We start from the raw sequence: 57,671 nt of genomic DNA on the forward strand, positions 1-57,671 counted from the left end.
CGCTGCGGCGGCTGCCGGCGCGGCCGTGGCGGCGGATGCGGCGCGGCGGGGGCGCGGCGCCGGGCGGGGCGACGAGGCCAGCGCACCCGGCGCGGGCTGGACGCCCGCTTCGGTCAGCGCCTGCGTGATCGCGGTGTCCTGCGACTGCGCACCGTCGAGATCCGTCACCGCCTCGTTCACCGCATCTTCCGCGGCGGGCGCATTCGACAGCACCGACTCGTCGGTCGCCATCTCGACGGCGGCAAGGTCGCTTGCCTCGGCGGCGGCGGCGTCTGCCGCGGCCTGTTCGGCGGCGCGGCGCGCGGCCTCGGCGTCGCTCATGGCGATCACGTCGCGCGCGTTCGGATCGGCGGGGATTTCCTCGGTCAGGGCGGTCGCGCGGGCGGTCGCGCCCAGCTTGCCCATCGCGACGTCGTCGGCGGTCAGACCCGTGGGCCCGGGCGCGATCGCGACCTCGGACACCGGGCGCGGTTCGGCGCCGGCCGCGATCTGGTTCACGGCCAGGCCGCTGCGTTCGGACAACTGCCCGCCGGGCTCGTCCGGCGCGGTGCGGGATTCACCCTGCACGGCGCGGATCACCGGCACGCCCGACACGTCGCGGACCACCAGCTGATAGCCCCAGACGACGAGAAACAGCACCAGCAGGACCGAGACCAGCGCGCCAAGATAGTGCGTCAGCCGCGCGACCCGCCCGACCAGCGTGTCGCGGCCCGTCAGCCCCGCCGCGCCCTCGTCGGTCGCGAAGCGCCCTTCGTCCCAGTCCTGGTCGTCGGTCCAGTCGGCATCGGCATGGCCGTGCGCCTGGCCGGGCGCGTAGTCATGGTCCGCATAGGAACCGGCGCCCCGATGCGAGCCGTCGAATCCGCCAGAGCGGAAATCCACCACTGTCATGTTCTGTCCTGCCCGTTTTGCCGGTTGACCCGGCTTGTCCGTTGACCGCTCAAGTCCCCCGGGCAGGCCACGCCTTGTTCAGCGCATTTCCTTTGCCGGAGTGACGCCCAAGATACCCAAACCCGCCGCGATTACAACGGCAACGCTTCGGACCAGCGCCATTTTCGCAGCCGTAGTGGCAGGATCGCCATCCTGCACGAACCGGAGTGCCGGATCGTCGTTGCCCCGGTTCCAGAGCGCGTGCAGGTCGGACGCGAGGTCGTAAAGATAGAACGCGATCCGGTGCGGCTCGTGCGCGCGGGCGGCGATCTCGACCGTGCGCGGCCATTCGGCCAGGCGGCGGACAAGCGACAGTTCGGCCGGGTGCGAGATCCGGTCCATGTCCGCGCGGGCGAGAGCCCCGTCCGCGACGTCCACGCCACCCTCGGCCGCGCGGGTCAGCACGCTGTTGATCCGGGCACTGGCATACTGGACGTACCAGACCGGGTTGTCCTTGGACTGCTCCAGCACCTTGTCGAAGTCGAAATCCAGCGCCGCGTCGTTCTTGCGCGTCAGCATGTGGAAACGGGTCACGTCACGGCCCGCCTGCTCGACCACGTCGCGCAGCGTGACGAAGGTGCCGGCGCGCTTCGACATCTTGAAGGGCTCGCCGTTCTTGTAGAGCTTGACCAGCTGGATCAGCTTGACGTCCAGCGGCACCCGCCCGCCCGACAGCGCCGCGACCGCCGCCTGCATCCGCTTGACGTAGCCGCCGTGGTCGGCACCGAAGATGTCGATCAGCTGGTCGAAGCCGCGGTCGATCTTGTCCCAGTGATAGGCGATGTCGGGCGCGAAATAGGTCCAGCGCCCGTCCGATTTCCTGACCGGACGGTCCACGTCGTCGCCGTAGGCGGTGGAGCGGAACAGCGTCTGCTCGCGCGGCTCCCAGTCCTCGGGCAGCTTGCCCTTGGGGGGCTCCAGCACGCCCTCGTAGATCAGCCCGGCCTGATCCAGCCGCTCGATCGCGGCCTCGATCCGACCGGTGCCGTAGAGCGCCTTTTCCGAGGAATAGACGTCCATCTCGACCCCGAGCAGCGCGAGGTCGGCCCGGATCACCTCCATCATGTCTTCCATGGCGATGTCGCGGAGCTGGTCCAGCCATTCGGATTCCGGCTTGTCGAGCAGGCTGTCGCCGAAGCGATCCTTCAGCGCCTCGCCCACCGGGATGAGGTAGTCGCCCGGATACAGCCCCTCGCTGATCTGCGGCTCGAGCCCGTGCGCCTCGCGGTAGCGTTCATAGGCCGACCGCGCGAGCACGTCGACCTGCGCGCCGCCGTCGTTGACGTAGTATTCGCGCGTGACGTCGTGGCCCGCGAAGGCCAGCAGGTTTGCGAGCGCGTCCCCGAACACCGCGCCGCGCATGTGGCCCACGTGCATCGGCCCGGTGGGGTTGGCGGACACGAACTCGACGTTGATCCTCTGGCCGCTGCCCGGCGCGATGCGGCCGTAGCCGTCGCCCTGGGCGAGCGCCGCGCGCAGCACCTCGTGCCACTGCCCGGTCGCGAGGCGCAGGTTCAGGAAGCCCGGCCCCGCGACCTCGGCCGAGGTGATGCGCGGATCCGTGCCCAGCCGTGCGGCCAGCGCGTCGGCGATGTCGCGGGGCTTTGCCCTCGCGGGCTTCGCCAGCACCATCGCCGCGTTCGTGGCCATGTCCCCGTGCGCGGGGTCGCGCGGCGGCTCGACCGCGACGGCGGCAAGGTCGAGGCCCGCGGGCAGCGCCCCCTCGTCCATCATGGCGGTCAGCGTATCGACCACGAGCGCGCGGATGTCGGCGAAAATGTTCATCATCAGGTCCCGTCTGTTGTCCGATCCGATACCGAAAGCCCCCGCTCGCCGCAACAGCGGGGCCATTCCGGGTGCGTCCGGCGCGCAACGACCGCGGGACGCGGGTTATGCCTGCGCTTGCAGCCGGCCGGGCCCGCACGGCAGATGGAACGGAGCCGAACACGGAGGAACAACCGCCGAATGAACGGACCTGACCCGACCTTCCAGGCGGCCGACGTGCTGGTCGACCTGCGCATCCTGGCCACGACCGACCTGCACATGCACCTGCTGCCGCAGGACGACTTCACCGGCCGCCCGGCGCCCGGGCGCGGGCTGGCGGGCGTCGCCACGCTGGTCGAGCGGGAACGGGCGACGCATCCCAATACGGTCCTTCTCGACAACGGCGACGTCCTGAACGGCAGCCCGGCGGCGGAGTTCCTGGACCCGCGCCTGCCCCACCCGATGATCGCGGCAATGAACGCGTGCCGCTATGACGCGGCGACGCTGGGCAATCACGACTTCGATGCGGGCCCCGCGGCGCTGGTCGCCGCGCTGGCGCAGGTACGGTTCCCGTTCGCCGTGACGAACGCGACGCTTCGAGGCGCGCGGGGGCGGATCGCGCCGTTCGTGGTGCTCGACCGGCACGTCACGGACCGGGCCGGGACCGCGCACCCCCTGCGGATCGGCGTCGTGGGCTTTCTTCCGCCGCGCACAGTCGCGTGGAACCCCGGTCTCGCCGCCCGACTGCGGATCACCGACCCGGTGGAGGCGGCGCGCGCCGCCATCCCGCTGCTGCGGCGGGCGGGGGCCGACGTGATCGTCGCGCTCTGCCATTCCGGGATCGGGGCAGGTGCGGACATGACGATGGCGGACGATGCAGCCGTGGCCGTCGCCTGCCTCGACGGGGTCGACGCGGTGGTCGCGGGGCACACGCACGCGGTCTTTCCGGGGCCGGACCATGCGGCCTGCGACAAGGTCGATCCGGTCGCGGGCACTCTGGGCGGCAAGCCGGCCGTCATGCCGGGCTTCTGGGGCTCGCACCTCGGGATCATCGATCTTGCGCTGCGGCGGGACGGCACGGGGTGGCGGGTCGCGGAAGGCTCGGGCAGGATCGAGCCCGCGGGGGACGCGCCCCCTGCCCCGTTGCCCGCCCCGGCGCTGCACGGCCTCGCCTCCGCGGCCGCCCGGATGCAGCACCGCCTCGCGCGCACGGCCCGCCCGATCCACAACCACTTCGCGCTTCTGGGCCACGACCCGGCCACCGGGATCGTCGCGGCGGCCCAGCGCTGGCACGTGCGCCGCGCGCTGCGCGGCCGCCCGGCGTCGATGCCCGTCCTGTCGGCGGCTGCGCCCGGCCGCGCTGGAGGGCGCAGCGGCCCGCATCATTATACCGACATCCCGCCGGGTCCGATCACCGCGCTGGCGCTGTCGGACCTGTGCCCCTGGCCCAACCGGCTCTGCGCGGTCGAACTGACCGGGGCAGACGCGGCCGACTGGCTGGAACGCGCGTCCTCGATCTTTGCGCGACTGCGGCCCGGAGCCGGGGACCACCCGCTGATCGACCCACGCTTCCCCGGCTACAACTTCGACGTGATCCACGGCCTCACCTGGCGCATCGACCCGAGCCAGCCCGCGCGCTACGGGCCGAGCGGCGAGCTGATCGACGCCGCCGCCCGCCGCATCACCGGCCTGCGCCACCTGGGCAAGACGGTCGCGCCCGAGGACCGCTTCATCCTCGCGACCCACGGGTTCCGGCTGGCAGACGGCGGGCTGTTCGGCCCGCTCGCCGCCGGCCTGCGGACGGTCTTGGTGGACGGCCCTCCCGTCCGCGACGTGCTGCGCCGCTATCTCGGCAGACGTCGCAGGCTCGACGACCCCGCCCCTAAACCGTGGCGCTTCGCCCCCCTCCCCGGCACGACGACGGTGTTCGACACCGGCACCGGCGCGCTGGCCCACCTGCCGGACCTCGACGTGCCCTGCGAGCCGGTCGGCACGACAAGCGACGGCTTCTTTCGCCTTCGCGTCGGACTTTGAACGACCGACCTGCTGCTGAAGAAGGACGACAGCCACGCGGGGCTTGTCGTCGAGGCGGCGGGCCCGGGCCGCCCATGTAAAGGCGGCGCCGGAGGATTCTGCTTCTCCGCGCTGACCGAGGGATTGATCGCCACTATTTGCAAGGAAGCAGCCTGCGCTGGATCGCATCGTCGGCTACCTCTGGGCGATAAGGCCTGATCTAAGCCACAGGCTGAACGCGCGAGATAGCCCGCCACTCGCGCTGCCTGCCCTGCCCCCCGCGGCGGCCGGACGCGGCAAGAAGACCACACGTCGCAGTTGATCCACGGAATAGTTAACACACCCCTTCCAACCGTCACCGCGGTCAACTAAGGACGCGGCGAGGGGTGGCACGGTCATGTTCTCGTTGTGAGTTGAAGATTGCTGCCGAGTGATCGTGGGCGGCGTGGTGCGCCCTGCGGTCGGTATGTTGCCCTTTGGGAAGAGTGCGGAGCATGTTCACGTTCATCGTTGATGGACGCGTCGGGGAAGTGGCGCGCGGGGTCCTGCCCGGGAACGCCGGGGTCGAAGTGATCGACCCGGCGGACGGCCCGGTCGGGCCCGACTATCTCGTCGACCGGCCCGTGCTCGCCTCGATCGCGCTTGCCGGTCGCGCGGGTGATCTTCATGCCGCCCTGGGTGCCAGCACGCACGCGCAGCTCCCCGTGGTCGAGCTGGATCCCGAACATCCCCAGGCCGGCGGGACGGAGTTGATGCGGCTGCTGATGGACCAGGTCGCCGCGTCCCATCGCCATATCGGCGAGGCGCGCGCGGCGGCCGCGCAGCTGCGTTCCGAAGGCATCGGCATCAAGACCCGCCTGCGCGAGATCGAGGCGCTGCTCTACAGCCTCGGCAGCCCGCAGTTTTCCAGGGCGCTGAGCTGGCAGCCGATGGGCGCCATGCTGAAGCTGACGTCGGGGCAGTCGGTCGGACAGGCCCTGCCGATCAGCGCGGTCGGCCTTTCCGCGATCGACCTGTGGTTCCCGCAGGTGGTCATGCCCGAGATCGCGGGCCTGGCCGCGGCCGTCGAGGACGGCGCCGGCAATGCCTATCCGCTTCAGCCGGTCAGCCCCGACATGGGGCTTGAAACGGGCTGGCTGCGCTTCAGCCTGGCCGAGCCGATCGTCGGGATCGGCCGCGACTGCCGGCTGAAACTGACCTGGACCGGCAGCGGCAGCATCTCGCTGGGGCTGAGCCAGCCGGTTGCGGACCCCCGCTTCCGCGCGACCCTCGACACCGGCGGCGGACCCGAAGAGACGCTGGCGCTCGGCGCGTGGCAGTCGGTGGGCGGCGTGCGGCTGCCCGCCTGCGCCCCGGTTTTTTCCAACGGCCGCGCCGGATCGGTCCGCGAGGCGGACTTCGTCCGCCCGTCGGCCCTGCCCGCGCCGGAACTGTTCGCGAGGCCGCCGATGGCCGCGGACCATGTATCGGCCGCCTTCTGGGGGAAGGAGGATGCAATCCTCGTTCATCCCTCGCGCAGCGGTCCGGCCTGCGCGATCCTGCGCGACATCGACCTGGCGGGCCTGTCGCACGTCTGCGCCCTCGTGACCGTGGGGCACGAACGGGCGCCGAGCCTCAACTTCGCGGTCGGCGTCGCGCCCCACGGGATGGTGGATGAGGACGGGTTCTGGCAGTACCACCTCGGTCCCTGGATGACGGGGCTGCCGCCCAACGGGTGGGGTCAGGCCCACTGCATTCCCGTGGAACCGATCACGGGCAAGGCCGACATCCTGCTGGCGACGTCGCTTGCAACCGACACGCCGAACGACTTCAGCTGGGGCCTGTTCCGCGGCTTCCGCTTCGCGCGCCAAGCGCAGGAGGACACCGTCGCGGCGCCCCGGCACAAGGCCGCCGGCAAGCAGAGGGCGGCAAGGACGTGACGCGGACCAGATGCGCCGTCACCGCAGGCAGCCCGTCCAAGCCCCCGCGTTCGCGGCGGACGGAGCCTGCAATCACGGTCGTCATCCCGATCAAGGGCCATCCGGTCCTGCTTGACGATGCGATCGCATCAGTCCAGCGCGAGATGCAGGCCGGGACGATCCAGCGCCTGATCGCGGTCAACGACGGCTGCAGCTACCCGGAAACGCTGGAAAGCCTGGCCGGCTGGCGGGCGCTGCTGGGCGACGGCATCCGCGTCCTGCACTGCAGCAACGCGGGCCTGAGCGCCGCGCGCAACCGCGGGATCGAGGCCGCGCTGAAGGCAGATCCCAAGGTCGACGCGGTCTTCCTGCTGGATGCGGACAACATGCTCGCGCCCGGCGCCGGCGCGGCCATGTGCAGGCTGCTCAAGGCGAACCCGCAGGCCGACTGGCTGTATCCCGATTTCGACTTCTTCGGGCAGGACGGGCATTACATCACCGACCGCAGCTACGAGCTGCTGTTTCACGCCCACATCAACGTCTGCGAGGCCGGAAGCCTGATCCGCCGCCGGGTGTTCGACGCCGGCATCCGCTTCGACGAGGGCATGCGGCGCGGCTATGAGGACTGGGACTTCTGGCTTTCCGCGGCAAAGGAGGGGTTCCGCGGACAGGCCGCCGCCCAGCCCCTGCTTCTCTACCGCAAGCGTCCCGTGAGCATGCTGAGCAATTCGCACGATGCCGACCGCGAGTTGCGCGGCTATCTTGAAAAGAAGCACGACTGGCTGTTCAACACGCCGCGACTGCTGGAACTCGAGGCAGAGCGCTTCCCCCGCTTCGCGGTGATCGAGGGCGAAGGGGACACCGCCCGGCTGCAGACCGATCCGGGGCAAGGCCACGAGATCACGCTGAAGGAACTCGAGCGCCGGATCATGGCGCACTTCGCCGAACCCTTCGCCAACCACGCGCCGGCCTATCTCGTCTTCCTGCGCGAGGGGGTTTCGGCGCGGCTGAGCGAACACCGGCTGCTGCACGGCTTCTTCTGGAATGCGGAGCGGCGCTGGGTCCGGTGCGAGGACCGGCCGAACTTCGACCTGTTCTACCTGGAAAGCTCGCCCGGCGGCCACACGATCAGCATGGACCACAGCGCCGACCGGCTGGCGGACGGCGTAGTGATCGACCTGAACGCGCTCCACGATCTCGCCACGATCTCGAACGAGGATGCGCTGCGCCGCATCGACCAGGTATCCTCGGGCTTCCGCGTGCGCGGCTGGTCGATGACGCTGGAGCGTATGACCAGGCTGAACGACCGCACCGCCAGCGCACCGGAACTGCTGCGCAGCTTCGTTCTCCAGCTGAGCCGCAGCCGCTTCCGCGCGTCGCTGGACCAGCGCTGGGAATGGCGCGAACAGGGCGGCGCCGTCGATCGCGGGACCGCCGTGCAGATCCCGCGCAAGGTCTCGGACGGCGGTGTCGTGTTTCCGCTGCTGAAAAATCCCCGGCAACGTGACGTCGCCTTCGTCCTTCCGATCTTCGATTTCGGCGGGGTCGAGAAGGTCGTGGCCTCGATGGCGCGCGAACTTGCGCAGAACGGATACCGCTGCCACCTCGTCACCGCGAGCGACCGGCCGATCCATCCCGACGGCTGGGCGCTGCAGGCCTTTGCCACGGTAAACTGGATGCCCGACGCCAGCGCCATCGACTGGACCGGGACCGAATTCCTGGGCACGGCCGAGCCGAGCTGGGGCAACAACCGCGAAAAGGCCGACCTGATCGGGCTGCTGTCCTCGATGGACGTGGTGATCAACGCCCATTCGGGCGCGCTGCACAAGGTGGCCGATCACCTGCGCCGGCGCGGGATCATCATGATCGACCACGAGCACCTGCTGGAGCGCAGCACCTACGGCCGCAACTACGGCCCGCCGAAACTGGCACTGGCCTACGAATATGCCTACGACCTGATCCTGACGTGCTCCGAGGCGCTGCGGACCTGGCTGCATGGTCATGGCATCCCGCGCGAAAAGCTGATGGCGGTGGTCAATGCGCCGGGCTATCCGCTGCCCCCCGGCACGGCCCGCAAGGTCATGGAGGACCGGGCGAAGCGCGATCCCTCCAAGCCGCTGCGCGTGCTTTTCATGGGCCGGCTGGACCCGCAGAAGGGCGTGCACCGGCTGTCGGCAATCTACAACGCGCTCGCGCTCAGGGCGCCGCAGATCAGCCTGACCATCGCCGGCGGCTCGGTCGTGGACACCCACGGCGCCGAGTTCTCGTTCCCGCGCGAAACCCGGATGATGGGACCGGTGCGCGGGCAGGATGCGCTGACCCGCCTTCTGGCCAACGCGGACGTGATGGTCCTGCCCTCGCACTACGAGGGCCTGCCCCTTTCCGTGCTCGAGGCGCAGCGCTGCGGCGTCGTCGTGGTGGCCACGGATGTCGGCGCAATGGACGAGGCGATCGAGCACGGCAAGACCGGCTTCATCCTGCCCGAGGCCGGGTGCGAGGACAGCTTCTTCCGGATGATCACCGAACTGGACCGGGACCGGGCGCTTCTGGCCCGGGTCTCGCGCAATTCGGCCAGCATGGCGCGCGACTGGTCGCTGGCGACCGCGCCCCTGCTCGCCTGGCTGAAACGACGGGCGGGCGGCGTTGCCCCCGAAGGGAACAGCCTTGACCAACTTGAAACCTGCAGGAGCTAGACGTGACGACTCTCTATGAAGCCGCAATGCGCAATTTCCGCGCTGCAGCCGATGTTCTGGAAGCACTCCGGTCCGCCCGAGTCGACCTGCTGGGCGAAGCCCGCAACGGGCTGACCGGCCGTCCGCGCCTGGCCCTGCGCGGCGGCTACAACGACGTGACGTCGGCGTTCGGGGCCTGTCTGCCGGCCAGCGGCCGGGCCGAGATCCTGGGCTCCGAGGACGGCACGGCGGTGGAACTGCGCTGCACCGGCGCCGACTGGCTGACGCTGGAAGGCACGCTGTCGGACGACGGAACGGCCGAACTCTGCTACGTCGAGATGGAGGTCGGCTCGGACCGCCCGATGGTCGCCGACGTCTTCCTGCGCGAGTTCGTCATGGACGGATCGGTGCGCGACTCCGGGCACCGCGAAGTCCATCTCGCCCCCGGCGCGGCCACCGTCTGCAAGCTGGCGCTGCACGACGTCGCGGACGACGTGACCGGCCGTCGCGTGATCATCCACCTGCGCCAGCCCGCCCCGCGGGTGATCCTGGAACGCCTGGCCGTCACCCTGACCTGACCGGACCCATGCAGATCGCGACACCACTCATCAGGACCCCGGAAGGTCGTGGGCAATGCAGATGAACCTCGACTTCTGCTTCATCGACGACGCGGGCGTCGTCGCGGTCGCCGGCTGGACCACCGAGGTCCAGCCGCAGCTGCGCCTGCACGTCGATGACGAGACCCTGGCGCCCGTCGCGATCACGCGCCACGCCCGGCGCGACCTGCGCAGCAGCGAACCCCTGGGGCTGGTGGCGCTGTTCGACCTATCGGGCCTGCGGGGGGATACCGATCCCGCGCGGGCGACGATCCATCTGGCCGAAGGGTCGGACTACATCGAAATCCAGCCGGACCGCCTGGCAGAGGACGCGACCCGCCTGGTCGAGATCGGCGTGGACGAGGTGTTCTTCGCGCTTCTCCGCCTCATCGCGCAGCGTCGCGTCGTCCTCGCGGACAGGCGCATGGCAGGCGAGATCTACGGACGGCTGCGCCTGGCGCCGTCCGCCGGGCGCGAGACCGAGAACCGCATTCTCGGCATCGACAGTTGCCAGATGGCCCCGTCCGGGCAAGGCGCGGTGATCGGGTGGTACCTGTCCGCCCGGGTCTCGCCCGAACCGATCTGCGCGCTGGCGATCGCGGACGGATCCGTCGTGCCCGTCGACATCCTGTCGGGCAGCATGGCGCGGTCCGACCTGTCGGCCTACGCGCCGCGCTTCCGCTTCAGCGGCAGCGACGGCTTCTGCGGCGGATGGCGGTTCCCCGGCAAGGTCGACGGTGCCGCGCGCCTGCTGCTGATGCTTCCCGACGAATCCTTCGGGCCGGGTGTCATGGTCGCGGTGGATACCGTCCCCGCAGCGGATCTTGCCCGGCACGTCACGCAGGCGGCCCTGGGGATCGAGGACATGGCCGACCGCGGCAGGCTGCGCCGGGCCATGCTGCCCGCTGCGCTGCCGACCCCCCGCATGGACATGGAGGACTCCGGCACGGCTGAGCCGGGCGAGGCGGAACAGGGCGAGACTGAACTGGGCCGGGGCGACACGCTCCTGATCCTCGACCACGACCTGCCCGACTGCGACCTGCGCGACGTCCTGCGCCGGATCGGGCCGCATCTGACCGGCCCGCTGTCGCTTCATCTGCTGCGCCCGCGCCTCACGCCGGTCCTGCAGAACGCGGTCGAAGGCGCCGCGCGCGAAATGGCGGCCGGGCTGCACCTTCGCGGTGCCTCGCTAGCCATCGCCCGGCCCGGGGACAGTCCCGCCCGCGTCGTCTTCGCCCGCAGCTCGACCCTGTTCCAGTTCGACCCCGAACCGATCTTCACCTCGGCGCGGCCCATCGTCACCCTGCTCGACCCGATCGGCACGATCCTCGCCGCGCCCCAGGCCACGGCCGATCGTTTCGCCCGCGACCTGCTGCCCTTCGTGCTGTCGGTGCCGGGCGCGCTGTTCCACGCGCTGCTCGACCAGGTCCCGGCCATCTTCCTGACCGAAGAAGCCAGGGTGCGCCTGCTGGCCGAAACCCTGATCCTTGAAGGACAGGCCGTCCTCACCAGGGTCGACTGCCATTCCTTCTTCGAAGGCAAGTCCGGCCCCCATGCCCAGAGCTTCCTCGACGGAAGCGACTGGCACGCCTTCGACGCCCGGAGCCGCCAGCTCATCGAGGAGGCCGGCGCATGAGCCGTATCGTCATCGTGTCCCATTCGCACCCCAACCTGCGCTACGGCGGGGGCGAGGTCGCGGCCTATCGCCAGTTCCAGCACCTGCTGACGCTGGGCGAGGACGTGTTCTTCGTGGGCTCGACCATCGGCCCCGAGGACAGCGCCAGGTTCTTCGGCCCCAGCCAGCAGGTCATCAGCTTCGGGCCGCGCGACTTCTGCCTGCGCGGACGGGGCATGGACGGCTTCGTCATGGAGCAGGCCGAGATCCGGGACGAGGACTGGATCTTCGAGTTCCTGCTTGCGCTCAGGGGCGACGTCTATCACTTCCACCACTTCTGGAACATCGGCGCGGGCACCATCCGCCGCCTGCGCGCGGCGCTTCCCGAGGCGAAGTTCATCTGCACGCTGCACGAGCTGACCGCGATCTGCGCCAACCACGGCCAGATGGTGAAGCGCTCGGGCGAGCTCTGCTACGCCGGGAGCGAGGTCGCCTGCGCGGCCTGCGTGGCCCGCCCGCCGATCGACTTCGTCCTGCGCCGCACCCGCATGCTCGAGATGCTGGACCTGTTCGACCACCTGCTGTCGCCCAGCGAGTTCCTGCGCCAGAGGTTCGAGAACTGGGGCGTTGCCCCCGGCCGCATCGCCGTGATCGAGAACGGCCTTGACCATCACGACGGCGCCCGCCCCGAGACGGAGGCCGAGCTTCTGGCCAAGTCGCGCCGCTTCGCCTTCTTCGGCCAGGCGACGCCGACCAAGGGGCTCGACGTGCTGATCCGCGCCGCCGCGCTGATCGAGGCGGCCGACGAGGAGCTGGAGCAGCCGCTGAGCATCGAGATCCACGGCGTTGACAAGGACGGCTTCACCCGCATGTGGCCCGACCTCGCGGTGCCCGCCTGCGTCCATTTCCGCGGCCGCTACCGCCCGCAGGACTGCGTGGACATCATGCGCGGCTACGGCTGGATCATCATCCCGTCGGTCTGGTGGGAAAACTCGCCCGTCGTCATCCAGGAAGCCCGCGCCGCCGGCACGCCGATGATCGCGTCGGACATTGGCGGCATGGCCGAGAAGACGGCGGGCTGGGGCGTGCCGTTCCGCGTGGGCGACGCAGGCGCGCTCGCGCAGGCGATCCTGTCGGTGCATGGCAGCCCCGAGACGCTCGCCGAGTACAGGGCGCGGATTACGCCGCCGCTGGACCTCGCGGGGTTCGAGAGGGAGTGGCGGGACGCGTGCGGGCTTGGGCGCGGGCAGAACCTCGCGGGCTTCTCGCAACCGCAAATGAAGCGCAGGCAGGCTGATGGCTGAGCAGGGTAAGCTCCGGTCGCCGCAACGAACGAACAAGAAGGTGACGTCATGAAAGTTGGTTTGCTCTGGGAGAGCGAGGACTGCGGTCTCTACTCGAACGAAGACTTCGACACGCTGTTCCGCCAGGTCGGAAACAACAACGGCAACCTGGCCTTCGTGCATGCGGTGGCAAGCCAGATCGACGCCGAGATCAGCGTTTATCCCTGGCACGTCGATCCCGAACTGCTGAACAAGGAAGTGGATTTCGTCGTCATTCCGTGCGCGAACCAGCTTGGGGATCACACCGACCTCGGCCGCCTGGGTGAGCGGTTTGCCACCGTCAGGAAGCCCATCGTGGCAATCGGGCTGGGCGCGCAGGCAGAGGATTTTGCAGAAGACATCCGGCTGACCGCGGGCACGAAGGCCTGGCTGGACATGCTCATCGAGAACGGGCGCCGGCACGGGATCCAGAACATCTACACGCGCGGCCCCTACACCTCGGACCAGATCCTCAAGCTGACCGGCGCGCAGACCCTCGCGAACGGCTGTCCGTCGCACTTCATCGATCCGCGTCCCGATCTGGGGCAGCGCATCGAGGCAAGCTGGACGGCGAGCCCGCTTCCGCAGCGCATCGCCGTCGCTGCCGGTCACGAGTCGTGGGAGAACACGCGAGAGATCGAGCAGCAGCTCATCGCGCTGATGATGGATCCCCAGTTTCCCGGCGTCTACATCGTTCAGTCGATGGAAAGCATGGTCATGCTCTCGCGTGGCCTGTTCGACCGGATCGATCCCGACGCCCTGAAGCGGATCCACAGCCATACCGTGCCGCACTACACGGTCGAGCAGTTCAAGACCTGGGCACTCAACTACGCCCGGTCGTACTATGACGTGCCGGCGTGGATGGACGAGCTGCGTCGCCACGATCTCCTGATCGGGGCACGGTTCCACGGCGCGCAGCTCGCCATCCAGGCGGGCCGGATGGCGTGTACCGTGACCGTCGATACCCGCACCGAGGAAATGTGCCGGGAAACCGGCGTTCCCTTCCTTCGCGCGAGCGAGCTGAAGGCCCCGCTGACGCGGGTTCGGCTGAAGGAGATGATCCAGTTCGACGGCGAGGCCTATGACGATTACCGAAGCCGGAAATGCGCGCGCTACGTCGATTTCCTGAAGGGCTGCGGTCTCAAGCCGTCCAGGTTCCTGCTCGATATCGCTGGTGACGGAAAGGCGGACGGCCGCGTTCCCGCCCCGACTGCCGTCGACCAGGTCGTCGCAGCAGCAAACTGATACCACCGTTTCCCGAGAGTAAGATGTCGAACCCCGCCCCCAAGATCGCCGTCGTAGCAATCGTCAAAGACGAAGGACCGTATCTCGAGGAATGGGTGAACCATTATCTCTCGATCGGCGTGGATCACATCTTTCTCTATGACAACGGCAGCACCGACAACACCGCCGCGGTGCTTCGCAAGTATCTCAATCATGGTTTCGTCACCCACCTCAACTTTCCCAAGTTCTACGGGCAGATCGAGGCTTACAACCACGCCATTTCCCTGTTCGGGCATCACTTCGACTGGATCGGCTTCTTCGATGCAGACGAGTTCCTGGTCATCAAGTCGCACCAGGATGTCAAATCCTACCTGGCCGACGTGCCGGTCGATTTCGATCAGATCAAGATTCCCTGGATGGTGTTCGGCTTCTCGGGACACAAGGAAAAACCCGCGGGTCTTCTGTCGGACAACTATCGCCACGCGGCCCCGCCGGACCCGAACGGCAGGACGGTAATCAACTGCAAATCCTTCGTGCGGCCGGCAAACGTCGGCAAGTTCTACTGCCACGCCGGCCAGGTCGGCGAGGGCAAGACATGCGATGCGGATTTCGCCCCCTCGGACAATGGCGGCAGCCTGCAGAACCCGTCCTACAAGAGCGCGCAGGTCAACCACTACTACACCAAGTCGGAAGCGGAGTTCCTGGCGCGAGTTTCGCGCGGGACCGCCGACGGCACCGTGAAGCACAGGTTCGGGATGGAGCGGGACCGCAACTACTCGTTCGTGGACGATGCCTACCAGGTCCATTGCTCGGACGGCCTGCGGCGGACGTACGACAGGATCGCCGCGCTGCCGGAAGAGCCGATGCGCTTCGGCGTCGGGTTTTCGTTCAAGTACCACGTTCACGACGGGACGATCTGGGACTTCGAGCGGGTCCTTTCAAATCACCTTCACGGCGTGAACGACCTGAAGAACACGTTTGCCGCATATCGCAAGTTCATGTGGGGCTTCGGCGGCGTGATCTTCCTGCCGGAAACCCATGAGTTCGACATCGCCGAATTCGTGAACTCGTCGCATTTCGCCGACTTCGAGAGCAAGAAGCGCATCGAGGTCCAGTTCATCGGCGAGTCGGAAGGCGACGGGATCGCTTTCGTGAACATCAACACCAAGAAATCCCGGCGCGTGTTCACGTTCGGCGAGATCACCTATCCCGAGACCGACGAGAAGACGCCTCACGAGATCACCGTCACGATGAACAACTCGGTCCGCAGGATACCGATACGGGGTATAACGGCGGGCAAACACGTCTTCGTGTTCGAGGCGTCCCATGGCTACGTCTCGGGGTACAACAACGCGCTGACGGTCAAGGCAGACAATGCGACCCTCGGCAAGTTCGCGACCCTGCTTCAGCCCTGAGCGCCCTCGAAATACCGTCCGAACGCCCGGTAGTCCTCGGCATAGAACTGCCGCAGCGTGTCGATCTCGCGCCGGCCCAGGTCGTCCACGCTCAGCTTCGGTCCCCCGGTCTGCAGGCGGCCCACCGTCAGCCGCCGCCCCGCGACCGCCGACAGGTCGGCGACCATGTCCTCGATCTCGGACATGCGGTACACGCGCGTATAGTAGCCCGCGTCCGTCCCCGCGAAATCGACCAGGGGGCGGGCGTGGTGGTCGATCGATTCCACCGCCTTCATGTAGCGCGGCAGCTTCGTCACGAACTCCTCCAGCCCCGGATCGGGGGCGAGGTCGTGGGCGAAAAGCTCCTTGCGGGCGTTCGCCAGCGACAGTTCGCGGTGGTGGACGACGCGGTTGCCGTAGGCCGACAGCAGGCGCTGGATCGGATCGCGGACGAGGATGAGCCTGCGGTAATCCGCCAGCCGCCCGGCCTGCTTCGGGTTGAACAGCACCGATGCGTAGACCTTATGGATGTGGAATTCGCGGCCGTTGTGCCTGAAGGGGACGAACTCGCGCCCGTTCTCGATGTCGAAGAACACCATCTTCAGCGACGTGCACGCGGTCTTGGGGACCGGGGTATAGCTCAGCTTCAGGTCATCAAGGACAATCGGCATGCTGCCTCCTTCCAGGGCTGATGGCGGCCATCCGGCGTCCCCGCCTTATCGGGCAACCGGCGCAGGAAGGCCAGCCACCCGACGCCACCGCGCGGGACCGGCGGTCCCGGCCCCTGCTCAAACGGCCCCGGCATGAAAAAGGGCGCCCCTCGGCAGGGCGCCCTCGTGATGTCACCGATCCTTCCGCCTCAGGCGGGCCGCGCCGTCGCGGCCGGCCTGCGGCGCGAGAAGATGCGGGCGATCAGGACGAAGAACACCGGCACGAAGATCAGCGTCAGCGTGGTGCCGACGACGGTGCCGAAGAACGTGGCGTAGCCGATCGCCACCCGCGCCCCCGCGCCCGCGCCCGAGGACAGCAGAAGGGGCACCACCCCCAACCCGAAGGCCAGCGAGGTCATCAGGATCGGGCGGAAGCGGATCCGCGCGGCCTCGCGCACGGCGTGCAGGGGATCCTCGCCCATCTTCTCCATCCGCTCGCGCGCGAATTCCACGATGAGGATGCCGTTCTTGCCGGTCAGCCCGACGATGGTCAGCAGCCCGACCTGGAAGTAGACGCCGTTCGTCTGCCCGCCGAGCCAGGCGCCGATCAGCGCGCCGAGGATGCCGACCGGCATCGACAGCAGCACGGCAAGCGGGATCGTCCAGCTTTCGTAAAGCGCGGCAAGGCACAGGAACACCGCCGCCAGCGCCAGCGCGTACAGCGTCATCGCGCCGGCCCCGGCCTCCTTCTCTTCCAGCGAAAGGCCGGTCCATTCCAGTGTGAAGCCGGGCGGCAGCTCGGCCGCAAGGCGCTCCATCTCGGCCAGCGCCTCGCCGGTCGAGAAGCCGGGCGCGGCGCTGCCGTCGATCGCCATGGACGGCACCGCGTTGTAGCGCGACACCTGCTGCGGGCCGTTGACCCAGTCCTGGGTGGCGAAGGTCGAGAAGTCCACGAACTCGCCGTTCGCGTTCTGCACCCGCCAAAGCGCCAGGTCCTTCGGCGCGGTCCGCGCCCAGGGCTCGCCCTGCACGTACACGCGCTTGATGCGGCCGTCATAGATGAAGTCGTTGACGTAGGTCCCCGACCAGATCGTCGACAGGAACGACCCGACTTCGGCGGCGGTGACGCCGACCGCGCCCGCCTTGGCCCAGTCGATGTTCAGCTGGAACTGGGTCGCGTCCTCGACCCCGCTGGGGCGCACCGCGGTCACGACCTGGCTCTGCGAGGCGAGGCCCAGAAGCTGGCTGCGCGCGGCCAGCAGCTCCTCGTGCGACTGGCCCGCGGCGGCGGTGAGGATTCCCGAAAAACCATCGGAGTTGCCGAGTTCCAGCACCGCGGGCGGCACGATCGGGATCACCAGCGCCTCGCGGATGCCGCCCATCAGGGGACCGAAGGCGCGGCCGCCGATCGCCTCGGCAGAGGTCCCTTCCGCCGTCCGTTCTTCCCAGTCGGCCAGGCGGACGAACATCATGCCGACGTTCTGCCCCTGCCCTGCGAACGAGAAGCCGCGCACCGAAAAGACCGACTCGACGTTCTCCGCCTCGGCCGTGGTCCAGTAGTTCGAGACGCGGTCCAGAACCGCCTCGGTCGCCTCGGCCGTGGTGCCCGAGGGCGCCTGCACGAGGGTCATGATCGCGCCCTGGTCCTCGCCCGGCAGGAACGAGGTGGGGGTGCGTTGGTACATGAAGATCATGCCGGCCACGATCAGCCCGTAGACGATCATCATCCGCACCGGCCGGGCGGTCGTCACCCGGACGACGGAGCCGTAGCCACCGGTCAGGCGGGAAAACACCCGCTCGAACCCATTGCTGAACCCCGTGCCGAGGCGGCCGAGCCAGCCCTGCCGCCGGGCGTGGCCCTGGGCGTGGGGCTTCAGGATCGTCGCGCACAGCGCCGGGGTGAATGTCAGCGCCACGAACACAGACAGGAGCATGGCCGACACGATGGTGACGGCGAACTGCTTGTACATCTCGCCCGTGGAGCCGCCGAAGAACGCCATCGGCACGAACACGGCCGAGATGACCAGACCGATGCCGACCAGCGCGCCCGAGATCTCGTCCATCGACTTGCGCGTCGCCTCGACCGGCCCCAGATGCTCGTCGCGCATGATCCGCTCGACGTTCTCGACCACCACGATCGCGTCGTCCACCAGAAGCCCGATCGCCAGCACCATCGCGAGCATCGTCAGCGTGTTGATGCTGAACCCCAGGACCGCCATGATCCCGAACGTCCCCAGGATCACCACGGGCACGGCAAGCGTGGGGATCAGCGTGGCGCGGAAGTTGTGCAGGAACACCAGCATGACGAGCACGACGAGCGCGATCGCCTCGATCAGCGTATGGATCACGGCCTCGATCGAGATCAGCACGAACGGGGTCGTGTCGTAGGGGATCACGAACTCCGTCCCGGCGGGCAGCAGTGCGGACAGCCGGTCGAGATGCGCCTTGACGACCGTCGCGGTGTCGAGCGCGTTCGCCCCCGACGCAAGCTGCACCGCCATGCCCGACGCGGGATTGCCGTTGTAGAAGCCGGCGATCTCGTAGCTTTCGGTCCCGAGCTCTGCCCGCGCGACGTCGCGCAGCAGCACGAGCCCGCCGTCGGTGTCGGCGCGCAGGACGATCCGCTCGAAATCCTCGGGCGTGCGCAGCAGGGACTGCGCGGTGATGGTCGCGTTCAGCTGCTGGCCCTGCGGCGCGGGCATCGCGCCGAACGCGCCGGCCGAGATCTGCGCGTTCTGCGACCGGATCGCAGCCACGATCTGGTCGGGCGTCATGTCGTAGTATTTCAGCTTCGTCGGATCGAGCCAGATCCGCATCGCGTATTCGGTCCCGAACACCTGCACGCCGCCCACGCCTTCCAGCCGCGAAAGCGAGTCGACGACATACGAGTTGAGGTAGTCGTTCAGGTCGATCGCCGAACGCGCCCCGTCCGTGGACACGAGCCCGATCACCATCAGGAAGCCCGATCCCGACTTCTGGACCGTGACCCCCTGCCGCGCCACCGGCTCGGGCAGGCTCGCGTTCGCCTGCGCCAGCTTGTTCTGCACCTGCACCTGCGCGATGTCCGCGTCGGTCCCTAGCTCGAAGTTGAGCGTGATCGTCGCGCCGCCGGTCGAGGTGGTGCTGGAGTTGATGTAGCGCAGCCCGTCAAGGCCGGTCATCTGGCGCTCGATCACCTGCACGACGGTGTCGGAAACGGTTTCCGCCGAAGCGCCCGGATAGGCCGCGTTGATGACGACCGAGGGTCCGGCGATCGTGGGGTACTGCGAGATCGGCAGCCGCAGGATCGCGAGAACGCCGAGCCCCATGATGAGGATCGCGATGACCCATGCGAAGATGGGCCGGTCGATGAAGAAGCGGGGCATGGATCAGTTTCCTTCCGGCGCCGCGGCTTCCGCGGGTGCGGCGTCCGCCGGGGCGGCCCCGGCCGAGGCCCGTGCCGGCGCTTCCCCGGGTTCCTGCGGCGCCGCGGGTGCGGCTTCGGCCGGGGCCGGCTGGGACGCCGGCGCCCCTGCGCCGCCATCCGCCGCTGCAGCCGCCGCTTGGGCCGGGGCCGGCGCGCTCGGCGCGACCTGGACCGGGGCGCCGGGTCCGGCCTTCTGGAACCCCGCGGTGATGATCTGGTCGCCGGGTTCCAGGCCGTCGGTCACGACCCAGTTGTTCGCCTCGGACGTCAGCACGGTCAGGTTCCGCACCGCGACCGCTCCGTTCTCCACGACCCAGACCTGCGGCGTGCCCTCGGCATCGCGCATCACCGCCGACATCGGAACCAGGTAGGCCGCCTCGTCGTGCAGCTGCGGCAGCTCGACCTCGACGTAAAGGCCCGGCAGCAGCAGCTTGTCGGGGTTCGGGAACGCGATCCGCAGCGTGATCATGCCGGTCGTCGGCTCCACCTGCGGCTCGGCCGCGCGCAGCTCGCCCGTGACCCCGTAGGTGTCGCCGGTGGGCAGGATCAGCGTGGCCTGCCCGGTCGCCAGCGCGCCGCCCCGCTGTTCGGCCTGGCGCCAGCGCAGCAGGTCGTTAGCCGATTGCGTCACGTCCACGTAGACCGGGTCGAGCGAGCGGATCGTCGTCAGCGCCTCGGGCTGCTGGGCTGCGACCAGCGTGCCGGGCGTCGCCTGCGAGAAGCCGATCACGCCAGAAACCGGCGCCCGGATGGTGGTGCGCTCAAGGTCGATCTCGGCCGCCTGGAGCCCGGCCTGCGCCAGCTGAAGCGCCGCTTCCGCCGCGTCGCGGGCCGCGATGGCGCTGTCGCGGCGCTGGCCCGGCGTGGTGTTGTTGGCAAACAGCTCCTCGGCCCGCTCGGCCTCGCGCACGGCCAGATCGTAGTTCGCCTGCGCCTGCGCAACGCTCGCGCGCGCGGCTGCCGTGGCGGCAATGTAGGTGTCGGGTTCGATCTCGTAGAGCGCCTGCCCCGCCTCGACCTCGGACCCTTCCTCGAAGCGGCGCTCGCGGATGATGCCCGATACCTGCGGACGGACCTCGGAAATGGTCGATGCCTTGATCCGCCCGGGCAGCCGCGCCGTCATCGTGTACTCGGTCGGCTGCGCCACCACCACGGTGACCGACGGCAGCGGCTGGCCGCCGGGATCCTGCGCAAGCCCCGCGGCGGGCGCGAGGCCGATCAGGATCGCGCCGGCAAGGCGGCGTGCGACGGGGGTGGCGCGGTTAATGCGCGAGGGATGGATGCGAAGCATGACGGGCTTTCGGATGATCGGAACGGGCGTGGGGACGTAAAAGGCGCAGGCGTGTCTGATGGTGGGCGCTCAGGCCGGTTCGGTTGCGGGCCCCGCGCGCGGGGGGTCGCGGTCGGTTCCGCGCAGCATGGCGACGTGGCGGCGCAGCAGGGTCTCGCCCCGCGCGGCGAGCGGGAAGGTCTTGCCGGACCGCAGCCACTGATGCAGCAGGCCGCCGATCGTGACGCTGACGAACACCGCGGCATCGGCGGCGCTGAAATCGTCGTGCAGCATACCCTCGTCCTCGGCCCGCGTCATCACGCGCAGGATGAGCGCGTCGAGTTCGGCGTCGATCCGCGCGAGGTTGGCCCGGCCCTCGCAGCCGATGGTCAGGTCCGACATGATCCGGAACATCCGCTGCTTGCCCTCGTCCACCTCGAACTCGCGCAACGAGGCGACGCCGGCGTCCAGAAGCGAGCGGAGCGGGTCGCTGCACATCTCGGCCGCCGTGGTCAGGATCTGTTCCTGCGGCAGCAGCGACCGGGCATAAAGCGCGCCGAGAAGATCCGCCTTGTCCTTGAAGTGCCAGTAGAAAGCACCGCGGGTGACGCCAGCCGCGCGCGAGACGCCGTCGATGGTGGCGACGGCGTAGCCCTGTTCGCAGAAGATCCGCTCGGCCGCGTCGAGGATGGCGGTGCGCGTCAGCTCCGATTCTTCCTTGGTCCGGCGCATGGCAACATCCCCTGTTCGCCGCGCTTATATACAGACACTCATGGATGTAAACCGCGCTTCGCAGCCCGCCAAGGCCAGCCTCGAAACGACAACGGCGCGGGCCGAAGGCCACGCGCCGTTGCGAGAAGGTCAAGAGAACGGCGTCGGGGTCAGCCCACGAACGCCTTTTCCACCACGTAGTGCCCGGGGTCCGAATTCGCGCCCTCTGCCAGCCCGAAGCCCTCCAGCACGCCCTTGATGTCGATGTTGAAGTCGAGCGAGCCGCACACCATCGCCCGATCGGTGTCGGCCGAGATGCGGTCCACGCCGAGATCGCGCAGCGCCTCGCCCGAGCGCAGCAGGTCGGTGATGCGGCCCATCTTCGCGCTCTCCTCGCGCGTCGTGGTCGGATAGTAGCGCAGCTTGTCGCCGACCAGCTCGCCGATCAACGGATCGTCGGGCAGCGCCTCGACGATCTCGCGGCCGTAGGCCAGTTCCGCGGCCTTGCGGCAGGTGTGGGTGACGATGACCTGATCGAACCTCTCCCACGTCTCGGGCTCGCGCAGGAGGCTCGCGAAGGGCGCAAAGCCGGTGCCGGTCGCGAAAAGCCACAGCCGCCTGCCCGGCAGCAGCGCGTCGTGGACGAGCGTGCCGACGGGCTTGGGGCGCAGGATGATCCGGTCGCCCGGGCGGATGTGCTGCAGCCGCGATGTCAGCGGGCCATCCGCGACCTTGATCGAATAGAACTCCAGTTCGTCGTCCCAAGCCGGCGAGGCGATGGAATAGGCGCGCAGGATCGGCTTCGCCTTGCCCGTCACGGGGTCGGGATCGCCCATCAGGCCGATCATCACGAACTCGCCCGACCGGAAGCGCAGACTCGGCGGGCGCCTGCAGCGGAACGAGAACAGCCAGTCGGTCCAGTGCTTCACCGCCGTCACCTCGGTGGCGTCGGGAAGGGCGGTTGCGACCGGCTTGGCATCAGGGCTGTCGGCGATCGGGGTTGCAGTGATCTGGTTCATGACGTCCTCGCGGCCTGGCGCCGCATCTGATGGTGTCGGGAAAGGGCTGCGGAAGCGTCAGCCCCGCAGCCGGGCCTGGTAGTCGTGCGCGCGCCAGCGGGCGCGGGCGAGCCACTGGTCCTCGGGCTGGCGCGCGGCAAGGTCGGCCGCCACCTCGACCTCGTCGAAGCCCGACCGGCGCGCCATCGCGTACTGGTCCGCGATCACGCCGCGCGCCCGCAGGCGGCCGGTGTAGCCCATCTCGCGCAGGCGCCGCGCGATGGTGAAGCCGCGCCCGTCGGAGAACGACGGGAAGTCCACGCGGATGATCCGGGCTTCGTCCAGCCGGGCCGCGAGCGTTGCGGGATCGGCGTCCGGGGGGACGTCCACGGCCACGGACGGCGCGCCGCCGAGGTCGGCGAGCGCGTCGAACGGACCGTGCCAGTCCTCGGCGCTGAACCCGTCGTCGCGGGCGATCAGGTGGGTGGCCGCCGCCGCATCCGCCGGGCCGCCGGCCAGCGCCGCATCCTCTTCCGTCACAAGATCCTTTGCCACAGTCTTCTCCGTCGTCGTTCCGTCGGTCTTCGGGGCCGGGCCGCGCACCATGCGCCCGTTCACGAAATGGATGCCGCATTCTTCCTTGGCCTTGCCGCGCCAGCGCCCGGCGCGCGGGTCCTCGCCGGGCCTGACCGCCGTGGTGCAGGGCGCGCAGCCGATCGAGGGGAACCCCTTCGCGACCAGCGGATGGCGCGGCAGGCGGTTGTTGTCCATGTAGTCGCGCACGTCGTCCGGCGTCCAGCAGGCGAGCGGGTTGATCTTCAGCCGCGATCCGTCCGGCTCGAAGAACTCGAGCGCGGCGCGGGTGCCGCTTTGGAACCGCTTGCGGCCGGTGATCCACGCGTCGAACGACGCGAGCGCGGCTTCCAGCGGCCGCACCTTCCGCAGGGCGCAGCAGGCGTCGGTGTCGCGGGCGTTCAGCGTGCCGTCGAGATCCAGCGCCGCAACCGCGCCCTGATCCGGGCGGATCACCCGCAGGTCGGTCAGGCCCAGGCGGTCCGCCACGTCGCGCTGGTAGTCCAGCGTTTCGGCAAACAGCATCCCCGTTTCCAGGAACAGCACCGGGCGGCGGCGGTCCATCACCGACAGCATGTGCAGCAGCACGACCGATTCCGCCCCGAAGGACGACACCAGCGCAACCTGGCCCACCGAAGGGTCGTCCAGAGCGCGGCTCATGACCGCGAAGGCGGAGTGGTTGCGATAGGCGGCGTTCAGCCCGGCCGCACGGTCGGCCAATTCCGCCGAGGTCGCGCCGGCAAGATCCATGGGCGCCTGGTCATGCGGCATCGGCCGTGTCCTCCGCGTGATCGTAGAGCGCCGCCTTGAAGGGGTCCATGCCGACGCGCCGGTAGGTGTCGATGAAGGGTTCGTCCGCGCCCTCGCGCAGGTCGAGATAGGCGTCGATCAGCCGTTCGATCGCGGGCACGATCCGGTCGGCGGGGAAGCCGGGGCCGGTCCGTTCGCCGACGGCCGCGCGTTCCGTCCCGTCCCCGCCCAGCGTGATCTGATAGTTCTCGACCCCCGCGCGATCCAGCCCGAGGATGCCGATGTGCCCGACATGGTGGTGGCCGCAGGCGTTGATGCAGCCCGAGATCTTGATCTTCAGCTGCCCCACCTCGGCCTCGCGTTCCTGCAGCGCAAGCGCGATCGCCTGCGCGACCGGGATCGACCGGGCCGTGGCCAGCGTGCAGTAGTCCATGCCCGGGCAGGCGATGATATCCGAGGCAAGGCCCACGTTCGCCGTCGCCAGCCCGTGCGCCTTCAATGCGCGGTGCAGCGCGGGCAGCGCGTCGGCGGGGACATGGGGCAGCACGACGTTCTGTTCGTGGCTGATCCGCAGCTCGCCGTAACCATGTTCGTCCGCAAGGTCGGCCATCGCCCGCATCTGTTCCGCCGTGGCGTCGCCGGGCGTCGCCCCGTGCGCCTTGAGAGATATGGTGACGATGGCGTGGTCGGCGCGGCGGTGCGGGTGCAGGTTGGTGTCGGTCCACGCGCGGAACACCGGGTCCACCGCGCGGGCCGTGTGAAGCAGCCCCACGTCCGCGTCCCGGAACGCGGGCGGGGCGAAGAAGGTCGTGATGTCGGCCAGCAGTTGCTGGTCGACGCCGGTGAAGGCCGCGCGGCGGGCGGGAAACTCGGCTTCCACGGCGGCGCGGAACGCGTCGAGCCCGCCTTCCAGCACGGTGATCTTCAGCCGCGCCTTGTACTTGTTGTCGCGCCGCCCGGCGGCGTTGTAGGCGGCGAGGATCGCTTCGACGTAAGGAAGCAGGTCGGCTTTGGGCAGGAAGGCCCGCAGCACCTGCCCGATCAGCGGCGTCCGGCCAAGACCGCCGCCCACAAGCACCTCGTAACCCGCCTCGCCGTCACGCTCGATCATCCGCAGGCCGATGTCGTGCGACCGGGTCACGGCGCGGTCGTTGGGCGAGCCGGTGATCGCGATCTTGAACTTGCGCGGCAGGAACTGGAACTCCGGGTGGTCGGTGGACCACTGGCGCAGCAGCTCGGCCACCGGGCGCGGGTCCGCGATCTCGTCGGCGGCGGCGCCCGCGAAGTGGTCGGCGGTCACGTTGCGGATCGTGTTGCCCGAGGTCTGGATCGCGTGCAGCCCGACGGTCGCGAGATGGTCCAGCATGTCCGGGATGTCGGACAGGCGCGGCCAGTTGTACTGGATGTTCTGCCGCGTGGTGAAATGGCCGTAGCCCCGGTCCCACCGCTCGGCAAGGTCCGCGAGCGCGCGCATCTGGTCGGACCGGAGCGTGCCGTAGGGGATCGCCACCCGCAGCATGTAGGCGTGCAGCTGCAGGTAGACGCCGTTCATCAGCCGCAGCGGCCGGAACTCGTCCTCGGTCAGCGAGCCGTCCACGCGGCGTTCGACCTGGTGGCGGAACTGCCGGTTGCGCTCGTCCAGGAAGGCGCGGTCGAAATCGTCGTACTGGTACATCAGAGGGCACCTTCGGTCTGGCGGTCTTGCTGGCGGACGGTGTCGCGCGGAGCCACGATCGGGTCGGGTGTCGCGGGCGCGGGCGGGGCGCGGCGGTGTTCGGGCCGGTTCGAGGGGCCGGAGGCGCGGAACGCCTCGCGGAAATGCGTGGGCACCGGGCCGTCGCCGGTCGGCGCCATGTCGGCGAGGTAGGGCCCGACCACCACGTTCTTCTGCCGTTCGGCGTCGAGCAGGCGGATCTGGGCGTGCGCCTCGTCCTCGATCAGCTCGGCCCGGGCGAGATCCCGGACCCATTCGCCGGTGGCGCTCAGGTAGACCACGTCGCCGTCCAGCAGGTGGTTGGCGGTGACGACCTTGGGGGCGAAGGAACGGCGGCTCATCGGGCGGACTCCTGGCGCAGCGCGCCGGCGGGAAGGGTGACGGCGGCGGCGTCGCGCGGCGCGAGCCCCAGCAGGATCACGGCGGGGCCATCCAGCCCCTCGACCGCGTCCGCCAGCGACGACAGCGTGGCGGCGACGGTCCTCGTTTCGGGACGCGAGGCGTTCTCGACCACCGTGACCGGGGTTGCGGGGTCGGCGCTGTGCATCAGCAGCCGACCCTGCATCCAGCGTGCGGCGCGCTTGCCCATGTAGATCGCGGCGACCGAGCCGGGGCGCGCGAGCGCGTTCCAGTCCTGGTCGGCAAAGCCCTTCATGTCGTGCCCGGTCAGGAACCGCGCCTCGACGTTGCGGCCGCGCCGGGTCAGGCTGCGGCCGATCCCGGCAGCGGCAGCCGACGCGGCGGTGATGCCGGGGATCACGGCGAAGGAAATGCCCTCAACGTCCAGCGCCTCGGTTTCCTCGTCCAGCCGCCCGAACACGCTTGGATCGCCGGATTTCAGGCGCACGACGTGGCGGCCCTTGCGCGCGTGACGGATCATCAGCGCGTTGATGTCGCCCTGCGCCATCGACGGCCCGAAGCCTTCCTTGCCCGCCTCGACCAGCGTCGCCTCGCGCCGGGCAAGCTCGAGGATCGCCGGCGCGATCAGGCGGTCGTGGATCACCACGTCGGCCCGGTCGAGCGCGGCGCGCGCCTTGAGCGTCAGCAGCTCGGGATCGCCCGGACCCGCGCCCACGAAGTCGACGTGGCCTTCGCGCGGTGCCGCGGACAGGTGGCGGTCCAGCAACGCGCCCAGCGCCCGGTCGAGATCGGCGCCTGCATCGGACGCGCGGGGACCATCCGCCCGGAACCAGTCGGCCCAGAACCGGCGGCGCGGGGCGCCGTGGCGCAGCTTCTCGGCCCGGGCGCGGAACCCGCGGGCAGCTTCGGTCAGGCGGCCGAGCGTCGCGGGCAGGCGCTCCTCGAGGTCAGCCTTGATGCGGCGGGCCAGCACCGGGGCCGCGCCCTCGGTCCCGATCGCGACCACGACCGGGCTGCGGTCCACGATCGCGGGGGTGATGAACCGCGAGCGGTCGAGATCGTCCACCACGTTCACCAGCGCGCCGTCCGCGGCCATGATCCGCAGCGCGCGGTCGTCCGCTTCCTCGTCCTCGTGCGCGGCATAGGCCAGCACGCAACCCCGCGCATCGCCGGGCCGCACCTCGCGGCGGACGAGGTCCAGCAGCCCCTCGGCCGCCCAGGCCTCGATCCCGGGCGCGGGGTCGGCGGCCAGGACCAGCAGCCGCGCCTCGGTCTTCATCAGCAACCGCAGCTTCGCCAGCGCCGCATCCCCGCCGCCCGCGAGGCACACGCGCTGACCGCGCGTGCGGACGAAGATGGGGAAATGGTCCATGGCATGGCCTCCTGTGGTTCATCTCCAATATAGAACGGTTTCCTAGTAGAATGGCAGATGACGGCGCAAAAAGAGACAAGATTGCACGTAATCCCATCAGTAAAGGAAATACTTTCCGTATCGCGCTTAGTGCGGAGACTGGCATCCGCAAGTTCGCCGCCTATGAGAAAGCGCGGCAGCCGCGGCAGCTTCCGCGGACGCGGGCAGCGCGGGTCGTCCGGTCGCGTTTCCACGACCCATCCCCGGCAGCAGCAGACGCGGGGTGCGACATCAGACGTGGACGAGCCGCGGCAAGCCGCCTTCAATCCCTGCGGCGAGATCCCGACCCCGACGTTGATTCTGCAGGTGCCCGGCGCGAAGCTCCGGCATGCAAACGGCGCGAGCGAAGACGTGACCGCCCCTACCCCGTCCGGCGAAAGTCCACCCTGCGCGCGAGCCAGCAGCCGAGCGTCAGGCCGTTCACCGAGCCCGCGCCGTCGCGGCGGACGATGACCGTCCAGTCGCGCCGATTGCAGGACCGCCCCCGACCGGGCAAACTGCGCCGGCTTCTTCCGCGGCCTTAAGGAACCCGCTTGTCTGTGATCCCCGCCCGCCTCGGCCAGTCCGGCACGCCCTTCCGGTTCGCACCCCGCGCGATCGGCCGAGGCAGGCTGTGGCTTGCGCTGGCGCTCGCCGCGCTGCTCGGCCTCGTGCTGTGGACGGGCGCGAGCCTCGCTTACCGGCACTACCACGCAGCCGGGTTCGCGCGCGCCGAGACCGCGCTGCGGCTGACCGTGAACGCGCTGCAGGCGGACCTTGCCCGGCACGAGGTCGTGCCGCAGCTGGTGGGCGATCTCGACATGCTGCAGCGGCTGGTGGCCGACCCCGGCGACGCCGCGCTGCGCCAGGCCACGAACCTGTGGCTGGAGGAGGAGAACGCCGCCATCGGCGCCTCGGACATCTACGTGATGCTGCCGGACGGAGAGACGATCGCCGCCTCGAACCACCGGCTGGGGCCCGGCAGCTTTGTGGGCAAGAACTTCAGCTACCGCCCCTATTTCAGCGACGCGATGAACGGCGGTCCCGGCCGCTTCTACGGGATTGGGACCACGTCGGGCGTGCGCGGCTATTTCTTCTCCGCCCCCGTCCTCGGGCGCAGCGGGCGCATCGCGGGCGTCGTTGCGGTCAAGGTCGGCGTGGACCGGATCGAGCAGTCCTGGCGCGGGGGCGAACACCGGGTCGTCGTCACCGACCCCGAGGGGCGCGTCTTCATGTCGTCCGAGCCGAGCTGGCTCTATCGCAGCCTCGAGCCGCCGACCGAGGAACGGCTGGCGCGGACGCTGTCCACCCGCCGCTATGCGGACGCCGCGCTGCGCGACCTGCCGATGGACCGGCGGCAGTCGTTCGGGGTGCCGGTGTTCCGCGTGACCGACCCCGACGGGAAGGGCACCCACGACTACATCGCCGCGTCCGAGACGATGCCGAAGGCGGGCTGGACGGTGCACGTGCTGCTGGACGCGGCCAACCTGCGGCAGGAGGCGCGGATGGCCGTGGGCAGCCTTGTCCTGCTGCTCTGCGCCGCTGCGTTCGGCGCGCTGGTGCTGGTCCAGCGCCGCAGGCAGGCAACCGAGCGGATCGCGATGCAGCGCTTCGCCCGGGCCGAGCTGGAACGGCGGGTCGAGGCGCGGACCGCCGACCTCGCGCTGGTCAACGACCGGCTGGAACGCGAGGTCGCCGAGCGCCGCGCGACGGAACGGGAGCTTCGCGCCGCGCAGGCGAGCCTCGTGCAGGTCGGCAAGCTCGCCGCGCTGGGGCAGATGTCGGCGGCGCTGTCGCACGAGATCAACCAGCCCCTCGCCGCCGCCCGCAACTATGCCGACAGCGCCGCGATCCTGATCGAGCGCGGCGACACTGCCCGCGCGCGCGACAACATCCTGCAGATCCTGTCGCTGGTGGACCGGATGTCCGCGATCGGCCGGCACCTGCGCGACGCCGCCGCGAAGCCCCCGTCCGAACCGGGCGGCGTCGCGCTGCAATCGCTGCTCGCGGAAACGCAGACCATCGTCGCCGCGCGCCTCGCCAGCAGCGGCGCGGACCTTCGGATCGACGTGCCGGCCGGGCTTCCGCGGCTCCGGGCGGGGCCCACGCGGCTCCAGCAGGTGCTGGTGAACCTCATCACCAACGCCGCCGACGCGGTCGAGGGGTTGCCCGAACGCCGCATCACCCTGAGCGCCCGGCAGGAGGGCGGCTTCGTCGCGATCCGCGTGCGCGACCACGGGCCGGGCGTGCCGCCGGCCATCGCCGAACGCATCTTCGACCCGTTCTTCACCACCAAGGGGATGGGCGCGGGGCTGGGGCTCGGCCTGTCGATCTCTGCCAACATCGTGCGCGATTTCGGCGGCACCATCGCCTGCCGCGCGGCCGGACCGGGGGCGGAGTTCTGCGTCCGCCTGCCGGTGGCGCCAACCGTCGGGTCCGCCGCATGACGCCGCGCGTGCTTCTGGTCGACGACGACGAGCAGATGCGCCGCTCCACCGCGCAGGCGCTGGATCTCGCCGGTTTCGCCGTCGAGGCGGTCGGGTCGGGCGAAGAGGCGCTGACCCTCGCCGGCCCGGGCTTTTCCGGCGCGGTCGTCAGCGACATCCGCATGCCCGGCATGGACGGCATGACCCTGCTGGGCCGCCTGCACGAGATCGACCCCGAGATCCCGGTGATCCTGTTCACCGGCCACGCCGAGGTCCCCCTTGCGGTCGAGGCGATCCGCAGCGGTGCTTATGACTTCATCGAAAAACCCTTTGTCGTCCACGACCTCGCCACCGTGATCCGCCGCGCGATCGGCCATCGCGGGCTGGTCCTGGAAAACCGTCGCCTGCGCGCGGTCGCGGGCAAGCGCGACGACGTCGAGGCGCGGCTGCCCGGCCGGACCGAGGTGATGGTCGACCTGCGCTACCGCCTGCGCGCGATCGGCGCCTCTGACGCCGACGCCCTTGTCATCGGGCCGACCGGCGCGGGGAAGGAAGTGGTGGCGCGCACACTCCACGACATCTCGGCCCGGGGCAGCAGGCCCTTCGTGGCGATCAACTGCGCCGCCCTGCCCGAGGCGCTGATCGAAAGCGAGCTGTTCGGGCACGAGGCGGGCGCGTTCCCCGGCGCGCTGAGGCCGCGCTACGGCAAGTTCGAGCATGCCCGCGGCGGCACGGTCCTGCTGGACGAGATCGGGTCGATGCCGCCCGACACGCAGGCGAAGCTGCTGCGGGTGCTGCAGGAACGCGTGATCACCCGGCTCGGCGCGAACGATCCCGTGCCGCTGGACGTGCGCTTCATCGCCACCAGCAAGGAAGAGCTGTCCGCCCTCGTCGCGCGAGGGCAGTTCCGCGAGGATCTCTACTGGCGCCTCAACGTGGCGGTCCTGCGCGTGCCGCCGCTGTCCGCGCGGCGCGAGGATATCCCGCTGCTGTTCCTGCACCTGATGCGCGAATCCGCCGCCCGCCACAAGCTGGCCGAACGCGAGGTGCCCGCCGCCTTCCTGTCGGGCCTCGCCGCCCATGACTGGCCCGGCAACGTCCGCGAGTTGCGCAACCTCGCCGAACGGATCCTGCTGGGGCTGGAGGACCCCCATGGCCCGCCCACCTCTGGTGGCACGGCCGACGGGATGACGGGCGGCGACCGCCTGCCCGACCGCGTCGCGCAGTTCGAGCGCAGCCTCATCGCGGGTGCCATCGCGGTCCACGGCGGCAGGCTGCGCGCCGTCTACGAAGGTCTCGGGATCTCGCGGAAGACGCTTTACGAGAAGATGCAGAAATACGGGCTGGATCGCCGCCTGATCGTCGAGCCGGGCGACGAGGATCGCGCCTAACGTGCAAGTGGGTGGATGTCCACCCATGCTGTAGCAGCAGCGTCACCGGTTCCACCCACAATCGGCCGAAACACCATGCCAAGCTGCGCGGCTGCATCGTTTTTCTTTGTGAAAGCCGCGTGTCTCGCTGCAATCTCCCCCGATCGGCGCCTTGTTGAGGAGCGGGCGCCCGCGTTCCACTGGAGGATACATGTCTGTTTCGAAACTGCTCGGCGCGGCCTGCGCCGTCACGCTTGTCGCGGCGCCCGCATTCGCCCAAGGCTACCCCGAACGGCAGGTGACCATGGTCGTGCCGTTCACGGCCGGCGGCCCGACCGACACCGTCGCGCGGCTGGTGGCCGAACGCATGTCCGCCGATCTCGGCAAGCAGGTGATCGTCGAGAACGTCGGCGGGGCCGGCGGCACGCTGGGCGCGGGCCAGGTCGCCAAGGCCGATCCCGACGGCTACACGGTCCTGCTGCACCATATCGGCATGGCGACGTCCGACACGCTGTACCGCAACCTCGCCTACGACACCGAGAACGCGTTCGACTATGTCGGCCTCGTCACCGACGTGCCGATGGTGATCGTCGCCCGCAAGGACTTCGAACCGGCGGACTTCCCGGCCTTCGTCGACTACGTCAAGGGCCATGCCGAGGACCTGACGCTCGCCAACGCGGGCATCGGCGCGGCCAGCCATCTCTGCGGCATGCTGCTGATGCAGGCGCTGGACGTGCCGCTGGTCACCGTGCCCTATAAGGGCACCGGCCCGGCGATGACCGACCTTCTGGGCGGGCAGGTCGACTTCATGTGCGACCAGACCACCAATACCACCCAGCAGATCAAGGGCGGCACCATCAAGGCCTATGCCGCGACCACGCCCGAGCGCCTGGCCGTGTTCCCCGACCTGCCCACCACCGCGGAAGGCGGCCTGCCCGAGGTCCAGGTCTCGATCTGGCACGGCATCTACACGCCCAAGGGCACGCCCGCCGAGGTGAACCAGCGCCTGTCCGCGTCGCTGCAGAAGGCCCTGGCCGACGAAGGCGTCATCAAGGCGATGGCCGATCTCGGCACCGCGCCGGTGAGCGCCGAGGAAGCCACGCCCGAGGCGCTGAAAGCCAAGCTCGAATCCGAAATCGCGCGCTGGAAGCCGGTGATCGAGGCCGCGGGCGTCTACGCCGACTGATCGCGTGACCATCGCCTGCCCCGCCGCCCGACCGGACCGGGCGGCGGGGCGACCACCTGCAGGAAGAAGGGAAACCCGATGGCGACGAAACCGCGGGACGACACGGACATGATCGCCGGACTGCTGCTGATGGCAGCGGCGGCGTTCTTCGGCTGGCAGACCACGGGGCTGGAGGTCGGCACCTCGCTGCGCATGGGACCGGGCTACTTCCCGATGCTGCTGTCGGGGCTCCTGTTCCTGCTGGGCGTCTGGGTGTTCCTGAAGTCGTTCGGCCGCGAGGGCGAGCCGACGGGCCCCATCGCCTGGCGCGGCATCCTGTTCATCCTGCCCGCGCCGGTCTTCTTTGGCCTGACCGTGCGCGGCCTGGGCTTCGTGCCGGCGCTGTTTCTCACCTCGCTGATCGCGTCGCAGGCCTCGGTCAAGATGCGGCCGCTGCCGGCGCTGGTGCTGGCGGTGCTGGTCACCATCATCTCGACGCTGATCTTCAGCTACGGGCTGGGCCTGCCGTTCCGGCGGTTCGGACCGTGGCTCGACTTCTGAGGACACGACCATGGATCTTCTTTCCAACCTCGGCATGGGCTTCTCGGTCGCGTCGTCCTTCGCGAACCTCGGCTTCTGCCTGATCGGCGTGCTGCTGGGCACGCTGATCGGCGTCCTGCCGGGGATCGGCGCCACCGCGACGATCGCCATGCTGCTGCCGATCACGTTCCAGCTGGAACCGGTCAGCTCGCTTATCATGCTGGCGGGCATCTACTACGGCGCGCAGTACGGCGGATCGACCACCGCGATCCTGATCAACATGCCGGGCGAAAGCTCGTCCGCGGTCACGGCGATCGACGGCTACCAGATGGCGCGGAAGGGCCGCGCGGGAACCGCGCTCGCCACCGCCGCCCTCGGGTCGTTCTTCGCGGGCTCGGTCGCCACGTTCCTGGTGGCGATCTTCGCGCCACCCCTGACGGCCATCGCGCTCGAGTTCGGCGCGGCCGAGTACTTCAGCCTGATGGTGCTGGGCCTCGTCATGTCCGTGGCGCTGGCGCACGGGACGGTGCCCAAGGCGCTCGCCATGGTGGTGCTGGGGCTGCTTCTGGGGATCGTCGGGACCGACGTCTATACCGGCACCCCGCGCTTTACGCTGGGGATCACCCAGTTCTCGGACGGGCTGAACTTCGTGGCGCTGGCCGTGGGTGTCTTCGGCATCGCCGAGATCCTGCGCAACCTCGAGGACGAGCATGAGCGGCAGGTGATGACCCGCAACATCAACAGCCTGTTCCCCAACCGCGATGAACTGCGCCAGATCATCGGCCCGGTGCTGCGCGGCACTGGCGTCGGCTCGATCCTCGGCATCCTGCCGGGCGGCGGCGCGATCCTCGCGTCGTTTGCGTCCTACACGATCGAGAAGAAGCTGTCTAAGCACCCCGAGGAATTCGGCCACGGCGCCATCGCCGGCGTCGCCGGCCCCGAAAGCGCCAACAACGCCGGCGCGCAGACGAGCTTCATCCCGCTGCTGACGCTGGGCATTCCCGCCAACCCGGTCATGGCGCTGATGATCGGCGCGATGATCATTCAGGGGATCGTCCCCGGCCCCAGCGTCGTCACCGACCAGCCCGAGCTGTTCTGGGGCATCATCGCTAGCATGTGGATCGGCAACCTGATGCTGGTGGTCCTGAACCTGCCGCTGATCGGGCTGTGGGTGAAGCTGCTGACCGTCCCTTACTTCGTGTTGTTCCCGATCATCATGGCGATGTGCTCGATCGGGGTCTACTCGGTGAACTCGAACGTCTACGACCTGTTCGCGGTCGCGTTCTTCGGGCTGCTCGGCTACGTTTTGTCCAAGCTGCGGTTCGAGCCGGCGCCGCTGCTGCTCGGCTTCGTCCTCGGGCCGCTGCTCGAAGAGAACCTGCGCCGGGCGATGATCCTGTCGCGGGGCGACCCCACGACCTTCGTCACGCGCCCGATCAGCGCGGGCCTGCTGGTTCTGGCGCTCGCGGTGCTGGTGCTGGTGTTCCTGCCCCAGATCCGCAGGCGGCGCGAGGAAGTGTTCACCGAGAGCGAAGGCTGACCTGAACCCGCGCCGGGCGGGCGCCCTGCCCGGCCAGCCGTCACCGACACGTCAGAGGGAGGATACCATGACGCTCACGCTTACCCGCCGCATCCTGCTGGGATCGGCGCTCGCCTTCGGCCTCGCCGGCGCCGCCGCTGCCGAATTCCCTGACCGCCCGGTCACGCTGGTGATCCCGTTCGCAGCCGGGGGGTCGACCGACGTGGTCGGCCGCATCGTGGCCGAGCGCATGGGCCAGGAGCTTGGCCAGCAGGTCATCGTCCAGAACGTCGGCGGCGCCGGCGGCAGCCTTGGCGCGGGCCAGGTGGCCAAGGCGGACGCCGACGGCTACACGATCCTCATGGGGACCGTCGCCACGCACGCGCTGAACCCGCTGATCCTGAAGCAGAAGCCGTACGACCCGGTCGCCGACTTCGCGCCGGTGTCGCTGCTGGTGCTGGTGCCGAACGTGCTGGCCGTGAACCCGCAACTGCCGGCCAACACCGTGCAGGAACTGATCGACCTGGCCAAGACCGAACCGCTGGCCTACGCGTCGTCGGGGAACGGCACGCCGCTGCATCTGTCGGGCGAACTGTTCAAGGCGATGGCGGGCGTGGACATCACGCACATCCCCTACAAGGGGTCCGGTCCGGCGCTCACCGACGTGCTGGGCAACCAGGTGCCGATCATCTTCGACAACCTGCCCTCCGCGTCGGGCCACATCGCCAGCGGCAAGCTGCGCGCACTGGGCGTGACCACTGCCGAGCGCGCGCCGTCGTTCCCCGACGTGCCCGCCATCGGCGAGACGCTGCCGGGCTATGAGACCTACAGCTGGAACGCGCTGTTCGCGCCCGCCGGAACCCCGCCCGAGGCGATCGCGAAGCTGCACGACGCCGCCGTGGCCGCCATGGCCGACCCGGCGGTCGCCGCGCGGATGGGCGAGTTCTCGGCCACCATCGTCGCGTCCTCGCCCGAGGAGCTCGCCGAACACGTCAAGGCCGAGATGGCGAAGTGGGAACCCGTCGTGAAGGACGCGAACGTCAGCCTTGACTGACGACGCGATCCGGCGCCCTGATCGACCCGCCGGAAAATGAAAATGGCCGGAGCCCGACGGGCTCCGGCTTTCTTTCATGTCCGCGACGGCCCGCGGTCAGACTGTGCGGGCGCGCCCGGCATCGCGGTTGCGCAGCGCGTCGAGGCTCCATTCCCCCGGGCCGGCAAAGACGAGGTACAGGAACACGAAGCAGTACAGGATCGCCGCGTCACCGCCGTTGTTCACAGGGAAGAAGTTCTGCGGCGCGTGGGCGATGAAATAGGCGAACGCCATCAGGCCGGATGCGAGGAACGCGGCCGGACGCGTGAACAGGCCGATGGCGATCAGCGCGCCCGCGACCAGTTCGATGCTGCCGGCGATCAGCATCATCGTCGGCAGCGGCCCGCCCGCCCCGTCGCCGGATGCGGGGAAGCCCAGCAGCTTCTGCGTTCCGTGCGCCATGAACAGGAGCCCCGCCATGATCCGCAGGACGCTCAGCGCGCGCGGTGCCCAGGTGGTCGTCATCATCGTAGTCCCTTTCGATGGTTGATCGTCATTTCCCGGCGCCCGGCCGGCATCGCGCCCGGTCGCCCCGCAAGCGCAAGTGTGCCTGCGGCTTCATTGTTCCGCAAAGGCGAGCCGCGCCCCCCACGGGTCCCTCGCGACGAGAGTGCCGTCGTCAGTGCGCGAAAGCCGCGGCTCCAGCCGTTCCAGCACCGCGGGCGCCGCGACGAAGGTGATCGCGTCAAGGCCGGTCCTGCGTTCGGGCCGCGGTCCCGCGCCGCGGCTGTTCCAGACGTTCGCGCCCAGGTGGTGGTGATAGCCGTCCGCGCCGAAGAACGTCGCGCCCGGATACCTGCTGGTGACCGGGATGCCGATGGTGCCCGCCAGGAAATCCTCTGCCGTCTTCAGGTCGCCAACCTGCAGGTGGACATGGCCGACGATCGTTCCGGCGGGCATGCCCTGAGCAGGGCGCGGGCTTGCGTCGGCGGCAAGGTCGTCGAGGTCCAGCCGCCGCGTCGCCATCCCGATCAGCCCCGCCGCGTCAAGCGGCCATTCCTCGCTCGGGCGGTCGCGATAGATCTCGATCCCGTTGCCCTCCGGGTCGGTCAGGTACAGCGCCTCGCTGACCAGGTGGTCCGACGCGCCGTCCAGCCTGGCCCCGGTGCGGGCCGCGCGAAGCAGCCAGTCCGCGAGGTCGGCGCGCGACGGCAGCAGGAAGGCGGTGTGAAACAGCCCCGCGTCCCCGCGATCGGCAAGCGCCGCCTGGGGGTCGTGGCGAAGTTCCAGCAGCACGCGGCCGCCCACGCCCAGCTTGTGGACGCGCGGGCCGGTCGCGACCGGCGCAAGGCCGATCACCTCGCGGTAGAAGCGGCTCATGCTGTCGAGATCGCGCACGGTCAGCGCCACCGTTCCGATCCTGAGCGATGCGCCGCCCGAGGTGATGCCGGGCGCCGGCGCGGTCTGGTCGAGTTGCATGTTTCACCCGCTTGTTCGTGTCGGAAGCCATATGGTCGCTTTCCGGGCAGCCGATAATCCTGTAAGTGTTCCCTACAGCTCACACCCACAGGCGGAAACGATGCTGGATCGGTTCACCGGGCTTCAGGTCTTCTCCCGCGTCGCGGCGCTCGGCAGCCTGTCGGCGGCGGCCCGCGCGCTCGGCATGTCGCAGAGCATGGCGACCAAGCACATGGCGGCGCTCGAGGCGCGTCTCGGCGTCAAGCTGGTCCACCGCACCACCCGCCGCGTCACCCTGACCGAGGCCGGGCAGCGCTATCTGGAAAGCGCCGAGCGGATCATCGAGGAGCTGGAGCGCGCCGACGCCGCGGCCGCGGCCGAACGGGTCGAGGTCAGCGGCGAGCTGCGCGTCAACGCCCCGGTGTCGTTCGCGGTGCGCGTGCTGGCGCCGATGCTGCCCGACTTCCTGTCGCGCCACCCCGCCCTTCGGGTCGAGCTCGGCCTGAACGACCGCACCGTGAACCTGATCGACGAAGGGTGGGACGTGGCCATCCGGATCGGCCGGCTGCGCGAGGGCGACCTGATCGCCCGCAAGCTCGCCCCGTGCCGGATCGCCGTCGCGGCCGCGCCAAGCTATCTCGCGGCACGCGGCATGCCCCGGCTGGTCGCGGATCTCGCGGGGCACAACTGCCTGACCTACACCCTGTCCTCGTCCACGGCGCCCGACGAATGGACCTTCGGGCCCGGCGGTGCGGTCAGGGTGGCGGTGTCGGGGAACCTGCGCGCGAACAACGGCGGCGCCCTGCTGGCGGCGGCGCGGGCGGGCCAGGGCATCATCCGCCAGCCCACCTTCATCATCGGCGAGGACCTGCGCGCCGGACGGCTGGTCGAGCTGGCACTGGACCACGGGTCCACGGACCTTGACGGAGTGTTCGCGGTCTATCCCAGCAACCGCCGCCCGCCCGCCCGGCTGCGCGCGTTCGTCGACTGGATGGTCGAACGCTGCGGCCCCGTGCCGCCCTGGGACGAAGGACTGCCGGGCTGACCCGCGTTCCCGCGCCGCCCTTGCGCAGCGGCCTGCCAATCCGTAATCCCGTGGGCAGCCACGACCAGCAGGGATGCGCGACATGACGACCAGGGCCCACGATCGGATCGCGCTGGTCACGGGCGGGGGCGGGTTCATCGGGCAATCCCTCGTGGGCCGCCTTCTCGCCGGCGGCTGGACCGTCCGCAATCTCGACTTCGTCGCCGGACAGATCGCCGATCCGCGCCTGACCCATTGGGCAGGCAGCTTCCTGCAGCGCCCGCTGCTGGCCGAGGCGATGGTCGGGGTGGACACCGTATTCCACCTTGCCGCCACGAAATTCCCGCGCGAGGCCGACCGCGACCCGCTGGTGGACGCCCAGGAAAACATCATTGGCACCGTGATGATGCTGGACCAGGCGGTCGAGGCCGAGGTGCGGCGGGTCGTCTTCGCCTCGTCCGGCGGCACGGTCTATGGCCGGCCCGAGCGGCTGCCGGTGGACGAGGATCATCCGACCCGGCCGATGTCGGCCTATGGCGTGTCGAAGCTCGCCTGCGAGCAGTATCTGCGGCTGTATGACGGGCGCGGCGCGCGGCCCCTGTCGACGCTGTCGCTGAGGCTCGCGAACCCCTACGGGCCGCGCCAGAACATCGACAAGGCGCACGGGGCGGTCACCACCTTCTGCCACCACGCCGCGCAGGGCCGCCCGATCACGATCTGGGGCGACGGCAGCGTCGAGCGTGACTTCGTCCACATCGACGACGTGTCCCGCGCGCTGGTGATGGCGGCGGATGCGGACGCGCACGGCACGCAGGTCAACATCGGCGCCGGGCGGGGCACGACGCTGAACGACATCCTCGACATGATCGAACGCGTGCGGGGCGCCCGCCCCGAGGTGACGTTCGAGGCGTCGCGCGGCTTCGACGTGCCGCGCAACGTGCTGGACAGCCGCCGCGCCGAGGCGCTGCTGGACTGGCGGGCCGAGGTGCCGCTGCAACAGGGCGTGGCCGAACTGCTGGCGGCCTTCGCCCCCGCGCCGGAGTAGGCGCGGGAAGGCTGCCGGTCACCCGGACGCGCTCAGCGCCGCCGGCGAACGCGTGCCGACACCCAGCGCAGGGGCCTGGTCATCGCCCACGACGTGCTGGTCGTGAGTTCCTGCACCGCGGCTTCCAGCCCGCTGCTGTGGCGGGCCAGCGTCGCGAGCTCCTGCTCCAGCTGGGTGATGCGGGCGATCGCCGCGGCTTCGGTTATGGGAGCCCCGTCGCCCTTGCCCGCGAGCCCCTCCACCACCCCCGGCCCGGCGTCGAGCCGCGCATCCACGTCGCGCAGCATCATCCCGGCAATCCGCGCGGTCATCTGCTGCAGTTGCCGCGCCTCGCGCGCGTGGCGCGCGACCAGCGCCTCGTGCGCCACCCGCAGGCGTTCCGCCCCGTCGCGCGTCTCGGCCAGCTGCGCGCGAAGCTGGGCGGCCTCGCGGGTGTGGTCCTCGATTTCCTGCGCGCGCTGCCGGTACATGCTGTCGAGGCGACCAAGTTCGTCCTGCGCGTTCCGAAGCCGGGCTGCATCGGCCTCGCGGTCGTTCTCGAGCCCGGCGATCAGGCCCGCCTGATGGCGCGCCGCGTTCACCCGGTCCTGGTAATGGCTGATCATGCCCGCCATCGTCGGCGTCATCGCCTCGAGATGGGCGCGGATCGCGTCGAGCCGGGGGTAGTCGGCTGCATCCTCGCCAAGCGCTGCCCAGCGTTCGAGCGTCTCATACACGTCCGCGACCCATGCGGGCATGCGGGCGTCTTCGCCGCTGCGCGCGGCAAAGTTGCGCAGGGCGTTGCTGAGGAACCCTTCGATCCCCGGCCGAGCCTCGTCCAGCGTGAGCGGCCACGCGACGTTGAGCACCACGCCGATCTTGGTGATCGACGCCGCCCAGTCGGCCAGAAGCTGTTCGTAGCTGACGAACACGCGCGGCCGGCCCCGGCTGCCCGCTTCCGCCTCGAGCTGGTGGCGCAGCCACAACAGCAGCGCGTAGTCGGTCGCATAACCGCCGCGAAATCCCATGGACGACGCCACGTCGATCGGGTGCCGGTGCGTGCAGACGTAAAGCGGCGAACAGCCGGCCTCGCGCAGCGCGGCGTCCCAGAACGGGACCAGGCGGCAGACCCGCGGATCCTTCATCGCGAAAAGTTCGGCGTGGCCGAACTCTGCCCGGATCGTCTCGACGGCAAGCCGTGCGAAACGCTCTGCATCGGGCGACGCGGCCCAGCCGCCCGGCATGCCCTCGAAGCTGTCCCAGCTCCGGCCCGCCGAGGCGAGGAGCTGGTCGTTCAGCCCGGTGATTGCGTCCGATTCGAAGAACCCCTTCGGGTTGGCGTCCTTCGCCGCCATCAGATGCTCGGGCATGACGCAGCCCATCTCGGCAAGCGCGCCGGTCAGCGCCGACGTCCCCGAGCGGTGCATCCCCAGAATGACGATCGCCTTGCGACGCAGATCGGGCAGCGACGGGACGGCGTCGGGGCCGGCGAGCGCCCTCTTCTCGAGCTTTCGTTGCTTCTTGTCGTCGCGCGCGCTCATCTCAGTGGCTCAGCTTTCTCAACTGGTCGACGGCCCGCACCGTGTCCTGCAGCGTGGGGGCTTCGGGCCGCGCGATCAGGTCGCGCAGCGCCCCTTCGACCAGGTGCCGGCTGTCGTGGGCGAGCCGCAGCAGGTCGTCCTCGGACGCGATCGGGATCGCGTCGGGGGCGGGCCGGTCGGCCAGCGGGCGGCCCATCCGCGCCTCGATCCAGGCAAGGTCTTCGGCGTGCCGGGCCATCACCGGCTGCCACAGCGCATCGGCAAAGTCGAACCGCGACCGCCCCAGCGTGGACAGGCGGTCGACGAAGGCCTGGTTGGCGGCCAGCGCGCCGGGAAAGCCGCTGGGCAGGTTGTCGCCCAGCTTGCGCTGCGCGAAGAGAAGCGCGGTCGCCTCGGCGCTCAGCGTGGCGTTGACGTCGCGCGCCACCTGGCCGCCCGGATCGACGCCCACGAAGGCCGCGAAGTCGTGGACGATGTCGCCCCCCGCGAGCGCCGCGCGGTCATAGGGGCGTAGCGTCACCCGGTCGGCGCCGAAGACCTGGTCCAGCATTTCGAAGCGGGCCCGGTAATGGGGCCAGAGCTCCTCGGGCTGAAGCCGGTGCAGCCCGTCCTTGACCAGCTGCTGGAACACGCTGACCGCGAAGGACCGCGGGCTGCGGGCGTAGGCCACGACGTCGATGCTGTCGGTCCATTCCGCGAAGAAGTCCCGCATCGCGCGCGCCGCATCGCGGTACATCGGCAGCGAGATGTCCTCGGCCGACAGGACGACCGTGCGGCCGCCGGCGCGGTCCATCGCCTGGCGCAGCCGTGCGGACCATTCTTCGCGCATGGCGGGCAGGCGCTCGGCGAAGGCGGGGCCGCGATGCAGGAAGCCGTGGTATTGCGGCTGCAACGCGGGGTCCTGGAACAGCAGGATGAACAGGCCGCAGTGATTGCCCTCGTTCCACGGCGCATAGACCATGTCGTCGCCCGCGCGGCGGAAGAAATGCTGCTGGATCGCGCTTGACCCGGTCTTGTGCATGCCGGCGTGGATGACGACGCGCATCACTATCTCCTCTGCTCGTCCAGCTTGTGGACGAACACCGATTCAAGTTCCTCCTGGACCGCCATCGCCGGCCAGAGCCGCTCGATCAGGTGGTATTCCGAACCGTCGATGCCCACGGGTTCGTTCGGCCACGGGTAGTCCGGGCCGAAGAACGCGTTCATCCGTTCGACCACGGGGCGGCGGACCCAGAACATGTTGCCGACCGGGAACAGCAGCGGGGACTGCGGCGCGGGGCCGGGCAGACGGTCCTCGAGCCGGTGCAGCAGCGGCCGGGTCGCGTTCCACGACACGAAGTACGGGTCGAGGGGCGCGACAAGCCCCACCCGCGGCTGCGCGATCTGCGCCAGCGCGTTCGACAGCCGCGCCCCGTCCCCCAGGAGGATGCGCTGAAGGAAGCCGCGCCAGACATCGCCGCCGACGGTGACGCCGATCGACTTCTTCTGGTGCAGGTGGCACCAGATCTCGTGTTCGGTACCCGGGCCGCCGTCGCGGAACAGGTCCATGAACGGCAGGATGTCGCGGCCGCGGTTGGCCACCAGCCGCACCTCAACCTCGCGCCCGGCGGCGGCGAAGATCGCCTCGATCTCGGCACGCTTGCGTTCGGTGTCGGTGGTCACGACGATCCGCTGCGCCAGCCCGTAGGCGCAGTAGTCGCGCAGGTCGGTCGCAAGCTCGTCGGTATAGAACGCGTGGATGTGCATGGCGAAGGGTGGCACGCCCCGCGGCTCGGCCGCCGCATAGGGAGCCAGGCGCATGCCCTTGTGCATCCAGCTGTCCGACCCGTCCAGCGCCTGCTGCACATCGTCCAGGTCGCGCCACAGCCGGCGCCGGCCGTAGCGCATCATCTTCTCGCGCTCGCGGGCCCGCAGGGCCGCGTCGTCGTCCTGGGTGGTGTACAGCACCGGAATGTCGAACCCGGACGCGCCGTGGACGAAGTGGCGCTGCGACGTGAGCCGGGCATAGAGCAGGTCGCGGATGCGGACGAGAAGCGGCGTCGGCGCGCGCGGTCCCGGCTGTTCCGCAGGCTCCTTCGGGGGCAAGGCCAGGATCGCCTCGGCCGCCGCAAGGGGGTTGGCGTATTCGACCGTCACGAACTGGTCCGAGGCGCGATAGACCGGATCGCAGAACCCCGATCCGCCGTCGAACTGGACGATGCGGCAGCCCTTGTCCAGCGCGTCGAAGACGACGTTCGGCAGCGGGTCGAGGCGCGATGACAGGAACATCGCGTCCGACGCCGCCAGCACGTCGTTGTAGGCGGGACCGGCGGGCAGCAGGAACAGGTTCGACCCCTTCTCGCCCGCGCCGATCCGCCTGAGATGCGCGGTCATCCAGACGCCGAACAGCATGTCCTGCGCGTCGAGCCCGTCGCCGATCCAGACGAACACCGTGTCCGCGTCGCGGTCGCGGCAGATCTGCGCGGTCATGGCGAAGATGTCGGTGCCCTTGCGCCACTGCAGGTGCCCCGCCCCGCAGACGATGCGCGCATCCGACAGGTCGCGGCCCAGCATCTCGGACAGCCGCGCGCGGGCGATGCTGCGGGTGGTGGCATCCACGCCGCCCACGGCGAGCGCGCGCTGCGGCACGACGACCGTGTCGCGTTCCACGTCGAAGTCGATGTCGGCCAGCCGGCCGCGCCAGCCGTCGCGCACGGTATCCGAGGAATAGACCACGAGATCGGCGAAGAGCGGCGCGTGGTAGATCGCGTTGAAGAGCGAGTAGTATTCCGAATATTCGTGGATGTAGGACGCGAACGGGATGCCCTGCGCGACCAGCCACGGCAGCATCGGCCAGGTCTCGACCGAGTTCGTGACGGCGAAGTCGATCCGCGAGAAGATCGGATCGTTGAAATACGCCATGTCGTGCAGCGGCCGGTCGGTGATGACGACCTCGCACGCGTTCTCGACGAACTGGTCCAGCAGCTCGCCCCCCCGCAGCGACATGACGACGACGTTGTGGTCCTCGGCCGCCTCGCGGGCCATGTCGCGGCCGACCACCGGCGCGCCGGTGCGCGACATCTCGTGGACGCAGATCAGGCAGGTCGGGCGGTCGGGGCGAAAGGCGCGCGCGCCGCGGTGCCGCTTTTTGCGGAGCGCGCCCAGCGTCGTCCGCCCCTCGGCGTGGCCGTAGCCCAGATAGTGTTCCAGCGGCTGCACCTGCGCCCGCATCAGGTCGGGGTGGAACCGGAGGTAGGCGTTGCCCGAGAAGTCCGACACTTCCGCGTCCACCGGATCGCCGAGCCGGATCAGTTCGAACGCAAGCTCCAGCGCCTCGGGCTCGCCCGCCCTGATCGCCTCGGCGAGGTCGGGTTCGGTGACGAGGGCTGCCAGCGCCCGGTCGAACGAGGCGGCGCGCTCGCCCAGTGACCGGAAGGTGTTGCCCGCGCGCCCGCTTCCCCGGCCGACCATGCGTTCGACCATCGACGTGCTGCCGTGGACCGCCGGGTCCAGCCGGAAGTCGGGACGGGCGGCCAGGATTCCTGCGCGGCCGGCCCAGGTGGCCCAGATGGAATCGAGCTTGCTCATGCGGGGGCCTGCAGGAAGGGAGTGCGGAGCGCCTGGACGAGGCGCGCGTCGTCGACGCCGCGCCGGACGAGGTGCTGGACGAGTTGCGGCAGAAGCGGGCTGGTCGCCACCATCTCGCCCAGCAGGAGCCGGGACAGGCGGCCGTCCCGATCCAGGTCGGCATGGATCCCGTGCGCATCGGCCGCGGCGAGCGCCGCCTGCGACGCGATCGACATGTCGCCGGCCGGCGCGGTGTCAAGGAACAGGATCGGTCCCGCCGGCTGGCGCACGGTCTGGCGCATGGCATCCAGCACGTCCTGCATCACCCGGATCGTGCCGGCCGGCCGCTGAAGGTATTCGATGACGGTCGCGCTGGCCTGCGTGGCGCGCAGTTCGGCGCGGGTCCACCCCGACCCGGGCAGCACCACGAGGACGTGAGGCTCTGCCCACCCGTCCGTCTCGCCGAGCGTCGCCGGATCGGGCACGGCATTCGAGGTCACGATCAGCATTCGACGCGGGAATCCATCGGCATGGGGTGGACAGGTCCGGGGCCGCGCGGCCCGTGCGGCGTTATCGCGGCGGCCCGCGCCCTTGTCCAGACCGCCGTGGAACGCCTCAGACCGGATCGCCCGCCAGCGAATTGGCGGCGCTCGCCCTGATGCGGACGGGCACGAGGTCGCCGATCTGCGCGCCGGGCGCATCGACGAACACCGAATGCAGGTAGTCGGACTTGCCGACGAGCTGCCCCGGCAGGCGCCCGGGCTTTTCGAACAGCACGCCCACGGTGCGCCCCACCATCCCGTCCTGCGCGGCCTTCTGCTGCAGCGTCAGCAGGGCCTGGAGTTCCTGCAGCCGGGCGTCGGCGACATGATCCTCGACCGGGGTCCTGCCGGCGGCGGGCGTTCCGGGGCGGGGCGAGTACTTGAAGCTGAAGGCGGTGCCGTAGCCCACCTCCTCGACCAGCCGCAGCGTGGCGGCGTGATCCTCGTCCGTCTCGCCCGGAAAGCCCACGATGAAGTCGCTGGTCATCAGGATGTCGGGCCGCGCCTCGCGGATGCGGCCCACCAGCCGCAGGTACTGGTCGGCCGTGTGCTTGCGGTTCATGGCCCTGAGGATCCGGTCCGACCCCGACTGCACCGGCAGGTGAAGGTAGGGCATCAGCTGCGGCACGTCGCGATGGGCGGCGATCAGGTCGTCGGCCATGTCGTTGGGGTGGCTGGTCGTGTAGCGGATGCGGTCGAGGCCCGGCACGTCGGCGAGCGCGCGGATCAGGTCGCCGAACCCCGCCATCCCGTCGCCGTGCCAGCCGTTGACGTTCTGGCCCAGCAGGGTGATCTCGCGCACCCCGCGCGCCACCAGGTCGCGCGCTTCGGCCATGATTCGGGCGGCGGGGCGGCTGACCTCGGCCCCGCGCGTGTAGGGGACGACGCAGAAGGCGCAGAACTTGTCGCAGCCTTCCTGCACGGTCAGGAACGCGGCCGGCGCCCGGCGGGTCGCGCGGTTCATCGCGCGTGGCGGCAGGTGGTCGAACTTGTCCTCGGCCGGGAAGTCGGTGTCCACGGCGGGCCCTGCGCCCCGCGCCATCGCGGGCAGGCGGTGATAGGCCTGCGGCCCCACGACCAGATCGACCAGCGGCATCCGCCGGATGATCTCGTCGCCCTCGGCCTGCGCCACGCAGCCCGCGACCCCGATCTTCAGGTCCGGCCGCCCGGCCTTGAGCGGCTTCAGCCGGCCAAGGTCGGAATACAGCTTCTCGGCCGCCTTTTCCCGGATGTGGCAGGTGTTCAGCAGCACCATGTCGGCGTCGTCGGGACGGTCGGTCTCGACATAGCCTTCGGCGCCCATCGCCTCGGCCATGCGCTGGCTGTCATAGACGTTCATCTGGCAGCCGTAGGTCTTGATGAAAAGCCGCTTCGGCGTCTGTTCGGTCATGGCGCTATCCCCGGGAACCTCGGGGTCATACAGCATGGGCGGCGGGTTTGAAAGAACGGGCGCGGGGCCCGCCCGTCGAAGACTTCGCCAAGCCCGCGTTGAACCCCGCCCGCCGCCCGGATAGCCTGCGCGCAAACCGATCAGGAGATCACGATCATGGACGACAAGACCTGGTCCGCGCGGGCGCACCAACACTCGATGTACGGCTTCACCGACCTGCCGAGCGTCGAGCGCCGCGGCACGGTCGTTCTGACCCACGGCGAAGGGCCGTATGTCTTCGACACCGAGGGTCGCAAGTGGCTCGATTCGAACTCGGGCCTGTGGAACATGGTCGCGGGCTTCGACCACCCCGGCCTGATCGAGGCCGCGAAGGCGCAGTACGACCGCTTCCCGGGCTACCACGCCTTCTTCGGGCGGATGTCGGACCAGACCGTGATGCTGTCGGAAAAGCTGGTCGAGGTCTCGCCCTTCGCGCGCGGCAAGGTGTTCTACACCAACTCGGGGTCCGAGGCGAACGACACCATGGTCAAGATGCTGTGGTTCCTGCACCGGGCCGAAGGCAAGCCGGAGCGCCGCAAGATCCTGACCCGCTGGAACGCCTATCACGGGGTGACGGCGGTCAGCGCGTCGATGACGGGCAAGCCCTACAACGAGGTGTTCGGCCTGCCGATGGACGGCTTCATCCACCTGACCTGCCCGCACTACTGGCGCGAGGGCAACCCGGGCGAGAGCGAGGCGGAGTTCGTGAGCCGCCTCGCCCGCGAGCTGGAGGCGGTGATCGCCGACGAGGGCGCGGACACGATCGCGGGGTTCTTCGCCGAGCCGGTGCAGGGCGCGGGCGGCGTGATCCCGCCCGCCAGCGGCTACTTCCAGGCGATCGCCCCGATCCTGAAGCGGCACGGCATCCCGCTGATCGCGGACGAGGTCATCACGGGCTTCGGGCGCACCGGGAACACCTGGGGGTGCCAGACCTACGACTTCATGCCGGACGCGATCATCAGCTCGAAGAACCTGACGGCCGGGTTCTTCCCGATGGGCGCGGTGATCCTCGGCCCGGAGCTTTCCGACCGGCTGGACGCGGCGATCGCGCCGATCGAGGAATTCCCGCACGGCTTCACCGCCTCGGGCCACCCGGTCGGCTGCGCCATCGCGCTGAAGGCGATCGACGTGGTGATGAACGAGGGGCTGGCCGAGAACGTCGTCCGCGGCGCGCCGCGGATGGAGGCGGGGCTGCGCCAGATCATGCAGCGCCACGAGAACATCGGCGAACTGCGCGGCATCGGCTACATGTGGGCGCTGGAGGCGGTGCGCGACGTCGAGACGAAGGAGCCGTTCCCGGGCAGCCTGTCGATCAGCGAGCGGATCGCCAACACCTGCACCGACATGGGGCTGATCTGCCGCCCGCTCGGGCAGTCGATCGTGCTGTGCCCGCCGTTCATCCTGACCGACGCGCAGATGGACGAGATGCTCGAGAAGCTGGACGGAGCGCTCACGAAGGTGTTCGCCGAGGTCCGCTGACCGCCGGGGCCCGTCTTCTTTCCGATAGGACGGGCCTTCGCTCAACCGCCCTGGCGCGCCCAGACCCGCGCGCCGGCGGCATCCTTCGCGGTGATCCAGCGCAAGCCCCCGGGTCCGACATGGCCCGCGACCGCGCCGCTGCGGCGCAGGTATCGCAGGTCGAAGAGCGTGCAGGGCCATCCGGGGGCCGGCGCCTCGCCGGCGTCGAAATCCGCGATCACCACGACGCCCTTCCGGCACTCCGCAGGAAGCGCGGCGCGGCCCGGCTTCCCGGTCAGGTGGACGATCGGAACGCCCGCGACCGTGGCCGATCGGACCCCGCGCCCGCCGGTCCAGCCCGGGCGCGCCGCGGCGTCCTCGGCGGTGGCGGTGTCGCCGTCGGCCTCGAGCCAGCTGTCGGCGATGAAGGCGTTCGCGGGCTTCGACAGGGATCGCCCGGCCGGCGTCATGATGCCTGCGGCCGCGCCTTCCGGCGCGACCAGGATCGCCGGGCGCTCCACCTGCAGCCACAGCGAAAGCCCGACCCCTGCCGCGGCCAGTGCGATCCCCCCCGCCACGTGGGCGCCCCGCCCAGCGCCCCGCCGCAGGACCAGCGCCGCCACGAGCACGCCCCCGCACAGAAGCGGCAGCGTCGCGGGCGGCGGCGCGACGACGGCGTAGACCGCCCCGTCCAGCCCCGCGATCCATTCGGCCACGATGAGCATCCAGCGGGTGCCGACGCCCATGACCCACAGAGCGGGCGCGGCCAGGCCCAGCGGGCCCAGGATCGCGGCGATCACGCCGGCGGGCATGACCAGCGCGCCCATCGCTGGCACCGCGAGCAGGTTGGCGAGAAGCCCGTACTGCGCAGCGCGGCTGAAATGGGCGGCGGCGATCGGGCTGGTGGCGAGGCCCGCCACGAGGGACGAGACCACCAGCATCGCCGCCGGGCGGACGGTCCAGTGCAGGTGCGGGGCGATCCGGGCCCAGGGCCGCGCCGTCAGGATCAGCGCGACGGTGGCGGCAAAGCTCATCTGGAAGCCGGGCGACAGCAGCGCCTGCGGGTTCAGGACGAGGATCAGCGTCGCCGCCAGGGCCACGGTCCGCAGCGAGATCGCGCGCCGGTCGGCGAGGATCGCGCCCAGCATCACCGCGACCATGACGAACGCCCGCTCGGTCGCGACGCCCCCTCCCGACATCCACAGATAGGCGGCCGCGGCCACCAGCGCGAACAGCGCGGCGACCTTGTGCCACGCCACGCCCGCGGCCAGCACCCCGCCGGCCTGCGCCGCCACGAGCGCGATGCGCAGCGCGGCGTAGACGAAGCCCGCCAGCATCGCCATGTGCAGGCCCGAGATCGACACGATGTGGTAGAGGTTCGAATCCCGCATGAGCTGGTTCGTGGCCTCGGCGATTCGCGACCTGTCGCCGGTCATCAGCGCCGCCGCGACCGCCCCTTCCTGCCCGCCGATCCCGTCCGCGATGCCGCCGGCCGCGCGCTGCCGCAGGCGCTGCATGGCCATCGCGCCGTCGGCGGCCGGCTCGATCGTCAGGATCGGATTGCGGGTATAGCCGACCGCGCCCATCCGGTCGAAGAACGCGCCGAGCCGGAAATCGAAGCCGCCCGGCTCCGCCGGCCCCGGCGGAGGGCCGAGGTGACCGGTCGTCATCACCCGCTCGCCCGGATCGGGCAGCGGCACGGACGGCGCGACGGACAGCGGCCCGGACGGTGCGCCCGCCTGCGGGGCAGACTGCGGTCGAGACTGCGGGGGGCCAGGCTCGGTCAGGGACAGGCGGACCCGCGCGGGGGTCCGCGCAGGGGCCATGCCGGGCAGCACCACGTCGTCGAGCGTCAGGCGCATGCGGTCGCGGCCGGACCGGTCGATGCCGACCACCCGCCCCTCGATCGGGCCGTGGTAGCGGTAGCCCAGCACCGGCGCGTCGGCCCGGTGCGCGCGAAGCCCCGCCAGGCAGGCGCCCGTGGCGACCAGCGCCGCGGCGAAGCCCAGGGCCCGCGCCCATCCCGCCGCCTTCTCGCCCAGCCTTCCGGTCTCGGCCCAGGCGACCGCCCGCACGCCCACCCAGATCGACAGCGCCGCCACCATCGCGGCAACGGCGTAGAACACTGCGCCCGGTTCCTGCCGCAGCGCGAACCAGCCGCCGATGCCGCCCGACAGCCACACCGGGGTCCAGAGGAACAACCCCGCCCGCGCGACCGTATCGGGACGTTCGGGGCGCGCGTGGTCGCGGAGGCGGGGCGCCGGGCGCGAGGCGGACACCGCGCCGGCCTGCCCCGCCGAGCCCGCATCGAGCGCCGTCACAAGCTTGTCCTTTCACGAAGCTGCACTTATCAGTGCGGCGATCCTAGCGGGGCGCGCGTTACCAAAGCGTTAACCGCCCAAAGACGAGCCCCCGCCGCCCATGCCAGCCAGCCAGCCCGCCACGCCGCACGACCCCTTGCCCGACACGCCCGCCGGTGCCCCGGTCGTCACGCGCTTCGCACCCTCGCCCACCGGCTATCTGCACATCGGCGGCGCGCGGACGGCGCTGTTCAACTGGCTCTATGCCCGCGGGCGCGGCGGCAAGTTCCTGCTGCGGATCGAGGACACGGACCGCGCGCGTTCCACCCCCGAGGCGACCGAGGCGATCCTGAAGGGCCTGTCATGGCTCGGCCTCGACTGGGACGGCGAGCCGATCAGCCAGTTCGAGCGCGCGGACCGCCACGCCGAGGTCGCGCGCGAGTTGATGGCGAACGGCAGCGCCTATCCCTGCTACACCGGCCCCGCCGAAATCGAGGCGTGGCGCGAAGCGCACCCGAACCAGACCTTCGTGAGCCCCTGGCGCGACGCCGACCCGGCCACCCGGCCCGATGCGCCCTACGCGATCCGCCTGCGCGCGCCGCGCGAGGGGCAGACGGTGATCGCGGACGCGGTGCAGGGCGACGTCACCTTCCGCAACGACCAGCTCGACGACATGGTGCTGCTGCGCTCGGACGGGACGCCGACCTACATGCTGGCGGTGGTGGTGGACGACCACGACATGGGCGTGACCCACGTGATCCGGGGCGACGACCACCTGACCAACGCCGCGCGCCAGGCGCAGGTGTTCGACGCCATGGGCTGGCCGCGCCCGGTCTTTGCCCATATCCCCCTGATCCACGGCACCGACGGCAAGAAGCTGTCCAAGCGCCACGGTGCGGTCGGCTTGCACGAATTCGCGGCCGAGGGCTATCCGGCGGCCGCGATGCGCAACTACCTCGCCCGGCTCGGCTGGAGCCACGGCGACGACGAGCTGTTCGACGACGCGCAGGCGCGGGCGTGGTTCGACCTGCCCGGGATCGGGCGCGCGCCCGCGCGGCTCGACTTCAGGAAGCTGGAACACGTGTCGGGCCACCATATCGGGGCGATGGACGATGCGGCGCTTCTGAGCGAGATCATGGCGTTTCTCATCGAAACCGGGCGCCCAGCCCTGACGCCGGTGCAGGTCAGCCGGTTGACACCCGCCCTGCCTGCGCTGAAGGAAAAGGCCAAGACCCTGCCGCAACTGCTTGACCAGGCACGCTTTGCCCTGATCGACCGCCCCGTCGAGGCGGACGAGAAGGCGGCGAAGGCGCTGGATCCGGTATCCAAAGGCATACTGGCCGAATTGACCGCTGCGCTGCAGAATGCTAACTGGACGCGAGACGATCTGGAGGCTGTTGCAGGCACCGTCGCACAGGCGAACGGCGTCGGACTGGGCAAGATTGCGGCGCCCCTGCGGGCAGCACTTGCCGGACGGACGGCGACCCCCAGCGTTTTTGACATGATGATCGCACTTGGCCGGGAAGAGACGCTCGCCCGACTTGGCGACGTCGCGGGCTGACACATGGACCAACCTGGCCCCCGGGCCAAGGAGAGAGGACTTCCTTCATGGCCGACAAGACTGCAACGCTGAACCTTGGCGGAACGAACATCGACCTGCCGATCCTGACCCCCACGGTCGGGCCGGAGTGCCTCGACATCCGCAAGCTCTACGCGCAGGGCGACGTGTTCACCTTCGACCCCGGATTCACCTCGACCGCGTCGTGCGATTCCACCATCACCTACATCGACGGCGACAAGGGCGAGCTGTGGTACCGGGGCTACCCGATCGAGCAGCTGGCGGCCAAGTCGCGCTATCTCGAAGTGTGCTACCTGCTGCTGTACGGCGAGCTGCCCGACGCGGCGCAGGCCGCCGACTTCGAGACTCGCGTGACCCGTCACACGATGGTGCACGAGCAGATGCACAAGTTCTTCAGCGGCTTCCGCCGCGACGCGCACCCGATGGCCACGATGGTCGGCGTGGTGGGCGCAATGTCGGCGTTCTACCCCGATTCCACCGACATCAACGACCCGATGCAGCGCGAGATCGCCTCGATCCGCCTGATCGCCAAGCTGCCGACGATCGCGGCGATGGCCTACAAGTACTCGGTCGGCCAGCCCTTCGTCTATCCGGACAACGAGCTCGACTACGCCTCGAACTTCCTCAAGATGTGCTTCTCGGTCCCGGCCGAAAAGTACAACGTCGATCCCGCGCTGGCCCGGGCGATGGACCTGATCTTCACCCTGCACGCGGATCACGAACAGAACGCCTCGACCTCGACGGTGCGGCTTGCCGGGTCGTCGGGCGCGAACCCGTTCGCCTGCATCGCGGCGGGCATCGCCTGCCTGTGGGGCCCCGCGCATGGCGGCGCCAACCAGGCGGCGCTGGAAATGCTGCAGGAAATCGGCACTGTCGACCGGATCCCCGAATACATCCGCAAGGCCAAGGACAAGGACGACCCCTTCCGGCTGATGGGCTTCGGCCACCGCGTCTACAAGAACTTCGACCCGCGCGCGGAGGTCATGAAGGAAACCGCGGACGAGGTGCTCGGCATCCTCGGGATCGAGAACAACGAGACGCTGAAGGTCGCCAAGGAGCTCGAGCGGATCGCGCTGGAAGACGAATACTTCGTCGAGAAGAAGCTCTATCCCAACGTCGACTTCTACTCGGGCATCATCCTGTCGGCGATGGGCTTCCCGACCTCGATGTTCACGCCCATCTTCGCGCTGTCGCGCACGGTCGGCTGGATCTCGCAGTGGAAGGAGATGATTGCCGACCCGCAGGGCAAGATCGGCCGCCCGCGGCAACTGTATGTCGGCGAGGGCAAGCGCGACTATGTCGAGATGGCGAACCGCTGAGCGACCGCTCGCGCAGCCATCGCAAAGGGGGCCACGCGGCCCCCTTTTTCGTCACTCCACCAGTTCGGCCAGCTGCTCGATGCAGGTGCCCCATCCTTCGGCGAAGCCCATCTCCTCGTGGCGCTTGCGGTCCTCGGGCGTGCGGTGCAGCACGGTGGCGGTGTAGGTGGTCCCGTCGCCGTCCGAGTCGAGCGTGACGATCGCGGTCATGAAGGGCTGCGCGTTGGGGCGGTAGCCGGCCGACATCGCGTCGGTCCAGGCAAGCCGGCGCGGGGCTTCGGCCTCCAGCACGCAACCGCCGGCATCGCTTTCGTCAGCGGCGCAGTCCGCTGGCTGATCCTCGGGGCCCGCCATCGCGATGTGGAACCGGCCGCCGGGACGCGGCTCCACCACCGCTTCGGTGATGCGCCACGGACGGGGCGCGAACCACTGCTTCAGCTTCGCGGCGTCCGTCAGCGCATCCCAGATCACCTCGGGCGCGGCGGCGATGCGGCGGGTGATGATGAGGTCGTTCCCTTCGACCCGGGTCGTGCTTTTCATCGCAGGTCATCCTTGTTCGCGGTTCCGGTCTCGACGAAGGCGGCGAGCCGGTCGGTCCGCCCCTCCCATTCACGGCGCTGAGCGTCGAGCCACTCGGCCACGGGCGCGAAAGCACCGGGGGCGAGGTGGCAGACGCGCACCCTGCCCCGCTTTTCCGTGCGGATCAGGCCCCCTTCTTCCAGCACGCGCAGGTGCTGAAGAAACGTTGGCAGCGTCATGGCGAAAGGCCGGGCCAGGTCGCCCACGCTGCCGGGGCCGTGCGCGAGACGGGTCAGGACGGCGCGGCGCGTCGGGTCGGCGAGGGCGTGGAAGGTCCGGTCAAGCTTAGCCATGTGGCTTTGTATCATGCGGCCGGCGCCGCGGAAAGACAGTTTGTCGATCGGCTAACCAAAATCCGCTTGCGGGACGCGCGCGGCGGTGGCACTCGGCCCGGCATGGAACAGGACCCGACCCCGGACGCCCCGCAACCGAAGATCGCACTCGTCACCGGCGCCTCGCGCGGGCTCGGCGCGGCGCTGGCCGAAGCGCTCGGCGCGCGCGGCTGGCACGTCGTGGCCGTCGCCCGCACGACCGGCGCGCTGGAAGAGCTGGACGACCGCATCCGCGGCGGCGGCGGCAGCGCGACGCTGGCGCCGATGGACGTGACGAACGCGGCCGCCATGATCCAGATGGTGCAGGCGGTGCAGAAACGCTGGGGCGGGATCGACCTGTGGGCGCATTGCGCCGTCCACGCCGCGCCGCTTTCGCCCGCGGCGCAGACCGATCCCAAGGAAATCGCCCGCTCCATCGACACGAACATCTCGGCCACGCACGGCCTCATGCAGCTGGTCGAGCCGCTGCTGCGCGCCAGGAACGGGCAGGCCGTCTTCTTCGACGACCCCCGCGCGGGCGAGAAGTTCTTCGGCGTCTACGGCGCGACCAAGGCCGCCCAGATCGCGCTCGCGCGCAGCTGGCAGGCAGAGGCCGAGAAGATCGGCCCCCGGGTCACCGTGGACAGCCCCGCGCCGATGCCGACCGCGACCCGTGCCCGCTTCTACCCGGGCGAGAACCGGGGCGGCCTGACGCCCTGCCGGGACGAGGCCGCCCGGATCGTGGCGGCGCTTCTGGACTGACGCCTACAGCGCGTAGATCTCGCCGAATTTCGCGTCGAGATAATCGAGCAGCGGCTCGGCGCTGACCGGGGCGCCGGTCGCACGTCCGGTTAGGTCCACGGGGCGGTAAAGGCTCCCGTGGCGCTGCAGGTTCTCGCGCAGCCACTCGACGGCCGGGGTCGCGTCGCCGGCCGCAAGCGCCTCGTCCACGTCGGGGACGGCATCGCGCAGCGCCGCGTTCAGGCAGCCTGCATAGACGTTCCCCAGCGAATAGGTCGGAAAGTACCCGAACAGCCCGACCGACCAGTGGACGTCCTGCAGGACGCCGTTCGCGGGCCGGTCCACGGCAAAGCCGAAGTCGCGCAGGAAGCGCGCGTTCCATGCCTCGTTCAGGTCGGCGACGGCAAGCTTGCCCGACAGCAGATCCCGCTCCAGCTCGAAGCGCAGCATGATGTGCAGGTTGTACTGCACCTCGTCGGATTCGGTGCGAATGAAGCCCGGCGCAACGCGGTTCACCGCGCCGTAGAAGGCGTCGGCGTCGCGCACCGACAGCCCGCCGAACATGTCGCCCATCCGGTCGTGCAGCCATCCGGTGAACGCGCGGCTGCGGCCGAGCTGGTTCTCGTAGATGCGGCTCTGGCTTTCGTGAACGCCCATCGAGACGCCGCCGCCCAGGGGCGTGAAGGCGTAGTCCGGGTCGATCCCCAGCTCGTAGCTGGAATGCCCGACCTCGTGGATGGTCGAGTAGATGCAGTTGAACGGATCGGATTCCATGACCCGCGTTGTGATCCGGCTATCCTGCCATGTGCCCGAGCTGAACGGGTGAACCGCGATGTCGAGCCGCCCGAAATTCCAGTCGTACCCGAACGCCGTGGCGCAGGCGCGGGCGAGGCGCATCTGCGCTTCCTGCGCGAAATGCCCGGCGAGCCGTTCGGGCTGCCGCTCGGCCCCCATCACCGCGTCCCGCAGCGACACGAGGCGCGGGCGCAGCGTGTCGAACAGCCGCGCGATGTCCGCCGCCGAGGTGTCGGGTTCGTAGTCGTCCAAGAGCGCGTCGTAGCGGTCGCCCTTGCCGAAGCCGGCCGCGACGTAGGCGTCGGCCTCCTCTCGCTTCAGCGTCAGCACCTCGTCGAGCGTCGGCAGGAAATCCCCCGGCGCGTCGGCGGCGCGCGCCTCGGCCCAGATCCCCTGAGACAGCGACGTGAGCCGCGCGAGTTCCGTGGCGAGTCGCGCGGGCACGGCGCTTTTCCGGCGGAAGTCGCGGTCGATCAGCTCGACCATGCGCACCTCTGCCTCGGACTCCGCACGGGCGTCGTCCAGCCACTCGCCCACCCGCGGGTCGGTGCGGCGGGCGTGCAGCATCTCCTCCATCGCGGCGATCTCCTCGGACCGCTGCTGGGCGGCGCCGCGCGGCATCACCGTCTCGCGGTCCCAGTCGAGGCGCTGTGCCACGGCCGCCAGCGCCTCGGTCGTGCGCTGGAACTCCACCAGGGCGGCAAGGCTTTCGCGGCTGCTCATCGGATCGTCCCCCTGACGCTGGTTTCATACGGGTAGCGGGCGTGGTGGCGCGCGCGGATGACCAGCACGAACAGCGCGACCGCGCCCAGCTGGTGGGCCAGCGCCTCGGGCAGGGGCGATCCGTGCAGGACGTTGGCGATCCCCAGCATGATCTGGAACGCGACGGCGAGGATCATGACGGTATAGGCCCCGCGCGTGACCGGGTGCGGCGAGCGGCGCGACCGCGCCCAGACCACCACGGCGAAGATCGCGAGCAGGTAGCCGGTCATCCGGTGCGTGAACTGCACCGTCGCCGCGTTCTCGAAGAAGTTGCGCCAGCCGAGCGCGCCGTCCCAGATGGCGTCGGGGATCCACTCGCCGCCCATCTTCGGCCATCCGGTGTACTGGCGCCCGGCGTCGATCCCCGCGACCAGCGCGCCCAGCAGGATCTGCACGAAGGCGAGGTGCATGAGGCCGGTTGTCATGGAAAACAGCTTCGGCTCGCCCGCGCGCCTTGCCCGGAGCAGTTGCCCCTGCGGCCGGGCGAGCTGGAACATGTACCACGCGATCAGCCCGAGGATCGCGAAGGCGAGGCCGAGATGGATCGCCAGCCGGTACGACGCGACCGACGTCATCCCCGCGCCCAGGCCGGAGCTTACCATCCACCAGCCGACGGCACCCTGAAGCCCGCCCAGAAGACCCAGCGTGAGGAACCGCGAGGACCAGCCGGGCCCAACCCGGCCGGTCAGCCAGAAGAACAGGAAGCCCGCCGCCCAGACGAGGCCGACCAGTCGCCCCAGCAGCCGGTGCGACCATTCCCACCAGTAGATCCGCTTGAACCCGGCAAGGTCCATGGTCGGGTTCTCGATCTGGAACTGCGGGATCTGCTGGTATTTCGCGAACTCCGCGCCCCAGGCGGTCTCGGTCGTCGGCGGGAAAGCCCCGGTCACCGGCTTCCATTCGGTGATCGACAGCCCCGACCCGGTCAGCCGCGTCGCGCCGCCAAGCGCGATCATCGCCACGACCATGACGAACAGCACCACGAGCCAGGCCCGGATCGCGCCCCGGGCCATGTTCGCGCCCATGCGCGACCCGGAATCGATCAGGTTTCCCGCCGGTGCGGTCTGGGCAGGCGTCGCTTGCGACACCTCCTCGAAGATGGGGCGCTTGGCCATGTCGTCATCCCTGCATTGCGGCGCGACATTGGCCTTGTGGCCTGCAAAGGTCAATCTTGCGCGGGGTGTCCGCTGGCCGTCTTGTCCTGCCGCGGCTTGCCGGTCCCGGACCATGTCAGCTGCCGCAGAATCCCGTGGAAGATCTGCACGTCGCCGCGGGTGAGCCCCATGCGCGACCACAGGTTGCGGACCGTGAGCCGCATCGCCGGCGCCTTGTCGGGCGGGAAGAAGAACCGCGCCTCGGTCAGCCGCTCCTCCCAGTGGTCGGCGAGCCTTTCCACTTCCAGCCGGGTCGCCGGCGCCTCGCCGCCGGGCGTGCGGATACGGGGCGCGGGCTCTGCCGGAAGGCTGTCACGGCCCCATTCATAGCCCATCAGCAGCACGGCCTGGGCAAGGTTGAGGGACGGGAAGTCCGGGTTCACCGGCACCGTGACGATGGCGTTCGCCCGCGCCACGTCGTCGTTTTCCAGCCCCGCGCGCTCCGGCCCGAAGATCAGCGCCACGCGGCGGCCCTCTGCCGTCATGGCGCGCGCCGCGTCCATCGCGGTCGCGGGGGTGTGCACGGGCTTCGTCAGCTCGCGCCCTCGCGCCGTGGTGGCAAAGGCGAAATCCACGTCTGCCATGGCGTCGGCCAGGGTCGGGAAGACACGGGCGCGGTCCAGCACCTGTCCGGCCGCGCCCGAGGCCATGGCGACCGCCCGCGGGTTGGGCCAGCCGTCGCGCGGATCGACCAGCCGCATGTCGGTCAGGCCGAAGTTCAGCATCGCACGCGCGGCCGCGCCGATGTTCTCGCCCATCTGCGGACGGACAAGGACGACGGCGGGCTGCGCCTGTCCGGCCGTCGC

The 57,671-nt window shown here is 69.9% G+C and carries 44 protein-coding genes and 2 pseudogenes (1 of these 46 running past the window's edge); 20 read left to right on the plus strand and 26 right to left on the minus strand.

All coding sequences use genetic code 11. The features are described 5' to 3' along the window. Both ELI80_RS02515 and argS read right to left on the minus strand, forming a co-directional pair. A partial coding sequence (locus ELI80_RS02515) for an SPOR domain-containing protein (protein ID WP_136649426.1) occupies positions 1-891 on the minus strand: 891 nt, incomplete at its 3' end. 78 nt (positions 892-969) lie between these two features. Next, entirely contained in the window at positions 970-2,715 is a 1,746-nt protein-coding gene (gene argS / locus ELI80_RS02520) for an arginine--tRNA ligase (protein ID WP_136649629.1), read from the minus strand. Positions 2,716-2,895: 180 nt separating this feature from the next. Between argS and ELI80_RS02525 the strand changes: the two genes are divergently transcribed. The 8 genes from ELI80_RS02525 to ELI80_RS02560 all read left to right on the plus strand — a co-directional run bounded on the left by ELI80_RS02525 (position 2,896) and on the right by ELI80_RS02560 (position 15,449). Continuing rightward, a complete protein-coding gene (locus ELI80_RS02525; protein WP_136649427.1) occupies positions 2,896-4,728 on the plus strand; it encodes a metallophosphoesterase in 1,833 nt (610 codons plus the stop codon). Positions 4,729-5,201: 473 nt separating this feature from the next. Beyond that, positions 5,202-6,626, plus strand: coding sequence for a DUF6212 domain-containing protein (locus tag ELI80_RS02530; RefSeq protein ID WP_136649428.1), 1,425 nt, complete (start codon positions 5,202-5,204; stop codon positions 6,624-6,626). Beyond that, a complete protein-coding gene (locus ELI80_RS02535; protein WP_236641291.1) occupies positions 6,623-9,298 on the plus strand; it encodes a glycosyltransferase in 2,676 nt (891 codons plus the stop codon). The genes ELI80_RS02530 and ELI80_RS02535 overlap by 4 nt, the downstream gene beginning before the upstream one ends. Positions 9,299-9,300: 2 nt before the next feature. Continuing rightward, on the plus strand, positions 9,301-9,855 hold the full coding sequence (locus tag ELI80_RS02540; protein ID WP_136649429.1) for a hypothetical protein: 555 nt from the start codon (positions 9,301-9,303) through the stop codon (positions 9,853-9,855). Between the two features lie 55 nt (positions 9,856-9,910). Beyond that, on the plus strand, positions 9,911-11,509 hold the full coding sequence (locus ELI80_RS02545) for a hypothetical protein (protein ID WP_136649430.1): 1,599 nt from the start codon (positions 9,911-9,913) through the stop codon (positions 11,507-11,509). After that, positions 11,506-12,792 carry a glycosyltransferase gene (locus tag ELI80_RS02550; RefSeq protein WP_136649431.1) on the plus strand — a complete coding sequence of 429 codons (1,287 nt, stop codon included), beginning with the start codon at positions 11,506-11,508 and terminating at the stop codon, positions 12,790-12,792. Before ELI80_RS02545 ends, ELI80_RS02550 begins: the two co-directional genes overlap by 4 nt. Before the next feature lie 48 nt (positions 12,793-12,840). After that, a complete protein-coding gene (locus ELI80_RS02555; protein WP_136649432.1) occupies positions 12,841-14,055 on the plus strand; it encodes a polysaccharide pyruvyl transferase family protein in 1,215 nt (404 codons plus the stop codon). Positions 14,056-14,078: 23 nt separating this feature from the next. Then, positions 14,079-15,449 (plus strand): glycosyltransferase family 2 protein, encoded by a 1,371-nt coding sequence (locus ELI80_RS02560; RefSeq protein ID WP_136649433.1) that lies wholly within the window; start codon positions 14,079-14,081, stop codon positions 15,447-15,449. On the opposite strand, the gene ELI80_RS02565 is transcribed toward ELI80_RS02560, so the two are convergent. From ELI80_RS02565 to ELI80_RS16505, 11 genes and pseudogenes are all read right to left on the minus strand, one after another. Then, the gene (locus ELI80_RS02565; RefSeq protein ID WP_136649434.1) at positions 15,440-16,099 is read right to left on the minus strand and encodes a sulfotransferase family 2 domain-containing protein; all 660 of its coding nucleotides are present in this window, start codon (positions 16,097-16,099) and stop codon (positions 15,440-15,442) included. The two genes, ELI80_RS02560 and ELI80_RS02565, sit on opposite strands and share 10 nt — an antisense overlap. Before the next feature lie 188 nt (positions 16,100-16,287). Continuing rightward, the gene (locus ELI80_RS02570) at positions 16,288-19,443 is read right to left on the minus strand and encodes an efflux RND transporter permease subunit (RefSeq protein ID WP_136649435.1); all 3,156 of its coding nucleotides are present in this window, start codon (positions 19,441-19,443) and stop codon (positions 16,288-16,290) included. 3 nt (positions 19,444-19,446) lie between these two features. Beyond that, positions 19,447-20,775 carry an efflux RND transporter periplasmic adaptor subunit gene (locus tag ELI80_RS02575; RefSeq protein ID WP_201740530.1) on the minus strand — a complete coding sequence of 443 codons (1,329 nt, stop codon included), beginning with the start codon at positions 20,773-20,775 and terminating at the stop codon, positions 19,447-19,449. A gap of 69 nt (positions 20,776-20,844) precedes the next feature. Then, positions 20,845-21,486 (minus strand): TetR family transcriptional regulator, encoded by a 642-nt coding sequence (locus ELI80_RS02580; RefSeq protein ID WP_136649436.1) that lies wholly within the window; start codon positions 21,484-21,486, stop codon positions 20,845-20,847. Positions 21,487-21,635: 149 nt separating this feature from the next. Beyond that, complete coding sequence (locus ELI80_RS02585) at positions 21,636-22,484, minus strand: ferredoxin--NADP reductase (protein WP_136649437.1); 849 nt, start codon at positions 22,482-22,484, stop codon at positions 21,636-21,638. Between the two features lie 57 nt (positions 22,485-22,541). After that, positions 22,542-23,066, minus strand: coding sequence for a DUF934 domain-containing protein (locus ELI80_RS16305; protein WP_438943050.1), 525 nt, complete (start codon positions 23,064-23,066; stop codon positions 22,542-22,544). Further along, positions 23,040-23,786 (minus strand): annotated as a pseudogene (locus tag ELI80_RS16310) (phosphoadenylyl-sulfate reductase); the annotation flags it as partial. The gene ELI80_RS16305 and the pseudogene ELI80_RS16310, both read right to left, overlap by 27 nt. A 10-nt stretch (positions 23,787-23,796) precedes the next feature. Next, a complete protein-coding gene (locus ELI80_RS02595; RefSeq protein ID WP_136649439.1) occupies positions 23,797-25,461 on the minus strand; it encodes a nitrite/sulfite reductase in 1,665 nt (554 codons plus the stop codon). Beyond that, positions 25,461-25,841 (minus strand): DUF2849 domain-containing protein, encoded by a 381-nt coding sequence (locus tag ELI80_RS02600; RefSeq protein WP_136649440.1) that lies wholly within the window; start codon positions 25,839-25,841, stop codon positions 25,461-25,463. Before ELI80_RS02600 ends, ELI80_RS02595 begins: the two co-directional genes overlap by 1 nt. After that, positions 25,838-27,232: a siroheme synthase CysG gene (gene cysG, locus ELI80_RS02605; RefSeq protein WP_136649441.1), complete on the minus strand. Its 1,395-nt coding sequence runs from the start codon at positions 27,230-27,232 to the stop codon at positions 25,838-25,840. Before cysG ends, ELI80_RS02600 begins: the two co-directional genes overlap by 4 nt. 400 nt (positions 27,233-27,632) lie before the next feature. Continuing rightward, positions 27,633-27,734, minus strand: a pseudogene (locus tag ELI80_RS16505) (hypothetical protein); the annotation flags it as partial. A 76-nt stretch (positions 27,735-27,810) separates the two neighbouring features. Between ELI80_RS16505 and ELI80_RS02615 the strand changes: the two are divergent. The 6 genes from ELI80_RS02615 (at position 27,811) to ELI80_RS02640 (ending at position 35,324) form a co-directional block, all read left to right on the plus strand. Beyond that, positions 27,811-29,697, plus strand: a complete 1,887-nt coding sequence (locus tag ELI80_RS02615; RefSeq protein ID WP_236641305.1) for a sensor histidine kinase — start codon at positions 27,811-27,813, stop codon at positions 29,695-29,697. Further along, on the plus strand, positions 29,694-31,067 hold the full coding sequence (locus tag ELI80_RS02620; protein WP_136649443.1) for a sigma-54-dependent transcriptional regulator: 1,374 nt from the start codon (positions 29,694-29,696) through the stop codon (positions 31,065-31,067). Before ELI80_RS02615 ends, ELI80_RS02620 begins: the two co-directional genes overlap by 4 nt. Before the next feature lie 190 nt (positions 31,068-31,257). Then, positions 31,258-32,232: a tripartite tricarboxylate transporter substrate-binding protein gene (locus tag ELI80_RS02625; RefSeq protein ID WP_136649444.1), complete on the plus strand. Its 975-nt coding sequence runs from the start codon at positions 31,258-31,260 to the stop codon at positions 32,230-32,232. Between the two features lie 78 nt (positions 32,233-32,310). Beyond that, the gene (locus ELI80_RS02630) at positions 32,311-32,772 is read left to right on the plus strand and encodes a tripartite tricarboxylate transporter TctB family protein (RefSeq protein WP_136649445.1); all 462 of its coding nucleotides are present in this window, start codon (positions 32,311-32,313) and stop codon (positions 32,770-32,772) included. Positions 32,773-32,782: 10 nt separating this feature from the next. Next, positions 32,783-34,291, plus strand: coding sequence for a tripartite tricarboxylate transporter permease (locus tag ELI80_RS02635; protein WP_136649446.1), 1,509 nt, complete (start codon positions 32,783-32,785; stop codon positions 34,289-34,291). 67 nt (positions 34,292-34,358) lie between these two features. Then, positions 34,359-35,324 carry a tripartite tricarboxylate transporter substrate binding protein gene (locus tag ELI80_RS02640; RefSeq protein WP_136649447.1) on the plus strand — a complete coding sequence of 322 codons (966 nt, stop codon included), beginning with the start codon at positions 34,359-34,361 and terminating at the stop codon, positions 35,322-35,324. 96 nt (positions 35,325-35,420) lie between these two features. Here ELI80_RS02640 and ELI80_RS02645 read toward each other — a convergent pair whose 3' ends face one another. Next, positions 35,421-35,828, minus strand: coding sequence for a DoxX family protein (locus ELI80_RS02645; RefSeq protein ID WP_201740531.1), 408 nt, complete (start codon positions 35,826-35,828; stop codon positions 35,421-35,423). A gap of 93 nt (positions 35,829-35,921) precedes the next feature. Beyond that, the gene (locus tag ELI80_RS02650; protein ID WP_136649449.1) at positions 35,922-36,782 is read right to left on the minus strand and encodes a VOC family protein; all 861 of its coding nucleotides are present in this window, start codon (positions 36,780-36,782) and stop codon (positions 35,922-35,924) included. Between the two features lie 100 nt (positions 36,783-36,882). Here ELI80_RS02650 and ELI80_RS02655 point away from each other — a divergent pair, with 100 nt between their 5' ends. Both ELI80_RS02655 and ELI80_RS02660 read left to right on the plus strand, forming a co-directional pair. Further along, positions 36,883-37,806, plus strand: coding sequence for a LysR family transcriptional regulator (locus ELI80_RS02655; RefSeq protein WP_136649450.1), 924 nt, complete (start codon positions 36,883-36,885; stop codon positions 37,804-37,806). Between the two features lie 82 nt (positions 37,807-37,888). Next, complete coding sequence (locus ELI80_RS02660; RefSeq protein ID WP_161596413.1) at positions 37,889-38,830, plus strand: NAD-dependent epimerase/dehydratase family protein; 942 nt, start codon at positions 37,889-37,891, stop codon at positions 38,828-38,830. Positions 38,831-38,862: 32 nt separating this feature from the next. On the opposite strand, the gene ELI80_RS02665 is transcribed toward ELI80_RS02660, so the two are convergent. The 5 genes from ELI80_RS02665 to miaB all read right to left on the minus strand — a co-directional run bounded on the left by ELI80_RS02665 (position 38,863) and on the right by miaB (position 45,828). Beyond that, on the minus strand, positions 38,863-40,350 hold the full coding sequence (locus ELI80_RS02665) for a sulfotransferase family protein (protein WP_136649452.1): 1,488 nt from the start codon (positions 40,348-40,350) through the stop codon (positions 38,863-38,865). Between the two features lies 1 nt (position 40,351). Continuing rightward, positions 40,352-41,395, minus strand: a complete 1,044-nt coding sequence (locus ELI80_RS02670) for a hypothetical protein (protein WP_136649453.1) — start codon at positions 41,393-41,395, stop codon at positions 40,352-40,354. 2 nt (positions 41,396-41,397) lie between these two features. Next, positions 41,398-43,917 (minus strand): rhamnan synthesis F family protein, encoded by a 2,520-nt coding sequence (locus ELI80_RS02675; protein WP_136649454.1) that lies wholly within the window; start codon positions 43,915-43,917, stop codon positions 41,398-41,400. Further along, positions 43,914-44,405: a hypothetical protein gene (locus tag ELI80_RS02680; protein WP_136649455.1), complete on the minus strand. Its 492-nt coding sequence runs from the start codon at positions 44,403-44,405 to the stop codon at positions 43,914-43,916. Before ELI80_RS02680 ends, ELI80_RS02675 begins: the two co-directional genes overlap by 4 nt. Positions 44,406-44,511: 106 nt before the next feature. Then, on the minus strand, positions 44,512-45,828 hold the full coding sequence (miaB, locus tag ELI80_RS02685) for a tRNA (N6-isopentenyl adenosine(37)-C2)-methylthiotransferase MiaB (RefSeq protein WP_136649456.1): 1,317 nt from the start codon (positions 45,826-45,828) through the stop codon (positions 44,512-44,514). Between the two features lie 156 nt (positions 45,829-45,984). On the opposite strand from miaB, the gene ELI80_RS02690 reads away from it, so the two are divergent. Continuing rightward, positions 45,985-47,346, plus strand: coding sequence for an aminotransferase (locus ELI80_RS02690; protein WP_136649457.1), 1,362 nt, complete (start codon positions 45,985-45,987; stop codon positions 47,344-47,346). 41 nt (positions 47,347-47,387) lie between these two features. Here ELI80_RS02690 and ELI80_RS02695 read toward each other — a convergent pair whose 3' ends face one another. Next, positions 47,388-49,646 (minus strand): ComEC/Rec2 family competence protein, encoded by a 2,259-nt coding sequence (locus ELI80_RS02695; RefSeq protein WP_236641292.1) that lies wholly within the window; start codon positions 49,644-49,646, stop codon positions 47,388-47,390. 100 nt (positions 49,647-49,746) lie between these two features. Between ELI80_RS02695 and gltX the strand changes: the two genes are divergently transcribed. Beyond that, positions 49,747-51,186 (plus strand): glutamate--tRNA ligase, encoded by a 1,440-nt coding sequence (gene gltX / locus ELI80_RS02700; RefSeq protein ID WP_136649458.1) that lies wholly within the window; start codon positions 49,747-49,749, stop codon positions 51,184-51,186. A 47-nt stretch (positions 51,187-51,233) separates the two neighbouring features. Next, a complete protein-coding gene (locus ELI80_RS02705; RefSeq protein WP_136649459.1) occupies positions 51,234-52,523 on the plus strand; it encodes a citrate synthase in 1,290 nt (429 codons plus the stop codon). A gap of 51 nt (positions 52,524-52,574) precedes the next feature. On the opposite strand, the gene ELI80_RS02710 is transcribed toward ELI80_RS02705, so the two are convergent. Continuing rightward, the gene (locus ELI80_RS02710; protein WP_136649460.1) at positions 52,575-53,063 is read right to left on the minus strand and encodes an SRPBCC family protein; all 489 of its coding nucleotides are present in this window, start codon (positions 53,061-53,063) and stop codon (positions 52,575-52,577) included. Further along, positions 53,060-53,395: an ArsR/SmtB family transcription factor gene (locus ELI80_RS02715; protein ID WP_201740532.1), complete on the minus strand. Its 336-nt coding sequence runs from the start codon at positions 53,393-53,395 to the stop codon at positions 53,060-53,062. Before ELI80_RS02715 ends, ELI80_RS02710 begins: the two co-directional genes overlap by 4 nt. 102 nt (positions 53,396-53,497) lie before the next feature. Between ELI80_RS02715 and ELI80_RS02720 the strand changes: the two genes are divergently transcribed. Beyond that, positions 53,498-54,175 carry an SDR family NAD(P)-dependent oxidoreductase gene (locus tag ELI80_RS02720; RefSeq protein WP_136649462.1) on the plus strand — a complete coding sequence of 226 codons (678 nt, stop codon included), beginning with the start codon at positions 53,498-53,500 and terminating at the stop codon, positions 54,173-54,175. Between the two features lie 3 nt (positions 54,176-54,178). On the opposite strand, the gene ELI80_RS02725 is transcribed toward ELI80_RS02720, so the two are convergent. The 3 genes in view from ELI80_RS02725 to ELI80_RS02735 are tightly spaced (at most 50 nt apart) and all read right to left on the minus strand, a layout consistent with a single transcriptional unit that may run on beyond the window. After that, positions 54,179-55,672 (minus strand): carboxypeptidase M32, encoded by a 1,494-nt coding sequence (locus tag ELI80_RS02725; protein ID WP_136649463.1) that lies wholly within the window; start codon positions 55,670-55,672, stop codon positions 54,179-54,181. After that, positions 55,669-56,826: a heme A synthase gene (gene ctaA, locus ELI80_RS02730; protein ID WP_136649464.1), complete on the minus strand. Its 1,158-nt coding sequence runs from the start codon at positions 56,824-56,826 to the stop codon at positions 55,669-55,671. The genes ELI80_RS02725 and ctaA overlap by 4 nt, the downstream gene beginning before the upstream one ends. A 50-nt stretch (positions 56,827-56,876) precedes the next feature. Beyond that, positions 56,877-57,671, minus strand: the 3' portion of a protein-coding gene (locus tag ELI80_RS02735; RefSeq protein WP_136649465.1) for an RNA methyltransferase. It continues 3 nt past the right edge of the window; the window shows 795 of its 798 coding nt (coding positions 4-798); its start codon lies off the right edge, out of view; its stop codon occupies positions 56,877-56,879.

The organism is Paracoccus aeridis (assembly GCF_004923205.2).
GTDB lineage: Bacteria > Pseudomonadota > Alphaproteobacteria > Rhodobacterales > Rhodobacteraceae > Paracoccus > Paracoccus aeridis.

Coding starts and splice junctions, on each gene's coding strand:
- ELI80_RS02705 (WP_136649459.1), top strand. CDS start 51,234: ATGGCCGACAAGACTGCAACGCTGAACCTTGGCGGAACGAACATCGAC.
- ELI80_RS02670 (WP_136649453.1), bottom strand. CDS start 41,395: ATGCGCGTCGTCATCCACGCCGGCATGCACAAGACCGGGTCAAGCGCG.
- miaB (WP_136649456.1), bottom strand. CDS start 45,828: ATGACCGAACAGACGCCGAAGCGGCTTTTCATCAAGACCTACGGCTGC.
- ELI80_RS02545 (WP_136649430.1), top strand. CDS start 9,911: ATGCAGATGAACCTCGACTTCTGCTTCATCGACGACGCGGGCGTCGTC.
- ELI80_RS02715 (WP_201740532.1), bottom strand. CDS start 53,395: ATGGCTAAGCTTGACCGGACCTTCCACGCCCTCGCCGACCCGACGCGC.
- ELI80_RS02565 (WP_136649434.1), bottom strand. CDS start 16,099: ATGCCGATTGTCCTTGATGACCTGAAGCTGAGCTATACCCCGGTCCCC.
- ELI80_RS02720 (WP_136649462.1), top strand. CDS start 53,498: ATGGAACAGGACCCGACCCCGGACGCCCCGCAACCGAAGATCGCACTC.
- ELI80_RS02675 (WP_136649454.1), bottom strand. CDS start 43,917: ATGAGCAAGCTCGATTCCATCTGGGCCACCTGGGCCGGCCGCGCAGGA.
- ELI80_RS02570 (WP_136649435.1), bottom strand. CDS start 19,443: ATGCCCCGCTTCTTCATCGACCGGCCCATCTTCGCATGGGTCATCGCG.
- ELI80_RS02665 (WP_136649452.1), bottom strand. CDS start 40,350: ATGAGCGCGCGCGACGACAAGAAGCAACGAAAGCTCGAGAAGAGGGCG.
- ELI80_RS02710 (WP_136649460.1), bottom strand. CDS start 53,063: ATGAAAAGCACGACCCGGGTCGAAGGGAACGACCTCATCATCACCCGC.
- ELI80_RS02690 (WP_136649457.1), top strand. CDS start 45,985: ATGGACGACAAGACCTGGTCCGCGCGGGCGCACCAACACTCGATGTAC.
- ELI80_RS02660 (WP_161596413.1), top strand. CDS start 37,889: ATGACGACCAGGGCCCACGATCGGATCGCGCTGGTCACGGGCGGGGGC.
- ELI80_RS02650 (WP_136649449.1), bottom strand. CDS start 36,782: ATGCAACTCGACCAGACCGCGCCGGCGCCCGGCATCACCTCGGGCGGC.
- ELI80_RS02555 (WP_136649432.1), top strand. CDS start 12,841: ATGAAAGTTGGTTTGCTCTGGGAGAGCGAGGACTGCGGTCTCTACTCG.
- ELI80_RS02655 (WP_136649450.1), top strand. CDS start 36,883: ATGCTGGATCGGTTCACCGGGCTTCAGGTCTTCTCCCGCGTCGCGGCG.
- ELI80_RS02530 (WP_136649428.1), top strand. CDS start 5,202: ATGTTCACGTTCATCGTTGATGGACGCGTCGGGGAAGTGGCGCGCGGG.
- ELI80_RS02595 (WP_136649439.1), bottom strand. CDS start 25,461: ATGTACCAGTACGACGATTTCGACCGCGCCTTCCTGGACGAGCGCAAC.
- gltX (WP_136649458.1), top strand. CDS start 49,747: ATGCCAGCCAGCCAGCCCGCCACGCCGCACGACCCCTTGCCCGACACG.
- ELI80_RS02635 (WP_136649446.1), top strand. CDS start 32,783: ATGGATCTTCTTTCCAACCTCGGCATGGGCTTCTCGGTCGCGTCGTCC.
- ELI80_RS02585 (WP_136649437.1), bottom strand. CDS start 22,484: ATGAACCAGATCACTGCAACCCCGATCGCCGACAGCCCTGATGCCAAG.
- argS (WP_136649629.1), bottom strand. CDS start 2,715: ATGAACATTTTCGCCGACATCCGCGCGCTCGTGGTCGATACGCTGACC.
- ELI80_RS02525 (WP_136649427.1), top strand. CDS start 2,896: ATGAACGGACCTGACCCGACCTTCCAGGCGGCCGACGTGCTGGTCGAC.
- ELI80_RS02625 (WP_136649444.1), top strand. CDS start 31,258: ATGTCTGTTTCGAAACTGCTCGGCGCGGCCTGCGCCGTCACGCTTGTC.
- ELI80_RS02600 (WP_136649440.1), bottom strand. CDS start 25,841: ATGAGCCGCCGTTCCTTCGCCCCCAAGGTCGTCACCGCCAACCACCTG.
- ELI80_RS02630 (WP_136649445.1), top strand. CDS start 32,311: ATGGCGACGAAACCGCGGGACGACACGGACATGATCGCCGGACTGCTG.
- ELI80_RS02725 (WP_136649463.1), bottom strand. CDS start 55,672: ATGAGCAGCCGCGAAAGCCTTGCCGCCCTGGTGGAGTTCCAGCGCACG.
- ELI80_RS02640 (WP_136649447.1), top strand. CDS start 34,359: ATGACGCTCACGCTTACCCGCCGCATCCTGCTGGGATCGGCGCTCGCC.
- ELI80_RS02550 (WP_136649431.1), top strand. CDS start 11,506: ATGAGCCGTATCGTCATCGTGTCCCATTCGCACCCCAACCTGCGCTAC.
- ELI80_RS02580 (WP_136649436.1), bottom strand. CDS start 21,486: ATGCGCCGGACCAAGGAAGAATCGGAGCTGACGCGCACCGCCATCCTC.
- ELI80_RS02620 (WP_136649443.1), top strand. CDS start 29,694: ATGACGCCGCGCGTGCTTCTGGTCGACGACGACGAGCAGATGCGCCGC.
- ELI80_RS02575 (WP_201740530.1), bottom strand. CDS start 20,775: ATGCTTCGCATCCATCCCTCGCGCATTAACCGCGCCACCCCCGTCGCA.
- ELI80_RS02560 (WP_136649433.1), top strand. CDS start 14,079: ATGTCGAACCCCGCCCCCAAGATCGCCGTCGTAGCAATCGTCAAAGAC.
- ELI80_RS02680 (WP_136649455.1), bottom strand. CDS start 44,405: ATGCTGATCGTGACCTCGAATGCCGTGCCCGATCCGGCGACGCTCGGC.
- cysG (WP_136649441.1), bottom strand. CDS start 27,232: ATGGACCATTTCCCCATCTTCGTCCGCACGCGCGGTCAGCGCGTGTGC.
- ELI80_RS02645 (WP_201740531.1), bottom strand. CDS start 35,828: ATGACGACCACCTGGGCACCGCGCGCGCTGAGCGTCCTGCGGATCATG.
- ctaA (WP_136649464.1), bottom strand. CDS start 56,826: ATGGCCAAGCGCCCCATCTTCGAGGAGGTGTCGCAAGCGACGCCTGCC.